Genomic DNA, 53,769 nt, shown 5'->3' with positions numbered 1-53,769 from the left:
GGGGTGGTGCAGTTCAGCACCGAATTCTCGACTGCCTACGACCTGCTCGCGGCCGGCCAGCTGATCACCATCGCGCCCTTGCTCCTGCTCTACCTGTTCTTCCAGCGCTACTTCGTCCACGGCATGGCCGGGGCGGTGAAGTGAGCGTGCCAGCGAAAGGGAACCGAAATGCTGCCCCCGGAAAAGAAGGCCCGCCTCATCCTCAACACCGACGCCAAGAACGAGGCGGACGACCAGTACACCATCGTCCATGCGCTGCTGACCCCGAGCCTCGACCTGCACGGCATCAGCCCGGCGCATTTCGGCTCGCTGAAGTCGACGACCAGCCTCAAGGACAGCCATGACGAGGTGATCAGGCTGCTGCAGCTGATGGACCTGTCCGGCCGGGTCCGGGTCGCCGACGGCGCCGAAGGGGCGCTGCCGGACGAGCGGACGCCGGTGCCCTCGGCCGGCGCCCATCTCATCGTCGAGGAGGCGATGAAGGACGATCCGCGCCCGCTCTACGTCGCCTTCCTCGGGCCGCTCACCGACATGGCCTCGGCGCTGCTCATGGAGCCGCGGCTGAACCAGCGCAACGTCGTCGTGGTCTGGATCGGCGGCGGGCCGTGGCCGACCGGCGGCCGGGAGTACAACCTGTCGAACGACATCGCCGCCGCCAATGTGGTGATGCGCTCGAAGGTCCAGCTGTGGCAGATCCCGATGACCGTCTACCGCATGATGGCGGTCGGTTATGCCGAGCTGTACGAGCGGGTCTACGACAAGGGACCGATCGGCAAGTACCTGGTCGACCAGTTGGTGGAGTGGAACCGCAAAGTTCATCCCGGCCCGATCGAGCACCGCTCGCTCGGCGACACGCCCGCCCTGTCGGTGATCCTCAACCCCAATGGGGGGATCTCGGAATGGGTGCCGGCGCCTGAGTTCAGCCCGCAGATGCACTACATCCACAGCGGCGCGCACCGGCCGATCAAGCTGTACCACTCGATCGACACGCGCTGGATCCTCGAGGATTTCTTCGCCAAGCTCGCTCGGTTCAATCGCGGCGAGCAGGAGTTCGCCAGCTTCGGGTAAGGGAGGCGGGCCAGCCTCGCCGTCTACCAGGCTTCCTGGCCGACGGGCAGGCCGAAATCGACCGGATCGGGCCGGTTCCCGTCGGTGATGCCGGCCAGGAGGGTGTCGAGGTCGGCGCTGGTGACGCCGTCGTCCAGGATCGGCTCGATGATGATACGGCCGCTCTCCAGCCGGACATCCACGGGCTGGTCGATCGAGAGCCGTGCGCCCTTCATGATCGCGGCAGGGATGCGCACGGCGGCGCTGTTGCCCCACTTCTTGATGCTCATCCGCATTGCAGCCTCCTTGGCGCCGGAATACGCAACGGCATTGATGTTTGTACGCGACAATCCAGCTTGTCGGGCATCGAGACCACACGCTACAAGTCGGCACTCAGGGAGCACCGCCTCCCCACCGCACCGGAGGCCAGTCGGCCGGTTCGGCACCGTCCGAACCGTCGCGCTGCCCCTCCCATCCGAGACTTCGTGATGAGTGACGACACCGATCACGGCATCCGCTTCGGGCGGATTGCCGCCATGCTGCCGGTCCGAGACATGGACCGGGCGCAAGCCTTCTACACGACGGTGATGGGCTTCCGGAAAACCTTCCAGAACGGCGATCCGGTCGGCTTCATGATCCTGCAGCGGGACGCCGCGGAACTGCATCTGACGCTGCAGCCGGCCCACAGGGCGGCTCCGTTCAACGTGGCGCATCTGATGGTCGAGAACGTCGATGCCCTGCATCGGATCTGCCGGGATCACGGCCTCCGCATCATCAAGGGCCTGCGCGACCAGGACTACGGCCTGCGCGCCTTCGTCTTCGAGGATCCGGACGGCAACCGCATCGACGTCGGCCAGCCGATCTGACCGGACCTGTTGTCGCGGCCCGACGCGCACAGTCTCCGGCCCCTTGTTGCCGCGCGGCGCCTGCGCTTGAGTGGATGCGTCGCGGAGAATCGGGGGCCGGCATGGCTGGGACCGCAGCGGAGATGGCAGCCCCGGCCGGGCCGCCGGGCCTGGGGCAGATCTTCCTGGCCTTCGCCAAGATCGGGCTGACCAGCTTCGGCGGCGGGCTCAGCGGCTGGATGCTGCGGGAGTTCGTGCAGAACCGGCGCTGGGTGTCCGAGGCCGACTTCCTCAACGGCCTCGCCCTGGCGCAGGCTTTCCCCGGGGTCAACGTCGTCAACCTGTCGCTGTGGATCGGCTTCCGGCTGCGCGGCGGGCCGGGGGCGCTGGCCGGGGTGCTGGGCATGATCGTGCCGGCGATGCTGGTCGCCATCGCCGCCGCCGCGGCCTTCGCCGAGGTCGCGCAGTACCCGTCCGTCCATCTGGCCCTGGCCGGAGCGGCGGCCGCCGCGGTCGGGCTGTCGCTGCAGATGGGCGTCCGGGCCGCGCGCCGGGCCGCCCGCTCCGCCGTGCCGGTCGCGGTCATCGTCGCCACCTTCCTGGCGATCGGCGTGCTGCGCCTGCCGCTGCTGCCGGTGATGGCGGTGCTGGCGCCGCTCAGCATCGCCTATGCCGCCTGGCGGCCGCGGAGGGGCTGATGGACAATGTCCTGGTGCGGCTGCTGATCGTCTTCGTGCCGCTGTCCTTCCTCAGCGTCGGCGGCGGCCAGAGCATCGTCGGCGACATCCACCGCCAGTCGGTCGGCGTCTATGGCTGGATGACCGACGCCCGCTTCCTCGACCTGTTCGGCCTGTCGCGCATGACCCCGGGGCCGGGATCGCTGCTGGTCACGCTGGTCGGCTGGCAGGCCGCCGGCTGGGCCGGGGCGCTGGTGGCGACGGCCGCGATCTTCGTCCCGTCCTCGCTGCTGGTCTACGGCCTGGCCCGGCTGTGGGCGCGGTATCGCGGCGCGCCGTGGCAGCGCGCGGTCGAGACCGGGCTGGCGCCGGTCGCCGCCGGCATGGTGCTGGCCGCCTCCTTCACCCTGCTGCAGGCGGCGGAGGGCGGGGTGCTGGCCTGGGCCATGGCCGCGATCTCCTGCCTCGCCCTGCTGTTCACGCGGGTCAGCCCGTTCCTGCTGCTCGGCGCCGGGGCCGCGCTGTTTCTGCTGGTGCAGCCCTGAACATCCGGGGCATGACGGCAGCGCGGTGGTCAAACACGGCGTCTTGCGCTAAAAGCCGCACCGGACCCGGGCGCCGAGGGCTGCGCCGCGGGCGCTTTTTGTTGGAAGAACCGCCTTGCGTACCGAAACCCGCGGCATGGGCCTGGCGCTGATCGCGATGATCGCCGTCGTGGTCGCCTCGAACTATCTGGTCCAGTTCCCGATCAACGACTGGCTGACCTGGGGTGCCTTCACCTATCCGGTCACCTTCCTGGTCACCGACCTGACCAACCGCTTCTTCGGTCCGCGCCGCGCCCGCCAGGTCGCCTATGCCGGCTTCGCGCTCGCCGTCCTGCTGTCGCTGTGGCTGGCCGACTGGCGCATCGCCGTGGCCTCCGGCACCGCCTTCCTGGTCGGCCAGCTGCTCGACATCCACATCTTCGACCGGCTGCGCCGTGCCGCCTGGTGGCGCGCGCCCTTCATCGGCTCGGCCGTCGGCTCGGTAGTCGACACCGCGATCTTCTTCACCATCGCCTTCGCCGGCACCGGCCTGCCGATCCTGACCCTGATGGCCGGCGACCTGTCGGTGAAGCTGGCCTGCGCCCTCTTGTTCCTCGCCCCGTTCCGGGCGCTGATGAACCTGTTCATGCCGATGCCGGCCTTGCAGAACGGCTGACCCTGCCTTCGCCATGCGTGTCGACGAGTTCGATTTCGACCTGCCGCGGCAGCTGATTGCCGAGCGGCCGGCCGAGCCGCGTGACGCCGCCCGGCTGCTGGAGGTGGCGGCCGACGGCCTCACCGACCGGCGGATCGGCGACCTGCCGGGGCGGCTGCGGGAAGGCGACCTGCTGGTGGTCAACGACACCCGCGTCATCCCCGCCCGGCTGCACGGCAAGCGCGGCCTGGCCGGGATCGAGATCATGCTGCACCAGCCGGCCGAGGCCGGGCGCTGGCGCGCCTTCGCCCGCCCGGCGAAGAAGCTGAAGCCCGGCGACGTGGTCCGCTTCGCCGACGACTTCGCCGCCACCATCGTCGCCAAGGGCGAGGCCGGCGAGGTCGAGGTCGCCTTCGACGATCCTTCCGACCTGGCCGCCCAGCTGCAGCGCCATGGCGAGATCCCGCTGCCGCCCTATATCGACCGGCCGGACGGGCCGGACGAGCGCGACCGCGACGACTACCAGACCGTCTTCGCCCGGCATGACGGCGCCGTCGCCGCGCCCACGGCGGGGCTGCACTTCACCCCGCCGCTGCTCGACGCGCTGGCCGCGCGGGGCATCGAGACGGTGCGCCTGACCCTGCATGTCGGCGCCGGCACCTTCCTGCCGGTGAAGAGCGACACGGTCGAAGGCCATGTCATGCATGCCGAGCGCGGCGTGCTGACCGCCGAGGCGGCCGACCGGATCAATGCCGTGCGCGCCGCCGGCGGCCGCATCGTCTCGGTCGGCACCACCAGCCTGCGCCTCTTGGAGAGCGCGGCGGCCGAGGACGGCACCGTGCGGCCCTTCGACGGTTCGACCGCCATCTTCATCACGCCGGGCTACCGCTTCCGCGCCGTCGACCTGCTGGTGACCAACTTCCACCTGCCGCGGTCGACCCTGTTCATGCTGGTCTGCGCCTTTGCCGGCATGGAGCGGATGAAGCAGGCCTATGCCCATGCCATTTCCGCAGGCTACCGTTTCTACTCCTACGGCGACGCCTGCCTGCTGCACCGTTCGGACACCCATGACTGAGTTCCGCTTCGAGACCCTGGCGCGCGACGGCGCCGCCCGCACCGGCCGCCTGCACACCGCCCATGGCGTGGTCCAGACCCCGACCTTCATGCCGGTCGGCACCGCCGCGACGGTGAAGGCGATGCGGCCGGAGGAGGTGGCGGCCACCGGCGCGCAGATCGTGCTCGGCAACACCTACCACCTGATGCTGCGCCCGGGGGCGGAGCGGGTGGCCCGGCTCGGCGGCCTGCACCGCTTCATGAACTGGCCCGGCCCGATCCTGACCGATTCCGGCGGCTTCCAGGTGATGTCGCTGTCGCAGCTGCGGCGCATGGACAAGGACGGCGTGACCTTCCGCTCGCATCTCGACGGCAGCGAGCACCGTCTGAGCCCGGCGCGGTCGACCGAGATCCAGCACCTGCTGGACGCCACCATCACCATGGCCTTCGACGAGTGCACGCCGTTCCCGGCGGAGCCGGAGGTGGCGGCCAGCTCGATGCGCCTGTCGATGGGCTGGGCCCAGCGCTCGCGCGACGCCTTCGTCGCCCGGCCCGGCTACGGCCAGTTCGGCATCGTCCAGGGCAGCGTGTACCCCGAGCTGCGGCTCGAATCCGCCGCGGCGCTGACCGCGATCGGCTTCGAGGGCTACGCCATCGGCGGCCTGGCGGTGGGCGAGGGGCAGGAGCGGATGTTCGCCGCCCTCGACGTCACCACCCCGGCGCTGCCGGACGACCGGCCGCGCTACCTGATGGGGGTGGGCAAGCCCTCCGACCTGGTCGGCTCGGTGCGGCGCGGCGTCGACATGTTCGACTGCGTGCTGCCGACCCGCTCGGGCCGCACCGGCCAGGCCTTCACCCGCCGCGGCACGGTCAACCTGCGCAACGCCCGGCACCAGGACGACGAACGGCCGCTGGATGAATCCTGCCGCTGCCCCGCTTGCCGCCAGTACAGCCGCGCCTATCTGCACCATCTGGTGCGCAGCGAGGAGGTGCTGGGGCTGATGCTGCTGACCCACCACAACCTGACCTATTATCAGGACCTGATGGCCGGGCTGCGCGGCGCCATCGCCGCCGGCACGCTCGACGCCTTCGCCGCCGCCTTCGAGGCGGAGCAGGCGCTGGGCGACATTCCGGCCCTCTGAGGAGACGACATGGCCCGCAAGGCGAAGACCGGCACGGAAGCGCTCACCCAGCTCGGCCAGGCCACCGCGCTGCCGCCGTCGCCCGAGGCGGCGGTGCTGGAGACGGTGCCGAATCCGCGGCCGAAGCAGCTGTATCTGGTGCGCTTCACCGCGCCGGAATTCACCTCGCTGTGCCCGATCACCGGCCAGCCCGACTTCGCGCATCTGGTGATCGACTACGCCCCGGCGGCGAAGATCGTCGAGAGCAAGTCGCTGAAGCTGTTCCTCGGCTCGTTCCGCAACCACGGCGCCTTCCACGAGGACTGCACCGTCTATGTGGCCGAGCGGCTGATCAAGGCGATGAAGCCGCGCTGGCTGCGCATCGGCGGCTACTGGTATCCGCGCGGCGGCATCCCGATCGACGTGTTCTACCAGAGCGGGCCGGCGCCCGACGGGCTGTGGCTGCCCGAACAGGGCGTGCCGCCCTATCGCGGACGGGGATGAGCGGCGCGGCCGACATAAAGGACCGTATCCGGGCCGAGGCCTTCGCCCTCGGCTTCGACAGCGCCGGCTTCGCCGCCGCCGCGCCCGACCCCAGGCTGCGTGAGCGGCTGGAGCTGTTCCTCGATGAGGGCCAGCACGGCGACATGGGCTGGCTGGAGGCGAATGCCGACCGGCGCGCCGACCCGCAGACGCTGTGGCCCGACGCCCTGACCGTGCTGTCGCTCGGCCTCAACTACGGCCCGGCCGAGGACCCGCTGCCGCTGCTGCGGGAGCGGGAGCGGGGGGTGATCTCGGTCTATGCCCAGGGCCGCGACTATCACGACGTGGTCAAGAAGAAGCTGAAGGCGCTGGGCGGCTGGATCCACCGCAGCTTCAAGACCGAGCTGAAGGTCTTCGTCGACACCGCGCCGGTGATGGAGAAGCCGCTGGCGATGCGGGCCGGCATCGGCTGGCAGGGCAAGCACACCAACCTGGTGTCGCGCGACTGGGGCTCCTGGTTGTTCCTGGGCGAGATCTACCTGGCGATCGAGCTGCCGCCGGACGTGTCGGAGCCCGACCGCTGCGGCTCCTGCCATGCCTGCCTCGACATCTGCCCGACCGCGGCCTTCCCGGCGCCCTACCGGCTCGATGCAAGGCGCTGCATCTCCTACCTGACGATCGAGCACAAGGGCCCGATCCCGCGCGAGCTGCGGCCGCTGCTGGGCAACCGCATCTATGGCTGCGACGACTGCCTGGCGGTGTGCCCCTGGAACAAGTTCGCCGCCGCCGGGCGCGAAGCGGCGCTGGCGCCGCGGCCCGATCTGAACGGCCCGGCGCTGGTGTCGCTGCTCGGCTTCGACGATGCCGGCTTCCGCGCCGCCTTCTCCGGCTCGCCGATCAAGCGCATCGGCCGCGACCGCTTCCTGCGCAACGTGCTGGTCGCCCTCGGCAACAGCGGCGACCCGGCGCTGGTCTCGGCGGTCGAGCCGCTGCTGGACGACGCCTCGCCCCTGGTGCGCGGCGCCGCCGTCTGGGCCCTCGGCCGACTGCTCGGCGCCGACGGGCTGCAGCGGTTGGCGGCGGGACGGGCCGACGATCCGGAGGCGGAAGTCCGCGAGGAATGGCAGGCCGGGCTGCAGGCCGCGTGACACGGAGTGGACCAATCTAGGCCGGGCCTCTCTCGAAAACCATCGCGACAGGCGTCACCTTTTTTGCGACAGTTGATTGATGATCATGCAGAGCGGCAGGGCCTGGAAGTTCGCCGAGATCCTGGCGAAGGCGACCGACGTCTTCGGCTCTCAGGAGGTCGCCGAGAGGTGGCTCGAGACGCCGGCGATCGGCTTCGATCAGCGCCGCCCGATCGATCTCCTGTCGACACCGGCCGGTGTCGAACTGGTCGAGGACCACTTGGTCCGTCTCGACTATGGCGTCTACATGTGACGCTGCTTTCTGCCGACATTGGACGCCGGCGATCTCGTCGCGTGGTGCCAGGGTGCCGAGGCGCGGCGCCCCGGCCTGATACCGGTGACGCATAGCTCGCCCGCGGTATTTGGCAAAAGCTGGCGTAGCACGGCGGAAGCGCGGTAGAAGGCGCGTTTTCCTGTTACGCTTGAGTCCATGACCCCCTCCGCCCGCATCCAGGCCACGATCGACATTCTCGAACGCCTCGGCATCGAGAACCGCCCCGCCGACGCCCTGGTCTCGGCCTATTTCCGCACCCGCCGCTTCATCGGCTCTAAGGACCGCAGCGAGGTCGCCGCCCGGGTCTACGCCGTGCTGCGCCATCACGCCCGGCTGGGCTGGTGGCTGGCCAAGGTCGAGGCCGAGGACACGCCGCGCAACCGGGTGATCGCCGAGCTCACCCTGGCCGAGGGCATCGCGGTCAAGGATATGGGCCGGCTGTTCTCCGGCGAGACCTACGCGCCGATCCCGCTGGACGGGCCGGAGGACAAGCTGGTCAAGGCCACCGCGGGCCAGCCGCTCGACCATCCCGACATGCCGAAGCCGGTGCGCAGCGAGATCCCGGACTGGGCCTCGCCCTCGCTGGAGGCCATGTTCGGCGACCGCTTCGAGGTCGAGGTCAACGCGCTGCTCGACCAGGCACCGCTCGACCTGCGGGTGAATGAGCTGCGCGGCACCCGCGACGAGGTGCTGCAGACGCTCATCGCCGGCAAGCTCGACGTGGTGGCGACGCCGCTGTCGCCGCTCGGCCTCCGGGTCAAGGGCCGGCCGCAGCTCGGCCGCCACCCCGCCTTCCAGTCCGGCCTGATCGAGGTGCAGGACGAGGGTTCGCAGCTGATCGCGCTGCTGGTCGACGCCCGGCCGGGCCAGCAGGTGGTCGATTTCTGCTCCGGCGCCGGCGGCAAGGCGCTGGCCCTGGCGGCGCGGATGAAGGGCAAGGGCCGGGTGGTGGCCTGCGACGTGTCCAAGGGCCGGCTCGACCGCGGCAAGGAGCGGCTGCGCCGCGCCGGCATCGACAATGTCGAGCCGCGCCTCTTGGAGAACGAGCGCGACCGCTGGGTGAAGAAGCAGCGCGGCAAGTTCGACCGCGTGCTGGTCGATGCGCCCTGCACCGGCACCGGCGCCTGGCGCCGCAACCCGGATGCGCGCTGGCGGCCGATGGATCTGGAGCGGCTGCTGGGCGTCCAGCGCGAGATCCTGGACAGCGCCGCCCGCCTGGCCAAGCCGGATGGCGGCCGGGTGATCTACGCCACCTGCTCGCTGCTGCGCGAGGAGAACGAGGCGCAGGTCGAGGGCTTCCTGGCCGCCCATCCCGACTACCGGCTGCTGCCGGTCGAGACGGTGTGGGACGAGACGGTGGGCACCGGCCCGGCCCCGACCACCGGCATGCTGCGCCTGTCGCCCGCCGCCAACGGCACCGACGGCTTCTTCCTCGCGGTGCTGGAGCGCGGGCCGAAGGCCGAGACGGCCGATGCCGGCGAGCCCGCCGATGCCGATGAGGCGGCCACGGGCGAGGAAGGCTGACATGATCCGCCGTGCGATCCTGGCCGATGCGCCGGCGATCGCGCGGATCCATGTCCAGTCCTGGCAGGAGACCTATCGCGGCCTGGTGCCGGACGAGTATCTCGACCGCATGACCGTGATCCAGCGCGAGCGTGGCCATGAACGCTCTCTGGCCCATGAGGACGGCACCGCCACCTTCCTGGCGCTGGAACCGACCCCGAGCGGCGGGGCGGTGCCGGTCGGCTTCGCCCTGTGCGGCCGGGCCCGCGGCGCGCCTGGCTGGAACTGGGGCGAGATCTACGCCCTCTACCTGCTCGACCGGGCGAAGGGCAGGGGCCACGGAAGGGCGCTGATGGCCGCGTCCTCCGGCTGGTTCGCCGAGCGCGGCATGACGCCCTTCATGCTCTGGGCCCTGACCGCGAATTTCCGTGCCACCGGATTCTACCGCCATCTCGGCGGCGAGGCCTATGCCGACCGGCTGGAGCGCTTCGGCGGCGCCGTGCTGGCGGAAAGCGCCTTCCGCTTCGACCGGCCCATTCCTCCGGCCGCATGACCGGCCTGGCGCTCTACCTCCTCGCCGCCAGCGCGGCCGCCTTTGCGTTGTTCGCCTGGGACAAATGGTGCGCCGTCGGCGGCCGGCGGCGGATCCCGGAGCGCACGCTGCTGGCCCTGGCCGCGATCGGCGGCACGCCCGGCGCCATCGCCGGGCAGCGGCTGCTGCGCCACAAGACGCGGAAGGAGCCGTTCCGCACCCGGCTGCTGCTGATCGCCGGGGCGCAGCTGGTGCTGATCGCTGTCCTCGTCGCGCTGGCCTAGCCTTCGCCCCGCGCATGGACGTTGCGCGCCGGGCGCGGGCCCTGTCGCTTGTCCTGCGGGCGGGGGGAGGGTAAAGCTCCGTCCCACCGCCCGACCCCGGAGTTGCCATGACCGCCCCGACCGCTACGCCGTCGCCGGACCGCATCCTCATTCTCGATTTCGGCAGCCAGGTCACCCAGCTGATCGCACGTCGGGTCCGGGAATCCGGCGTCTATTGCGAGATCTGGCCGTTCAACCATGCCGGGGCGGACCGGATCAGCGCCTTCGCCCCGCGCGGCATCATACTGTCGGGCGGCCCGGCCTCGGTCACCGAGGAGGCTTCGCCCCGCTCGCCGCAGCTGGTGTTCGAGCTCGGCGTGCCGGTGCTCGGCATCTGCTACGGCCAGCAGACCATGTGCGAGCAGCTGGGCGGCGCGGTGGAGGCGGGGCACCATCGCGAATTCGGCCGCGCCTGGCTGGACATCCGGGAGAACTGCGCCTTGTTCGACGGCGCCTGGGGCTTGGGCCAGCGCGAGCAGGTGTGGATGAGCCATGGCGACCGCGTCACCCGGCTGCCGGACGGGTTCCGCATCGTCGCCACCAGCGAGAACGCGCCCTATGCCGTCATCGCCGACGACCACCGCCGCTTCTATGGCGTGCAGTTCCATCCGGAGGTGGTGCACACCCCGCATGGCACTGCGCTGCTGCGCAACTTCACCCACCATGTCTGCGGCTGCGCCGGCAGCTGGACCATGGCCGCCTTCCGCGACGCGGAGATCGAGAAGATCCGCGCCCAGGTCGGCACCGGCAAGGTCATTTGCGGCCTGTCCGGCGGCGTCGACAGCGCCGTGGCGGCGGTGCTGATCCATGAGGCGATCGGCGACCAGCTGACCTGCATCTTCGTCGACACCGGGCTGATGCGGTCGGGCGAGGCGGAGCAGGTGGTGTCGCTGTTCCGCGGCCACTACAACATCCCGCTGGTCCATGTCGACGCGTCGGACCTGTTCCTCGGCCGGCTCGAGGGCGTCACCGATCCGGAGCAGAAGCGCAAGATCATCGGCGCCGCCTTCGTCGAGGTGTTCGACGCCGAGGCGGAGAAGATCGAAGGCGCCCGCTTCCTGGCCCAGGGCACGCTGTACCCCGACGTGATCGAGAGCGTGTCCTTCACCGGCGGCCCGTCGGTGACGATCAAGAGCCACCACAATGTCGGCGGCCTGCCGGAACGGATGAAGCTGGCCCTGGTCGAGCCGCTGCGCGAGCTGTTCAAGGACGAGGTGCGGGCGCTGGGCCGCGAGCTCGGCCTGCCCGACACGTTCGTCGGCCGCCATCCCTTCCCGGGCCCGGGGCTGGGCATCCGCATCCCCGGCGCGGTCAGCCGCGACATGCTGGAGATCCTGCGCAAGGCCGACGTGATCTATCTCGAGGAGATCCGCCGCGCCGGCCTCTACGACGCGATCTGGCAGGCCTTCGCCGTGCTGCTGCCGGTGCGTACGGTCGGCGTGATGGGCGACGGCCGCACCTACGACTATGTCTGCGCGCTCCGCGCCGTGACCTCGACCGACGGCATGACCGCCGACTATTACCCCTTCGACCACGAGTTCCTGGGCCGGGTCTCGACCCGCATCGTCAACGAGGTCCGCGGCATCAACCGCGTCGTCTACGACATCACCTCGAAGCCGCCCGGGACGATCGAGTGGGAGTGAGGGGGGAGTACTGTCGGATACCCTCGGGATGCCCTCTGCCACGCTGGTGTCGCGCACTTTCGGCACGCCTCGTCAAACAACGCACTACATCGAGAGCGGGCCCGCCGACGGGCCGTTGATGATCTTCCTCCACGGCTGGCCGAGCATCAGTTTGATGTGGCGCGCCCAGATGGACGCGTTCGCCGCCGACGGTTGGCACTGTGTCGCTCCCGATCTGCGTGGCTTCGGCCGCTCTTCCGCGCCGGCAGCCAACGACGCCTACACCATCGAGGACGTCGTAGCCGACATGGCGGAGCTTCATGACCACCTTGGCGGCGAGCCTGCGATCTGGGTCGGGCACGACTGGGGCGTTGTTGTGGCCGCCCAGCTGGTCGCGCATGAGCCCAAGCGCAGCCGTGGTGTCGTGCTGACCTCGTTGGCATATCAACCCGCCGGGCACGCCCTGCGCACAATCGTCCCGCTGGTCGACCGAACGATTTATCCCGCCAACCAGTATCCGGATGGTCAATGGGACTATTACCGCTACTACACGAAGCACTTCGAGGCTGCAGTCGCCGACCTGGATGCTGACGTGGCAGCATCGCTGGCGTCGATCTTTCAACCCGGCGGTCCCGCCGGCGTCGGCAAGGTTTCGCCGAATGCGGAGGTCACGCGCAAGGGAGGGCGCTTCGGCGCGGCGCACCGGGCCCCGCCGACCAAACCTGATCCGGCTCTCTGGCCGCCGGCGGACTTCGACGTGCTGGTGCAGGGGTTCAAGGCTCACGGTTTCCGTCCGTCCTGTGCCTGGTACATGAACGACGACGCCAACATCGCCTACGCGCGCGAAGCGCCCGATGGCGGCCGCCTTTCCCAGCCGGTGCTGTTCGTCAACGGTGACTATGATCAGATCTGCACCATCACCGGAAACCGCCAAGGCGACCCGATGCGCGCGGCCTGCGCAGACCTTACCGTGACGAGCATGCCCTCCGGACACTGGCTGCCGCTGGAACGCAAGGCAGAACTCACTCAGGCCATCCGCACCTGGATCAAGTCCAGAAGTCTTTGATGACAGCAGTGGGAAAATGACATCCAGCGCGGAGTGGCTCTCCTGAGCTGGTTCAGTTCTCATCTAACCCGGTAGCGCAGCTTGATGGGCCGGATGCAGCTCCGTATATTCGGGTAGAAGCCAGCCGCCGCCCCTGTCTTCCGACGAAAATCTGGAGACCAAGTCCGGGATGCGGAGCAGTGCGGCCAAGGCCGTTACGGAAAGAAGGATTTTTATCCCAAACCTCGTCTTGGGCATTCCCAGGCGCAGGAGCGATGGGTTTACGGTCTGGATTTCGTTGACGAAGGGCCGCAGCGTTTTGTCGTAGAGCGCAAAGGCTCGCGCGAGATCTCCCGTATTGCGATTGATCTCACCCGCCAAGACGTAAGCTCCGACCAGACTGCCGGATACGCCCATGCCGCTGAATGGGGATGCACAATGCGCGGCATCGCCGACGAGAACCACGCGACCCTTGTACCAGGTGTCCGTGCGGACCTGCACCACTTCCTGAGAGTAGAAATCGGGCGTCGTCATCATGCCCCGGATGAATCGATCGGTCTGCCAGCCGGCGTCCCGGAACCGCTCTATCCAGAATTGCTTTTGCTGATCCAATGGCGCCCTGTGAATGGCCGATGCTTCTTCGGAGCTGTCCCTGAGCACGAAGTAGACTTGCGTTTCCGTCGGATTATGGCTCCGTCGCATGATCATCCGACCGCCAGGAGCGAGGTACGTATTGCGGATGTTGCCGTCGTCGGCCGGTGTGCGCGGGATGAACCAATAGGCCATGTGGATGCCCATTCGCAGGTAAGGGTCGGCTGCATCCGGCGGCAGGATACCCTTGCGAATGCGCGATCCCTGACCATCGGCCCCGACCAGCAGATCGAAGGTTTCAGAGGTGCCGTCGGAGATGTGAGCCAGAACCTTCTCGTCGTCCTGCTCGAACCGCTCAACGGTCTTGCCGAAGACGTATTCCACGTCGTCCTTGGTCGCGTCATGGAGAATGCGCACGACATCGCCGCGCATGATCTCATATTCGGATGTGAGGGATTGCGCTCCGCGACCGGATCGGTTGGCCATCATCGTCGCCTTGATGCGGCCTCGGGAGTCGACGAACGAGACGCCAGCCTCATCGACAAGGTTGTCCCGGATGGCGCCGATGAGCCCCATGCGCTTGGCCGCCTCGATGCCTTGCCCGCGCAGGTCTACCTGCGCACCTGTGGCCCTGAGAGCCGGGAACCGCTCGGCTACGACGACTTGATGGCCGCTTCGGGTGAGCCAATAGGCCAAGGCCGGACCCGCGATCCCACCACCGCAGACAAGAACCTTGAGGGAGCGATTTTCAGGTCCAATCGCCATGTGCACGACTCGAATCTATCAGTGATAGGCTATTGTTTACAAGCTTCCCTATCACCGATAGATTGTCAAGATGACCAAGCTGAATCGTGAAACCGTCATTGCCGAAGCGCTCGATCTGCTCGATGAGGTTGGCCTCGAGGGCATCAGCACGAGACAACTCGCTAAGCGGCTCGGCGTCGAGCAACCATCGCTGTACTGGCATTTTCGCAAGAAGGAGGAACTGCTCGCCGCCATGGCCGAGACTGCGATGGTGCCCCACGCGACCGCTCCGCTTCCAACGCCATCCGACGACTGGCGTCTCTGGTTTCTCGACAACACGCGCAGTTTCCGGCGAACGCTGCTGAGACGGCGCGACGGCGCAAAGCTCCACGCGGGCAGCCGCCCCGGCGCCGCGGACATCGATCGGATCGCGCACAAGATGGCCTTCCTGGTCGCGTCCGGTTTGCCCGAGCGAGACGCTCAGATGGCGATGCTCGCGTCCAGCCACTTCACCGTCGGAAGCGTGCTCGAGGAACAGGCCGAAGCCAGTCTCGGCGCAACTGCGGATGATTTGATCGGGGTCCCGCAGATAGATCACGAAGCCGCTTTCGAAGAAGGGCTGAAGCTGATCCTTGATGGCCTCGCCGCACGAGCGGGGCGCCGATCAACGCCTTCAAATATTCGGTCGCGCGCTGCTCGAAGGCGTTAGCGCGCGCGACCAGTTCTCGGCGTCGATCACACGGTCGTAGATCGATTATTGCTCCTTCTTGAACAAATCCTGGAAGATCAGCTGGCCCCAAATGCGGTCGCGTGCGTGCACCAGCGCGCCGCCCTCGTTGAGCTTTCCCAGCTTGACGGGTGCGAAGCCGAGGTGTTTGGCCAAGGCCGCCACGGGAGCGATCGCGTCCTCGTCATCGCTCGACAGAAAGACGACCCGGTGGCCGCCCTCGACGATCGGATCGGCAGCCAGGGTGGCCGCAACCAGGTGATTGAACCCTTTGACGAGCTTGGCGCCGGTGAACGCCTTCGCGACGAAGGCGGAGGACGGGAGGCCGTCCAGCTCTTCAGGGGGAACTCCAAACGTGTTCGTGGCGTCGATGACCGTCTTGCCTTCCCAGCTCGGCAAGGCCTTCGCAACCTCGCGGTGCTCCCAGAACGGGACCGCCAAGATGATTGTGTTGGCCTCGACTGCATCCCGCAGCGACCTGGCGACGACCGTGGGTCCGATTGCCCGAGCCTGCGGCGCCAACGCCTCGGGCGGACGGCGGCTCGCGACGGTCACGTCGATGTTCTTGCGGGCGAAGGCGTGGGCGAGGGCCTGGCCTATCTTGCCGAATCCTACAATCGCATAGCTCATAACGCTTCTCCGATCCGTATTGATTCCCCGGCCTTCAACGGCGCTGGGTTGTCCGCTTCGCTGCATGGTGATCTTCGCGCAGGCGTCCCGCCGTGAACGACTTCCGCGCGGCCGAGCCGACCGTTCAGCGCGGAAGTCGTTCCACCATTCCGGCGATCCGGCGCGAATTCAGATCGCCGAGAAGCCGCCGTCGACATTCAACTCCATCCCATTCACGAAGCTCGAATCGTCTGAAGCAAGAAACAGCGCGACCGCCGCAATTTCCTCAGGACGACCCATCTTTCCCCGCGGGATCAGGGATTCGAACATCTGCTTCGCCTCCTCGGTGAGAACCTGGTCCTGCATCGGTGTGGCGATCGGCCCCGGGTGCAGCACGTTCACCCGGATATTCCTGCCCTTCAGCTCGTTGAGCCACCCGCGTGCGAATGCGTGCAGCGTCGCCTTGCTCGCCGCATACACGCTGTAGCCAGGAAAGCCTTTGATCGAAGCAACTGACCCGGTCATGAAGATCGATCCGCCATCGTTGAACAGCGGCAACGCCTTCTGAACCGTAAACAGCGTGCCGCGCGCATTCAGGTTGAAGGTCGCATCGTAGTGCTGCTCGGTGATCTCGCCCAGTGGGACGCCTTCGCCCGTGCCGGCGCTCGCGTACAGGACGTCGATCCTGCCCTTTTCCCGCTTGACCGTGTCGAACAGGCGGTCGAGGTCGTCGAGATTGGCCGCGTCGCCGCGCACGCCGGTCACGTTCCGGCCGATCAGCCTGACGGCCTCGTCCAGCGCCTCCTGCCTCCGGCCCGTGATGAAGACATAGGCGCCTTCTTCAACGAACCGCCTGGCGCTCGCCAGCGCCATGCCGCTCGATCCACCCGTGATGACGGCAACCTTACCCTCAAGCTTTCCCATGACTTCCTTCAACTCCGTCTTTGGCCGATCGGGGAGGTCCCCGAGACCCTCGAAATGGGTCTTTCGGCGTCAGGCGTTGAGTGCGGAAGCGCGCACATCGGTGGTGCGAAATCGATCCGGCTGGATGGCTGACGCCGGCCGCGACGATCGGTGTCCGCCGATCGGAAATTGGGCCACGCTGTTCGGCATGGGCTATGATGACCGCCCGTACTGGTGTTCGATGTGTTCGCTGCGGGGCTTTTGGAAGCCGCACCGCGCGGCGCGGGAATGCACCATGATCGACTGGGATGACGTTCGCCACTTTCTCGCCGTCGCGCGTGGAGGCTCGGTGCGGGCTGCCGCCGGGCGCCTCGGGGTGAATCACTCGACCGTGCTGCGGCGTATTGCTCAGCTCGAGGAACGCCTGGGCGCGCAGATGTTCGAGAAGCTGCCTTCGGGCTACCGCCTGACGGCTGCGGGCGAGGAGGTTCTCGAGCTCGCGAACCAGATGGAAGCGTCGTCGCACCAGCTGGAGACGCGCGTCTTCGGGCGCGACCAGAGCGTGCGCGGGCTTCTGCGGGTGACTCTGGCGCCGCCTCTTGCGACACATCTGCTCATGCCGGACTTCGCCGATTTCGCGCGTCTGCATCCGGACATCGAGATGGAAATCCTGTCGTCCGGCGAGCTGGCAAATCTGACCAACCGAGAGGCCGACGTGGCGATCCGCGTCGTCTACGACCGCAAAACCCTGCCGCTCAATCTTCACGGCCTGAAGGGACCGGAGCTGTTCGGCGGCGTCTACATGTCCCGCGATCGACTGGCCGCGTGGCGTGCGGATGCGCCTGATCCCATCCGGTGGATCGTCATAAGCATTCACGGCATCCCGGACTGGGCCCGCGAGGGTGAGGTTCGCACCACGGGGGTTCCGTTCAGGACCACGGACGGCGAGGCGCAGATCGTTGCAGTGCGGCAAGGGCTCGGGATCACGACACTGCCGTGCTTCGTCGGAGATGCCGACCCCCTATTGGTGAGGGTGCCGGGCACCGATCTGCACATGTACGGAACGCTCTGGCTTCTCACGCAGGGGGAGACACGCAAGACGAAGCGCGTGCAGCTCTTCACGGAGTTCGTATCCCGCAGGCTCGCCGCATACGCGCCGCTTCTCGCGGGGCTGTCCTTATCGCGCGACTGACGCGCGGCAGGTCGCCGGCGACGCTTGCCGTAATCCAGTCGGAAGCCGAGCTGCGATCGCTCCAAGCGACATCACGGTCGATCCCGCGCGCTGCTGACGGCAGTCTTCGGCTATGCCGGCGGTGCGGCGTCGCCAGTGGATTGGGGAAAAGTGGACCGATCGATATTGATAGTCGCTGAAAGCGGAGATTTTCTGGAACGATCAAATTCCTCTTTGAATTCAAAAGCCATCCGCATTTGACGGTTCGGACAAGCAGATCACGAGGCGTTGGCGGCTTCCTGAAACCTCGCCCGGGCCATGAGCATCTCGCCTTGATGGATCTTCGCCCAATCGAACAGGATCGTGATGGGGCCGAGCAGGCTGCGACCGAGGTCGGTCAACTCGTAATCGACCCGCGGCGGGATCACCGGATAGACCGTCCGGGTCACGAGGCCGTCCTGTTCCAGCGCCTTCAACGTGAGCGTGAGCATGCGCTGCGAGATGCCGCCGATCCGGCGCTGGATGGCATTGTACCGCATGGGGCCGGCCGACAGCGCGCCCACCACCATCACCGTCCATTTGTCACCCACACGGGCCAGGATGTCGGCGACCGCCCGACAGTCGGACAATGTGGGTTCATCCTCGCCGACAACCGTGTTCGTCATGCCCAGAAACGTGCCTTCTTGTCCGCCGATGGTCGCGGTGCAATGTAGCGTAACGAACAAAATGTATCCACCCTGCGAGGCATCATGACATTGGCCATCGATCTCTATACCGAGATCACCTGTCCCTGGTGCATCATCGGAATGCACCGGCTCGACAAGGTGCTGGCGGAGCGCTTCCCTGCACTGGCTGTCGATATTCGGCACCATCCGGTCATGCTGATGCCCGATTGCCCGCCCGAGGGGCTGAGGATCGCGGACCTGTTGAGATCACGCTACGGCGTTGCCGATCCCACACAGGTGTGGGAGCGTCCTCATTCGGAGGCGCGTGCCTCGGGTCTCGACCTCGACCTGCGACGTCAGCCTTTCGCCTATCCGACCCTCGGCGCACACACCTTGATCCGGTTGGCAGCCCCGCGCGGGACGCAGCATGCGCTCGCGGTGGCGATCACCTCCGCCTATTTTCAGGATGGCCGGAACATCGCCGATCCCGATGGTCTTGCCGATATTGCCTCGAAGCATGGCTTCGAGCGCAAGGAGGCACATCGGCTTGCGCTGGACTCCTCCGAACACGCTCGAACGTTTGAAGAGACAGCGGCCTCTGCGGCACGCGGCGTGAAATCGGTGCCTCGTTTCGTTTTCGGCGAGCGCCTGATCCTCAACGGCTGCCGCAGTGAGGACGAGATCGCCGAATCCATTCGGCAGGCTGCATCCTCCGGCAAGGACCGCCACGATGCAGCATGAGCGCGATTTGCAGGACGCCAATGTCGTGTTCTTCGGGGGCACGGCCGGGATCGGCCAAGCCGCCGCGGTCGAGATCGCCCGCCGGCATGCAAACATACGTGTCGTCGGGCGTGATCCCGCCGCGGGCGCTGCGACGGTGTCCGCCCTCAAACAGGCCGGCGCGGCGTCCGCTGTGTTTGCCCGCGGTGACCTCTCGACCGTCGCAGGGGTGAAGGAAGCAGCGGATGCGGTGCTGGCATGGAAGCCGACGCTGCATGGTGTCGTTCATAGTGCGATGTCAGCGCAACGCGGCAAGCACATCACTGCCGACGGCCTCGAATTTGCCTTCGCCCTGCAGTATCTCGCGCGGGCCATGCTCAACCGGTTGCTGGTCGATGCGCTCTCGGCATCCGGTGATGGACGGATCATCCACATCTCGGGCGCGGTCGGCGAAAGGCAGGTGCCTGACCTCGGCGACCTGCAGTACGAACGCACCAGATGGACCTTCTTCAAGTCGGCGCTCGGCAGCCATGCCCTGAGCTTCCTGCATATACAGGAAGCATCGCGTCGCTGGTCGGACCGTCCGGTCACGCTGACGGCAGCATGCGTCGGACCGACGAAGACCAAGGTCATGCTGGATCCCAGGATGCCGCCGATCATGCGGCTGCTCGGCATGATCGGCACAAGACCCGAGGTCTCGGCGCGCAATGCCGTCACCGCGCTGGTGAAAGCCTCTGCTGCAGATGCCAACGGCGCGATCCTGCGCAAACCGAAGTCGTGGACGCCGGAGCCGCTCGCCTTCGATGCGGGCAAGGCAACGAAGCTATGGGACATCACCAGCGTGCTCACGGCCCAGCATGGCGTGACGCTATAGGAGTGCGTCACCTGGGCGAGGGCCAATCCGGGAGCAAGGTGATGCCGAATTTCGGCGCAGCCTGGCGGAGACGCTCGATCTCCTCGGGCGTCGGCGGTCCAACGGCTTCGCCCGGCTGAACCTCGTGACCGGCTTCCTCGAGGAACCGGTCGAACAGGGCGGGGGTCCCGATCAGGATGTATCGGCCGGGATTGCCGCTCAGGTTCACCAGCTGGTGCGGAACGCCGCGCGGCAGGAACACGGACTCGCCTGTCGTCAGGCGTCGAGGCCGGCCGTCGATCACCGCGGTCAGCTCGCCTTCGATGACATAGACCGTCTCGTCGTCCCGGGCGTGGACATGGATCGGCGTCCTCGTGTGTCCGTCGCTCCTGTTCTCGAACAGGCAGAACTGCCCCGCGGTCTGGTCTCCGGACAGCAGGCGTTTCATGACGATGCCTGCGAGAACGAACTCCTTGCCGTCGACATCGCTCATCGTCGTTTCCTTTCCACGGATCGCGCGGGTGAAGGGCGGCGGGATCTCCGTTCGGCGGGTTCGGGATTCCCAAAGACGACAGGCGCCGTGATGTGGAAGTTCCCGGATCCGGTGTCCCGAGGCCTGCCGGGCGGATCGTGCCCGGGAACCCGGGGCGCTGCGAAGCGGTTGGATTCGCGACCGGACAGGAGGCGTCGCCATGAGCCGTCCTCGCTACGCCATCGTCGAGGCCCCCTCGGTGCTGGGGCTGTTCCCGAAAGGGGTCGAGCGGCTGCCCGAAGCCCTGCTCGGGGCGGGGCTCGCGGACCGGCTGGACGCACGGCGGGCCGGCCGGGTCGAGCCGCCGCCTTACGACCCGCTGCGCGATCCCGAAACGCTGCTGCTCAACCCCTCCGGCATCGCCGCCTATTCGGCCGCGCTCGCCGACGCCGTCGGCCTCGTCCTCGGGGCCGGCGAGGTGCCGGTGGTGCTGGGCGGCGACTGCTCGATCCTGCTCGGCTGCCTGCTGCCGCTGCGCCGCCGCGGGCGCTTCGGCTGCTGTTCCTTGACGGCCACGCCGATTTCTACCAGCCGGAGGCCGAGCCCAACGGCGAGGCGGCGTCGATGGACCTGGCGCTCGCCACCGGCCGCGGCCCCGCCGTGGTCACCGATCCCGAGGGGCTGCGGCCGCTGGTCCGCGACGAGGACGTGGTGGCGTTCGGGATCCGCGATGCCGAGGACGCCGCACGGGTCGGCAGCCAGAGGATCGAGGACAGCGGCATCGAGCTGCTCGACCTCGCCGCGGTCCGGCAGGCCGGCTTCGGGGCCGCGCTGGAGCGCGCGCTGGACTGGCTGACCCGGCCTGAGCTGCTCGGCTTCTGGGTCCATCTCGACGCCGACGTGCTCGACGACGCGGTGATGCCGGCGGTCGACTACCGCATGCCGGACGGGCTGTCCTTCGAGGAGCTGACAGCGGTGCTCGACGCCGCGGCGGCGAGCGGTCGGATGGCCGGCATCGACATCACCATCTTCAACCCGGCGCTGGATCCCGGCGGCATCATCGCGGCCGGCTTCGCCGGCGCCGTCGCCCGGGGGCTGCGCTCCTAGAGACCGTTTGGAAATGCGCTGGTGTGAGTCGGCTGGCGGTAGTTTCGAGAACCGGCGCGCAGCGGACGTTTGGGTCCGTGAGCACCGGAAGCGGAGAAACTGCCGTCAGACGGCCACGCCAGTAGCATTTCCAGACGGTCTCTTAGGCCCGGCCGGGATATGCTCTGCAGATGCCGCTCCGCCTGCCGCCGCTCGCCGCCCTCCGCTTCTTCGAGGCGGCGGGACGCCATCTCAGCTTCAAGCTCGCCGCCGCCGAGCTGAACGTGACGCCGAGCGCGGTCAGCCACGGCATCGTCGGGCTGGAGCGGGCGCTGGGGGTCGAGCTGTTCGTGCGCGAGCCGCGCAGGCTGTCCCTGACGCCCGAGGGGGCGGACTACCTGCCCTATGTCTCGGAGGCGCTGTCGCTGATCGCCATCGGCACCCAGCGCCTGCCGCACCACCGCGGGCGCCGGACCATCACCGTCAGCTGCGCCCCGACCTTCGCCGCTCGCTGGCTGCTGCCGCGGCTGCACCGCTTCGGCGAGCGCTGGCCGACCATCGGCGTCACCGTCGACACCTCGCGCCGGCAGGTCGGCTTCCCGGTCGACGGCTTCGACTTCGCCATCCGCATGAGCCGGACGACCGCCGCCGGCGCCGGCTGGACCCGGCTGTTCGGCGAGCGGCTGGTGCCGGTGTGCAGCCCCGCATATCGCGACCGCCTGGCCGGCGGCGGCGGGGCGGTCGATCTGCGCCGGGCCGCGCTGATCCACGTCACCCCGGCCAGCGAGGACTGGCAGGCCTGGGCGGAACGGACGGGCGCCGAAGGCGTCGACCTCGCCGCCGGCCTGCGTGTCGACACCATCCAGATGGCGTTCGAGGCCGCGGCCATGGGGCTCGGCGTCGCCCTGGGCCGTCGGCCTCTGGTCGACCGGGACCTCGCCTCCGGCGCCGTGGTCGAGGCGGGCCTGCCCGAGATCGAGGCCGAGACCGCCTATTGGCTGGTCGGCTCCGAGGGCGCGGAGCGCCGCCCGGACCTGCTGGGCTTCCAGCGCTGGCTGCTGCGCGAGGTCGAGGCGGCCGGGCCGGGCGCGGCCGGAACCGGGCGCCGGATCGCCTGAGGCGCGCCGTGAACGGGTGAGGATCCTTCACCCATCCGCGAAACCTTCTCTTTTGCCGCGCCCTCCGCCGGTCGCCATTGTGGAGCCGGGCGAGGAGGGCCCGGACGATGGCGGTGACGGACAGCAGGCAGCTCGCATCCCCCGGGCTTCAGGCCGGGCTGGTGATCCTGGCCGGGGCGCTGGTCATGAGCGCCGCCATGGGCTCGCGGCAGACCTTCGGCCTGTTCATCGGACCGTTCTCCTTCGATCGCGGCGTGCCGGTGACGCTGACCGCCTTCGCCATCGCCCTGCACAACCTGGTCTGGGGCCTCGCCCAGCCCTTCGCCGGCGCCGCCGCCGATCGTTGGGGCTCGGCGCCGGTGGTCGCCTTCGGGGCGGTCGCCTTCGCCGCCGGCCTGGTCCTCACCGCCCTGGCTTCGTCGGGCGCGATGCTGGTGCTCGGCCTCGGCCTCCTGGTCGGCATCGGCATCAGCTGCACCACCTTCGGCGTGGTGCTGACCGCGCTCGGCCGGGCGGCGCCGCCGGAGAAGCGCAGCATGGCGATGGGCCTGGCCAGCGCCGGCGGGTCGCTCGGCCAGGTGCTGCTGGTGCCGCTGGCACAATGGGTCACCGATCTCTCCGGTACCGCGGCGTCGCTGCTGGTGCTTGCCGCCTGCCTGCTGGCGGTGGCGCCGCTCGGGCTGGTCCTGGACCGGCAGGGCCGGGGCGGCGGGCCGGCGCAGGACGGGCCGGCGATGCCGCTGCGGGCGGCGGTGGCGCAGGCGCTCGGCCATCGTGGCTATCGCCTGCTGACCCTCGGTTTCTTCACCTGCGGCTTCCAGCTCGCCTTCATCGGCACGCATCTGCCGAACTACCTGCTGCTGTGCCACATGCCGGCAGGGCTCGGCGCCACGGCGCTGGCGCTGGTCGGGCTGTTCAACATGATCGGCAGCTGGGGCTGCGGCTGGCTCGGCGGGCGGTTCCGCCAGCAGCACGTGCTCGCCTGGCTGTACCTGATCCGCGGCGCCGCCATCGCCTGCTTCTTCCTGGCGCCGAAGAGCGAGGCGTCGGTCGTGCTCTTCGCCGCGGTGATGGGCCTGACCTGGCTGGGCACCGTGCCGCTGACCAGCGGCCTGGTGGCCAAGGTGTTCGGCACGCGCCATCTCGGCACGCTGTTCGGCGTCTGCTTCCTCAGCCACCAGATCGGCTCGTTCCTGGGCGCCTGGGCCGGCGGCTTCGTCTTCGACGTCACCGGTTCCTACTCTCTGGTCTGGATCGCCACCGCGGTCGCCGGGCTGGTGGCGGCGCTGCTGCATGTCCCGATCGACGACAGGCCGGCCGTCGTCGCGGTGCCGGCGCGCTCGGCTGCCTAGAACTCCTCGTCCATCAGCGGCCGCTTCTTCCGCTTCGGCCCGGTCCAGACCACGCCGGGAAAGCCCTTCAGCGGGCGCAGCTTCTCGCCGCGATACGCCCATTCCGGCGCCTGCTCGATGGCGATGTGGTACAGCGGCTCGCGGCCGGTGCGGGTCTCGAACAGCGCGCGCGGGATGTTCACCATCTGCGGCGCGTGCGGCCGCTCGTACAGCACCGGCGTGCCGCAATGGCGGCAGAAGCTGCGCAATCGTCCGGTCTCCTCCTCGACGAAGCGGGCGAGGGCGGCCTCGCCTTTGACGATGCGCACCCGGCTGCGCCAGCACCCGACATAGGTGGCGTAGGCGGCGCCATGGGCCAGCCGGCTGTCCCGGGAATGGTCGTGCCAGGCCCAGCGCGCCGGCACGCCGATCTCGATCCGCACCCGGCCGCACAGGCACCGGCCCTCCGCCACCCCCGCCGGCGCCTTCGGGACCTTCCCCATTGCCGTCCTGCTCATCCTCGGCCTCGTCTGCTGTGCCCACAGAGAATACAGGACGGCACCTGCCAGGGAGTGTCAGCTATTCCGGCCCGGGAAGCGGATGAAACCGGGCCGGGTCCCCGGCGTGCCCGGCAAGGTGTAGGCTCGATGCACGTGTCGCGGAGCGGACCATCCCGAGTGGCATCGAAAGGCAGTTCCAAGGCGTCGCGCCGCGATCCAAGGCAGCTCTCGCTGGATTTGGGGTTGCCGCAGACGCCCTCGATATCGCCGGACCGGATCTTCTTCGCGATCCTCCCGTCGCCGGCCGATGCCGCCATGATCCGGGCGCGTGCGGAGGCCCTGCGGCTCGGCCTCGGCCTGCGGGGGCGGCCGCGGCCGCCGGAGATCCTGCACATCTCGCTGCAGCTCGTGGGCCGGTACCAGTCTCTGCCCTTCGCGCTGGTCGACCGGGCGATGCGCGCCGCCTGGACGATCGAGCTGCCGCGGTTCGAGGTGACCTTCGACCGGGTGACGAGCTTCGGGGCGGGCAGCGGCACCCGTCCCGTCGTGCTCCGTTGCGCCGAGGGCAACGCGGCGCTTGTCGATCTGCACGAGGCCTTCGATCCGGTGATGGAGGTGGTCGGCCTGCCCGGATCCCGCCCGCCTCTCAGGCCGCACATGACGATCCTGTACGACCGGAAGGTCGTTCCCGAGGCGGTCCTCGACGCGTCGATCACCATCCCGGTGCGCGACTTCGCGCTCGTCCACAGCCTCTATGGCGAGAGCCGCTACCTGATCCTCGGCCGCTGGCCGCTGCGCGGGTGACGGCCGTGTCCGCAGCCCCTATGGTCGGCTCGGTCCGGCAGACTCAGCGCGAGAGCGGAAGCATGGCGAAGGCGGTCACGATCCACGGCATCAAGAACTGCGACACGATGAAGAAGGCGCGGGCCTGGCTCGACCAGCGCGGCGTCGCCTATGCCTTCCACGACTACAAGGCGGCGGGGGTCGACCGCGCCACGCTCGAGGGATGGGCGCGCAAGGTCGGCTGGGAGGTGCTGCTGAACCGCGCCGGCACCACCTTCCGCAAGCTGCCGGACGCCGCCCGCGAGGATCTGACCGAGGCGAAGGCGATCGGGCTGATGCTCGACCAGCCCTCGATGATCAAGCGGCCGGTGCTCGACATCGGCGGCACGCTGCTGGTCGGCTTCAAGCCGGAGCAGTACGAGGCCGCGTTCCCGGGGCGCTGATCTTCGCCGCGGCTCAGGCGGCCTTCCACTTGATCGAGCAGCCCATCGACGGCACCTGGTCGGCGGGCGCCTGGCCGGTCTCGGCGATCCGCAGCATCGCCTCGACCAGCTCGCGCCGCGCATGCGGCGGGGGCGGGCCGGTGCGGCCTTCGTCCAGCCGGCCGCGATATTTCAGCCGGCGGTGCGCATCGTAGCCGAAGAAGTCCGGGGTGCAGACGGCGCCATAGGCCCGCGCCACCGACTGGTCCTCGTCGTGCAGATAGGGGAAGGGCAGGTCGTGCGCCTCGTCGAACGCCTTCATCTTCTCGAAGCCGTCCTCCGGATAGGCGGCGGCGTCGTTCGAGCAGATCGCGGCGAAGCCGATGCCCTCGGACAGCAGCGTCATGGCGTCGTCCACCAGCCGGTCGATCACCGCCTTCACATAGGGGCAGTGGTTGCAGATGAAGACGATCACCGTGCCGCGCGGCCCGGCGATGTCGTCCAGCGAATAGGTCCGGCCATCGGTGGCGGGCAGGCGGAAATCGGGGGCCGGCAGGTCAAGTTCGAGGGGCGGGGGCGTGGCGGCCATGGCGCGCATCCTTCGCTGCGGGATCCGATCTCCCAGTCTACCCGCAAGCAGGCACTCAGTTCCAAGCGCAGATGCCCAGCGTTGCGCCCTTGGCCAGCAGCGCCTGGGCGTCCGCCTCCGGCACCGCCTGCGATTTTCCGTCGGCGCACAGCATGGTCAGTTCGGCATGGCCGGCAACGTCCAGCAGCAGCTGGTCCCAGTGCCGGTACTGCACGTCATGACCTTCGGCCTCGTAGATCCGGGCCTTGCGCACATTCGGAAACCGCGACTGCCAGTATTGCGCCTGGTCGAGCGGGACCGATGCGTCGGCGGTGCCGTGATAGACATAGGCCGGCACCTGGACCTTCGAGACGTCGGCCTTCGGCCCGGTGCAGTAGCGGCGGTATTCGGCGACCTGGCCGCGCAGGTCGCCCATCTGGCCGCGGATGAAATAGGTGCGCGCGCCCTCCTCGAAGGCGCGGTCGGCGAAGCCGGGAATCCTGCGGGTCGGGCTGGTCTCCGGATAGGCCCACCAGGCTTCCGGGTTCTGCGCCACCTTCATCATCTCGGTCAGCTCGGCGTCGGACATCTTGCAGGGCTTGCGCTCCGGCCCGAAGCCGGAGGTCGCGGCCAGGAAGTGCAGCGAGATCAGCCGGTCCGGCATCTCCGCCGCGATCTCGGCGAGGTAGGGCCCGCCGCCGGAGATCGCCAGGGCGGCGGCCTGCCGGATGCCGAGATGGTCCAGCACCGCGCGGACCTCGGCGGCATAGTCCTTGTACGTCCAGCCCGGGCGGAACTCGGTGTCGCCGAAGCCGTTGCGCTCGACGCTGATGAAGCGGAGCTGCAGCCTGGTGCGCAGGCTGCGCAGGTACTCGGTCATGCCGAAGGCCCGGGCGCTGGTGCCGGTGCCGCTGACATACAGCACCGGCCGCCAGCCGGGCTCGCCCTCGTCGATGTAATGCACCGCCCGGCCGTCGGGCAGCGTCAAGGCCCGCACCGCCGGTCCCATCGGATCGAAGGCGGTCTGGAGATCGGCGAGGTCCGAAGCCGGCACCGTCGGCGCCGGGTCGGCGGCGAAGACGGGAGGGCCGGAGAGCGCCAGGACGGCAGTGGCGGCCAGCATCGTCGATCGCATCGCGCTCCCCCTGTGGTTTGTCCCACTCTAGGATCGGAGAGCCCGCGGATTTGATCGCATCCGCCATCGGCCTGACGGAAGCCGGCCGGTCACATGTGCCAGCCGTGCTTCGGATCGGCCGTCGCCGGGTCGTAGTGCTGGTCGACCAGGTCGATCAGCGAGCGGACGGTGAACACCGAGGCCAGGTCGTCGCGCGGGATCTCCGCGCCCAGCCCCCGCTCGATGTCCCAGGCCAGCCGCGTGACGTCCGCGGGGCCGAGCCCGAGATCCTCCAGCAGCCGGTCGTCCGGGGTGACGGCGCGGCCCGCCGCCATGCCCAGCACCCGCAGCACCTCGGCCTCGGCCCGGTCGCGCCCGCTCACGACGCCGGCTCCAGCGACCCCAGCAGGGTCGGCAGCAGCTCGGACACCGTCGGGTGGATCGGCATCGACCGCTGCAGCACGTCGTACGGCGCCTTGGCGGTCATCAGGTCCAGCAGCCCGTGCACCACCTCGTCGCCGCCGGTGCCGAGGATGGCGGCGCCCAGGATCTGCCGCGTGCCGGCGTCGACCACCACCTTCATGAAGCCCTCGGTCTCGCCCTTCTCGACGGCGCGGCCGACCCGGGTCATCGGCCGCTTGGCGACCAGGATGCGACGGCCGGAGCGGCGCGCCTCCGCCTCGGTCATGCCGGCGCGGCCCAGCGGCGGGTCGGTGTAGAGGGCATAGGCCGGGATCCGGTCGCTGACGCGACGGTTGTCGCCGTCCAGCAGGTTGGCGGCGACGATCTCGAAGTCGTTGTAGGCGGTGTGGGTGAAGGCGCCGCGGCCGTTGCAGTCGCCCAGCGCCCAGATGCCGGGGACGCTGGTCTGCAGCGTGTCGTCGACGGTGATGTAGCCCTTCCCATCCATAGCCACGCCCGCGGCCTCCAGCCCCAGGTCTTGGGTGTTCGGCCGGCGCCCGACCGCCAGCAGCAGGTGGGATCCCGTCACGACCGGCGCGCCGGCGGTGCAGTCGACCGTCACGGCCACGCCGTCGCCCTGCCGCGCCACGCTCATGCATGTGGCGTTGGTTCGGATCGTGATGCCTTCCTTCTCCAGGAAGCCGGCGATGGTGGCGGAGACGTCCTCGTCCTCGCGGCCGATCAGCCGCGGCCCCTGTTCGATGATCGTCACGTCGGACCCGAAGCGGCGGAACATCTGGCCGAACTCCAGCCCGATATAGGACCCGCCGACGATCACCAGATGCTCCGGCAGCGTGTCCAGGTCCATCATCGTGCTGTTGGTCAGGAACGGCACGTCCCCGATCCCCGGCATCGGCGGCACCGCGGCCCGGCCGCCGACATTCAGGAAGATCCGTTCGGCGGTCAGGGTCTCGTCGCCGACCTGCACGGTACGAGGCCCGGTCAGCCGGGCGTGGCCCTGGATCACGGTGCTGTTCTCCAGCCCGCGCACCCAGCTCTCGACTCCGACGCGGGACTTGCCGGAGACGGCGTCCTTGCGCGCCTTGACCTGCTTCATGTCGACCCGCGGCGGGCCGGGCAGGATTACCCCGTAATCGGCAGCGCGCCGCGCCATCCGGGCGGCATAGGCGCTGGCGACCATGGTCTTGGTCGGGATGCAGCCGGTGTTGACGCAGGTGCCGCCGAAGCGCGCGCGCTCGATCACCGCGACGCGCTGCCCGGCCCGGCTCAGCCGGTCCGCCAGCGCCGGTCCGGCCTGGCCCGTGCCGATGATGATGGCGTCATGGCTGGTCATCGCCGCCTCCCTGTTGCCGCGGGAAGGATAGCGCATCCGGCCGCCGGGGACGGGATCTCTCGCTCCGCCGGCCCGGATTGAATTTTTATGACGTTCCGCGGCGTTTCGCTATGATGTGCGAGTCCACAAACGAAGGAGGCATTGCCATGGCCAAGGGTCAAGTGCGCAAGCCCAAGGAAGCCAAGAAGCCGAAGAAGGACGCCGCGCTGAAAAAGGGCGCTGCGACCGCGCCTTCGGTGCTGAAGAAGGCTTGATACCCGATGCCGGCCGGGTCGCCTTCGGGGGACCCGGCCGGCACGGGGCTTCGCTCATCCTCCCAGGAACCTCTCCAGCAGCCGCCGTGCCGCCGCCGTCGGCAGCAGGCGGCCGGCGGCGACCTCGGCCTCCAGCCTCGGCAGGGCCTTGGCCACCGCAGGATGGCCGCGCAGCGCGTCCAGCAGGCCGTCGCCCAGCTCGCGCCACAGCCAGGACCGGGCCTGCTCGGCGCGTCGCCCGGCCAGGGCCTCGCCCATCTGCGTGCGGAATTTCCCAATGGTCTCCCACACCGCATCGATGCCGCGGTTCTCCAGCGCCGAGCATTGCAGCACCGGCGGGGTCCAGCCGCTGCTGCCGCGCAGCAGCGCCAGGGCGTGGCGGTATTCGGCGGCGGCGTGGTTGGCGGCGCCCTTCTGGTCGCCATCGGCCTTGTTCACCACCAGGATGTCGGCGACCTCGACGATGCCGCGCTTGATGCCCTGCAGCTCGTCGCCGGCACCGGGCAGCAGCAGCAGCACGAAGACATCGACCATCTGCGCCACCGCGGTCTCGGACTGGCCGACGCCGACGGTCTCGACGATCGCCACGTCGTAGCCCGCGGCCTCGCACAGCAGCAGGGTCTCGCGCGTCCGCCGCGCCACCCCGCCCAGCGTGGCGCCGGCCGGGGAGGGGCGGATGAAGGCGGCGGGGTCGCGGGTTAAGAGTTCCATCCGCGTCTTGTCGCCCAGGATCGAGCCGCCGGAGCGCTGCGAGGACGGGTCGACCGCCAGCACCGCGACGCGATGGCCCTGGCCGGTCAGGTGCAGGCCGAAGGCCTCGATGAAGGTCGACTTGCCGACGCCGGGCGGGCCGGAGATGCCGATCCGCACCGCGCCGCCGGCGGCGGGCGCCAGCGTCTCCAGCAGCGCCTCGGCCCGCTCGCGGTGGTCGGCGCGGCGGGACTCGACCAGGGTGATGGCGCGGGCCAGGGCCCGGCGATCGCCGCCCCGGATCTGCGCCGCCATGCCCTCGATCGTCTCCGCCGTCACCACCCGAATCCCTGCAGTGTCCCATCGGCAGGCTAGGCGATTTGGTTCATTCCGGAAACCTGCGGCCAACCTCGTATTGATCGCCGTCGGCAACGCCGGCAGGATCGCGCAGCCAGAGCGAGAGGGGCCGATGCTGCAGGGCTGTCTGAACGGAAGCCGCACCAAGTCGTTTCATCCGGCGACGCCGTGCACGCCGGAGGAGCTGGCGCGCGACGCCGAGGCCTCGGTGCGGGCCGGGGCGGAGGAGCTGCACATCCATCCGCGCGGCGCCGACGGGGCGGAGAGCCTGACGCCGGACGATATCGGCCGGGCGCTGCTGGCCGTGCGCGGCCGGGTGCCCGGCATCCCGATCGGCGTCTCGACCCGATGGCCGATCCGCCCGGGCGGCAGGGCTCGGCAGGCGGACATCCGCGGCTGGGAGATCCTGCCCGACTACGTCTCCGTCAACCTGGTCGAGGAGGACGCATCCGAGGTGATCGGCCTCGCCCTGTCCAAGGGCGTCGGCATCGAGGCCGGGGTCTGGTCGGTCGCCGATGCCGACCGCCTCGTCCGCCTGCCGGAGGCGGAGCGCTGCCTGCGGGTGCTGATCGAGATCAACGAGCAGGACGAGGCCGAGGCAAGGGCCGTCGCCGAAGGCATCCTGGCGGTCCTGGACCGGGCCGGCATCGCGCTGCCGCGCCTGCTGCACGGCTACGAGGCCACCAAATGGCCGATCTGCCGCATGGCCCTGGCCCGCGGCCTCGACAGCCGCATCGGGCTGGAGGACGGCGCCCATCTGCCGTCCGGCGAGCGGGCGGCGGACAATGCCGGCCTGCTGCGGGCCGCGCGGCAGCTGGCCTCCGCGGCCGGATAGGGCTCAGCCGGCCAGGCCGCCGATCTGCTCCGTGATCCGGGCGGCGGCGTCCCGGAGCGCGGCCAGCGCCGCCTCGGGCGAGATCGTGTTCCCGCGCTGCGGCAGGAAGGGCAGGGTCAGCGCGGCGACCGCCAGCCCCGAAGGGTCGAGGACCGGTGCGCTCATGTCGGTCAGGCCGGGCGCCGTCTCGCTCGGCGCCAGGTCGTGCCCCGCCGCGGCGATGCCCTCCAGCCGCGCCAGGATGTCATCGGCCGGCAGCTCGTCGCGTTGCGCCATGATCCGCACCATCTCGCCGCGCCGCGGCTCGCGCTGGAAGGCGGCCAGGATGCGGGCGGAGACGAGGTGCATCGACAGCGGGAAGACGGCGCCGAGCTTCACCGTCCAGCCCATCGGCCGGTCCGGCTCGGCCTGAGCCAGGATCAGGAAATGCTCGCCGCTGGCCATGCTGAGATGGCAGGCCAGCCCGACCTGGGCGGCCAGGCCCTCCATGACCGGCAGCGCCGCCTGCTGCAGGCGCCGGGTCGGCGGATGCTGGGTGCCGAGCTGGAACAGCCGCAGCGTCAGCCGGTACTCGCCGGTCTTCGGGTCGCGGGCGACATAGCCGCGCCGCTCCAGCACGCCGAGCATGCGGAAGATCTCGCCGACCGACCGGCCGACCCGCGCCGCCAGCGACTTCTGGTTGATGCCGTCCGGCTGGGCTGCCAGCGCCTCCAGCAGGTCCAGCCCCTTCTCCAGCGCCGGGGCGCCGGGCTTGGCCGCGTCCCTGTCATCGGCGTTGACATCCTGGTTCATATGGTCTTCCATATTTGAAATCATAAAGACACCAATGAAATTAGTGCATCGCAAAGATGCCCGACATCGGAGGAGCCGCCATGAAGATGCTGTCCCCGGCCGCGGTGGAGCACTACCGGACTCACGGCTATCACGCCCCGATCCGGGTGCTCTCGACCGACGAGGCGGCGCAGGTCCGCCGCCATCTCGAAGCGCATGAGAGCGCGCACGGGACGCTGAAGGGGCCGATGCGCCACAAGAGCCATCTCCTGTTCACCTGGCTGGACGGGCTGATCCGCCATCCCGCCATCCTCGACGCGGTCGAGGATATCATCGGCCCGAACATCCTGGTCTGGGGTTCCAGCTTCTTCATCAAGGAGCCGCACGACCCGGGTTTCGTCTCCTGGCACCAGGATTCGACCTATTGGGGCCTCGACCCCGCCGATATCGTCACCGCCTGGGTGGCGCTGTCCGAGAGCACGGCCGAGAACGGCGCGATGCGGGTGATCCCGGACAGCCATATGATGGACCAGGTGCCGCATCGCGACACCTTCGCCGCCAACAACCTGCTGTCGCGCGGTCAGGAGATCGCGGTCGAGGTCGACGAGGCGAAGGCCCGGATGCTCGAGCTGCAGCCCGGCGAGATGTCGCTGCACCATGTCCGGCTGATCCACGGCTCCGATCCCAACCCGTCCGACCGGCGCCGCATCGGCTTCGCGATCCGCTATCTGCCCACCTATGTCCGCCAGGTCGTCGGCACCCATGACGCCGCGACCCTGGTCCGCGGCGTCGACGAATTCCGCAACTTCGAGCCGGAGCAGCGGCCGGATTCCGACCTGTCCGAGGCCGCGCTGGCCTTCCACGCCCAGGTCACCGGTGACCATCAGCAGATCCTGATGCGCGGCACCGGCCGCCCGCCCGCCGCCTAGCGGCACGGGCAAGCCGCCGGCCGGCGCGGCCGGACATATGAAAAGGGGAGGGACGCCATGGGAGCGCGGCTGCGCTGGTTCATCGTCTTCCTGCTGTTCCTGGGCGGCGGCATCAGCTACCTCGACCGGGCGGCGCTGTCGATCGCGGCGCCGCTGATCGCCGACGACCTCGATCTCGATCCCGCCCGGCTCGGCATCGTCTTCAGCAGCTTCTTCTTCGGCTATGCCCTGTTCTGCTTCGTCGGCGGCTGGGCCTCCGACAAGATCGGGCCGAAGAACGTCTTCACCCTGGCGATGACGGTCTGGTCGGTGTTCTGCGGCCTGACCGCCGCCGCCACCAGCCTCGCCTTCCTGCTGGTGGTGCGGGTGGTCTTCGGCATGGGCGAGGGGCCGTTCAGCGCCACCGCCAACAAGGTGGTCAGCAACTGGTTCCCACGGCGCGAGCAGGCGACCGCCGTCGGCATCGCCAATGCCGGCCAGCCGATCGGCGCCGCCTTGGCCGGGCCAGTGGTCGGGTCGATCGCCGTGCTGGCGGGCTGGCGCATCTCCTTCATCGTCATCGCCGTTGTCGGCTTGGCATGGGTCGTGGCCTGGATGCTGCTCGCCACCGATCGGCCGGAGCAGCACCGCTGGCTCGGTTCGGTCGAGCGCGACGAGATGGAGCAGGAGCGGGCCCAGCCCCCGGCCGTGGCTGGCGGCCTGCCGCTGTCCGCCTATCTGCGCCGCCCGGCGATTCTGGCCACCGCCTTCGCCTTCTTCGGCTACGCCTATATCCTCTACTTCTTCCTCTCCTGGTTCCCGACCTATCTGGTCAAGGCGCAGGGCCTCAGCATCGGCACGATGGGCGTGGTCAACGCCATCCCCTGGCTGGTCGGCTGCATCGGCATGGTGCTGGGCGGCTTCGTCTGCGACCATATCTACCGGCGCACCGGCAACGCCGTGTTCGCGCGCAAGCTGATCCTGGTCGGCAGCCTGGCCATCGCCGCAATCTGCGTGGCACTGGCCGGCATCGTCACCGGGGTCGCCGGCGTGGTGGCGCTGATGGCGGTCTCGGTCTTCTTCATGTACCTGACCGCCAACACCTATTGGGCGATCATCCTCGACACGGTGGAGGAGGGGCGGGTCGGCAGCGTCGGCGGCTTCGTCCACCTGATCGCCAACCTCGCCGGTATTGTGGCGCCCTCCGTCACCGGCTTCATGGTCGAATGGTCGGGCAGCTTCGCCGGCGCCTTCGTGCTGACCGGCGCCATCGCGATCCTCGGCGCGCTGGCGGTCGCGGTGTTCGTGCGCAATCCAGGCCGGGCGTCCGATACGCCGGTGCTGCCTCGCGATGCGATGGCGGGCGCGGCCTGGCCGCGCCGCTGACGGTCACGACGCCTGGACCATCTCCGGGTCGCGGTTCGGCCGTTCCGGCGCCACCAGCTCGCCGCGCTCCGCCGCCTCCTGCTGCCGGCGCCACATCTCGGCGTAGCGGCCGTCCTCGGCCAGCAGCTGGGCGTGGCTGCCGCGCTCGGCGATGCGGCCGTCGGCCAGCACGATGATCTCGTCGGCGTCGATCACGGTCGACAGGCGATGCGCGATCACCAGCGTGGTCTTGCCGCGGCTGACCTCGCGCAGATTGGCCTGGATCTCGCGCTCGGTGTTGGTGTCGAGCGCCGAGGTCGCCTCGTCGAACAGCAGGATCGCCGGGTCCTTCAGGATGGTGCGGGCGATCGCCACGCGCTGCTTCTCGCCGCCCGACAGCTTCAGCCCGCGCTCGCCGACCTTGGTGTCGTAGCCGTCGGGCAGGCGCAGCACGAAATCGTGGATCCGCGCCATCTGCGCCGCGGCCACCACCTCCTCGTCGCTCGCGCCCGGCCGGCCATAGGCGATGTTGTAGCGGATGGTGTCGTTGAACAGCACCGTGTCCTGCGGGACGATGCCGATGGCGGCGCGCAGGCTGGCCTGGGTGACGTCGCGGATGTCCTGCCCGTCGATCCGCACCGACCCGGCGGTGACGTCGTAGAAGCGGAACAGCAGGCGGCTGACGGTCGATTTGCCGGCCCCGGTCGGCCCGACGATGGCGACGGTGTGCCCGGCCGGCACGGCGAAGGTCACGCCCTTCAGGATCGCGCGGCGCGGGTCGTAGCCGAACTCGACATCGGTGAAGCCGACCGTGCCGCCCTGCACCATCAGCGGCTGCGCTCCCGGCGCGTCCGTCACCTCGGGCGGCACGCCGAGCAGCGAGAACATCTTCTCGATGTCGACCAGCGCCTGCTTCACCTCGCGGTAGACGAAGCCGAAGAAGTTCAGCGGCAGGTACAGCTGGATCAGATAGGTGTTGGCCAGCACGAAGTCGCCGACCGTCAGGCGGCCGTCGACGATCCCCTGGGCCGCCATCCACATCACCGCGGTCAGCCCGGCGGCGATGATCGCGGCCTGGCCGATGTTCAGCAGCGACAGCGACACCCGGTTCTGCACCGCCGCCGCCTCGAAGCGGATCAGCGAGGATTCGTAGCGCCGCGACTCATGCGCCTCGTTGCCGAAATACTTGACCGTCTCGAAGTTCAGCAGGCTGTCGATCGCCTTGGTGTTGGCCTCCTGGTCGGTCTCGTTCATCTGGCGGCGGAACTTGATCCGCCATTCCGTCACCCACAGGGTGAAGGCGATGTAGAGGACGACCGTGACCAGCGTCACCAGCGCGAACCACAGGTCGAGCACCCACCACAGCACCGCGACCACGAACAGGATCTCGACCAGGGTCGGCAGGATGTTGAACAGCATGAAGCTGAGCAGCGTCTCGATCGCCGCGTTGCCGCGCTCGATCACCCGCGACAGGCCGCCGGTCTGCCGGTCGAGATGGAAGCGCAGCGACAGGCCGTGCAGGTGCTGGAACACGGCGAGCCCGACCCGGCGGATGGCGCGCTGCGCCACCTTGGCGAAGATGGCGTCGCGCAGCTCGCCGAAGGCCAGGCTCAGGACCCGGGCGGCGCCATAGGCCAGGATCGCGCCGACCGGCAGCAGCAGCGGCAGCGCGCCCTTCACGGAAAGCGCGTCGATCGCGTCCTTGTAGAAGATCGGGGTGTAGACGCTGGCGATCTTGGCCGCGACCAGCAGCAGCACCGCCAGCACCACCCGGGCCCGCATCTCCAGCTGGCCGGCCGGCCAGAGATAGGGGGCGAGCGAGTGCAGCGGATGACGGCCCTTGGCGGCGTCGATGACGGAAGGGGGCGTGTCGGCGTTCATGGTGCGTACCCTAGGCGGGCGCCTCGCGGGCTGGAAGGGGCAAAGCCGCGTCGCCTGTCACGAAGCGATATTGATAAAATTGCATGCTTATGTTGCGATGAGGCAACGCTGTGTGACTTTCACGCTCTGATCACGGCAAAAGGACTCCTCTGGCCCCGGCGCCGCGCTACGTATCTGAAGATTGCTGGAGATCACCCGATGCGACGCCTCGTTGTCCCGCTTCTGTCCCTGCTGCTCGGCGCGGCCGTCCTGCCGGCCGTGGCCCGGGCCGGACTGACGCCGGTGGCCGCGTCGCTGGAGACGAGCTCCCTGTCCGACCCGCGCGCCGCGATCGAGGCGGCGATCGGCGATGCGGACACGGTCACCGTCGGCGGCGTGGTGCTGAAGGCGCGGGAGGTGCGCGATCTCTATGCCGGTCGCGGCTGGTTCCCGCTGTGGATCGACATGGGCGGGCGGCTCGATCCGCGCGTCGAGCCGATCGTGGCACGCCTGGCCGAGGCGCGCGAAGAGGGGCTGGTCCCGTCCGACTACTATGTCGAGGCGCTGAAGGAGCTGATCCGCTCCCCCGACACCGATGACGTCGTCGCCGCCGAGATCCTGCTCAGCGCCGCGGTGATGCGCTACGGCGTCGACGTGCATGCCGGAAGGCTGGTGCCGCGTGAGATCGACGAGACCTTCGACATCACCCCGAAGCCGGTCGACCGGGCGGCGCTGGCCACCGCGGTGTCGATGCTGCCCGATCCGGACAGGTTCCTGGCCGACCTGGCGCCGAAGCATGCGCTGTACCAGCAGCTGAAGGGCGCGCTCGGCGGCTACGAGACGCTGGCCGAGGCCGGCTGGCCGACCATCCCGCCGGGCGAGAGCCTGCGGCCGGGGCAGGAGAGCGACCGCGTGCCGGTGCTGCGCGCCCGCCTGGCCGCGACCGGCGAGCTCGTCGGCGACCCGGCCGACCCGAGCCGGCTCTACGACCCGCAGCTGGTGACGGCGGTCGAGCAGTTCCAGGCCAAGCACGGGCTGAAGCCGGACGGCATCCTGGGCCGCGGCACCCTGGCCATGCTGAACCGGCAGGGGCCGGAACGGATGAACCAGATCGTCGCCAGCATGGAGCGGCTGCGCTGGCTGCCGGACGATCTCGGCCCCGACTACCTGATGGTCAACATTGCCGCCTTCACCATGGACGTCGTCGCCGACGGCCAGCTGGTGCGCACCATGGACGTCGTGGTCGGCCAGTCCAAGAACCAGACGCCGCTGTTCAACAGCGCCCTGACCTATCTCGAGTTCAACCCGACCTGGACGATACCGCCTTCGATCGCCGCCAAGGAGTACCTGCCGAGGCTGCGCAACAATCCGGGCTATCTCGCCAGCCGCAACTACCGGCTGTTCTCCGGCTGGGGCAGCGGCTCGCGCGAGATGAGCGCCGACTACGTCGACTGGTACGGCATCGGTGCCGGCACCATGCGGTCGCTGCGCATCCGGCAGGAGCCGGGGCCGGGCAACGCCCTCGGCAAGGTCAAGTTCATGATGGCGAACAACTGGAGCGTCTATCTCCACGACACGCCGTCGAAGAACTACTTCCAGCGCACCAACCGAGCCCTGTCGCATGGCTGCGTGCGGCTGCAGGATCCGATCTGGCTGGCGGATTATCTGCTCGAGGGATCGCCCGACTGGTCGCCGGCCCGGCGGGAACGGGTGATGGGCAGCTGGACCCCGACGACTCGAATCAATCTGCCGACTCCGATGCCGCTCTACATCGTCTACCAGACCGCGTGGATCGATCGGACCGGCGAGGTGGCGTTCCGCAACGATATCTACGGCATCGACGCCAAGGTCATCGCAGCGCTCCAGGCCCGTGAAACCCGGCGCGAACAACTCGCATCTTCCCGCTGAAATCCTCCTACGATTCCGACGTTGCTCCAAAGGGCGTCCGAATTTCGGTCGCCCTTTTTTACTTTGCCTTGATGATTTCGATCAGTCGTAAAGTCTATATTATGATTTTTGGCATTTTTACTTTTCACTTCACTAAAACTGCGACAGATCTACCACAATGTTGCCATTATGTCACAGAGTTTCTTTGTAAAGCTGAGAAGAAACTGTTGATTCCCGCTTCGCCCTGCTTCACAAAGGACGCCATCGAACGCCCGGCGCCGAGTATAGGCGTGTAAAGCGTCAGAAATGCCGGATGCGCGGTTAGTGAAGGTTAGGAGCAGCGGGAACGATGCAGAGACGGCAATTCCTGAGGATGTCGGCCGGGGCTGTTGCAGCCGCCGCCGTCGCGCCCATCGCACCACTCTCAGCCCTTGCCGCCACCAATCGAAGAACGCTCCATCTCTACGACGCCCACAATCTGGTCGAAATCAAGGAAGAGTACTGGGCCGACGGCTGGTACAACCCGGACGTTCTGGCCAAGTTCAATTACTTCCTGCGCGACTGGCGGTCGGACGAGGTCCGGGTCATGGATCCGAAGCTGCTCGACATCCTGTATACGCTGCAGCGCAAGGGCGGATCGGACGAGCCGATCCATGTCGTCTGCGGCTATCGCTCCCGCGCCACCAACGCCATGCTGGCCCGCCGCAGCCGCGGCGTTGCCCGCAACTCCCTGCATATCCAGGGCCAGGCGGCGGACATCTTCATGCCGAATATGAGCCTGGCCAGCCTGCGCCGCAACGCGGTCGGGCTCGAGGCCGGCGGCGTCGGCTACTATCCGCGGTCGAACTTCGTCCACGTCGACACCGGCGACATCCGCACCTGGTGACGCGACCGCATCGACGGGCAGGGGCCGCCGCAGGGCGGCCCTTTCCGTTCGGGCGCACTCACAATTCGATCAGCGCATAGGGCCGGCCGCTCGGCTTCTCGATCGCCCAGGCGACGTTGTAGACCGGTGCCCCGGCGGGGGTGTGGCCCTGATACACGCCGCGATGGGCGTGGCCGTGCACCACCGCGCTGACGGTGAAGCGGTCGATCGTCTCCGCCAGGCGCGAGGAGCCGAGGAAGGGGTAGATCTCCAGCGGCTCCCCTTCGATCGTCTCGGAGATCGGGGCGTAGTGCAGCACCACCATCGCGCGCTGCGTCTTCACCGTCCGCATCGCGTTCTCCAGCCGCATCGCTTCGGACACGGCCACCGAGACGAACTCCTTGGTCTCAGGCTCGCCGAAGGAGCCCAGCATCCGCCGGCCGAATCCGCCGGCGAACCCCTTGACCCCGACGAAGCCGACGCCGTCGATCTCGACCGCGCTGCCGTCGAGCAGCCGCAGCCCGGCCTGGGTCAGGATCGACCGCACGGTCTCGACCTCGCCGCATTCATAGTCGTGGTTGCCCAGCACGCCGACCACCGGGATCGGGCAGGCGTGCAGGTCCTCCGCCAGCCGCTCCGCCTGCCGGACCGTGCCGGTGTCGGTCAGGTCGCCGCACAGCACCAGGGAGTCGGCGGCCCGGGCGATCTCGCCGAACATCTCGCGCAGCGGGTCGGACTGGTCCTTGACATGGATGTCGCCGATCGCGGCGACGGTGAATTTCCCGTTCTCCGCCATGGGTCGGTCCCGTTCTCCTGTCTCGTCTCACGCGTCGCGCCAGTCGCCCTCGCCGCCGACATCGGCGAAGCCCCATTCTTCGACGGCGGCGGCGTAGTCGGCCCGCGACAGCATGCGGCCGCGGCAGACCTTCATCTGCGGCGGCGGCAGGTCGAGCTGGTGGCGCAGCCGGTCCATCAGCTCGTCCATCAGCCAGCGCGGCACCCGGTCGCGCTCGGTCGGGTAGGCCCAGCGGAAGTTCAGCAGATGGACCAGCAGCATCTCCCAATGCAGCTCCATGTAGCCGAGCAGCCGCTGCCAATCGATCTGGTCGTGCTGCTTCAGGATGACATGGACCACATCGGCGCCGTCGTAGCGGTGGCGCATCTGGATGAAGGCCTTGGACCAGATCAGCTCGGTCGGGGCGACGATCCGGACGGTGGTGCCGTAGACCTCGATCTCGCGGGCGTGCTCGAACCACTGGTCGTTCACCGGCATGGTGCCGTTCGCCGAGGCGTGGATCACGTCGAAGAAGTGCCGGCCCTTGTGCACCTTGCCGAGCCAGCGCTCGTCCTCGATCTCGATGGCATGGCCGATATCGCGGAAATGACCGAGGACTCGCGCGCTGTCGCCGGCCTTGCAGAAGATGTCCAGGTCCTTGGTCGGCCGCGAGATCCCGGTATAGGCGCTGACGGCATAGGTCCCGGCCAGCAGGAAGGGCAGGCCGGTCGTGGCCAGCTCGCGCAGCGCTTCGGCATAGAACGCCTCGGCCTGCGGGTCGTGCAGCGTCGGCGCGGCGGCGGCGATGATCGACGGAATCGGCCGGTCCTCCCGGTTGCGACAGCGGGCGTTGCAACAACCGGTCATCGAAGCGGTCAGTTCCGTCGCCGGCCGTCAGCCCCGGCTTCCGTGCCGGGCGCAGAATTCCTCGGCGTCGAGCGTCCGGAAGTCCTGCAGCGCCGCGCGCAGCCGCTCATGCGGCCAGTCCCACCAGGCCAGTGCCATGAGGCGCGTCTCCACCGCCTCGGTCACCCGGCGGCGGATCGGCCGCGCCGGGCTGCCGGCGACGATGGTGTAGGGGGCCACGTCGCGGGTGACGACGGCGCCGGCGCCGATCGCCGCCCCGGTGCCGACGGTAACCCCGGGCAGCACGATGGCGCCATGGCCGATCCAGACGTCATGGCCGATCGTCACCCGGTTATTCCGGCGCCAGGCGAAGAAGTCGTCGTCGTCGATGTCCGCCAGGCCATAGGCGGCGGACCGGTAGGTGAAATGATGCTGCGTCGCCCGCCAGGTCGGGTGGTTCGGGGCGTTCAGCCGGGTGTAGGCGGCGATCGAGCAGAACCTGCCGATCTCGACGCACCAGGCCATCGACCCGTCCATCAGATAGCTGTAGTCGCCGAGCGTCACCTCGTTCAGCACGGCGTTGGCGCCGATCTCGGTGTAGAGGCCGAGGCGGCAGGACGAGACTTGGGCAGTCGGGGCGATCAGGGGCTCGGGCCCCAGGGTCTTGGCGCTCATCGGACTCTCTCCGGACGGGTTCGTATAGAGGTCTAGACAAGTTCGATGACGATTCTGCTGTCGCCCCGGATGATGATCCTCGGTGCCCACGGCTTGTGCCGCGCCGCGGAATCGCTAGGCTGCGCCTCGTCCGGCGATGCGCCGGACGGTTTTCCCCGGCTGTGTGAATGCCCGCTTCCTCCCATCTCGGTTTGCCGCCGCTCAACGCCCTGGTCGTATTCGAGGCGGCGGCGCGGCTGGCCAATTTCTCCCGCGCCGGGGCCGAGCTCGGCCTGACCCAGAGCGCGGTCAGCCGCCAGATCCTGAAGCTGGAGGCCTCCATCGGCGGCAAGCTGTTCCAGCGCGCCCCGTCCGGCGTCAGCCTGACCCCGCTGGGCGAGAGCTATGTCGCCGAGGTCCGCCGCATCCTCGGCGACCTGGTGGCGGTGACGCATGGCGTCCGCGGCTCGGCCGGGCCGCGGCAGGTGACGCTGGCCTGCTCGCACGGCATCGCCGATCTCTGGCTGATGCCGCGGCTGCAGGCGCTGGACGCCGCCCTGCCGGGGATCGAGCTGCGCCTCAGGGTCACCGACGACGTCCAGCATCTGCGATTGGACGAATTCGACCTCGCCATCTTCTACCGGCGCGAGCGGCCGGCCGGCGTGGCGCTGCATGTACTGGGCACCGAGGACGTCGTGCCGGTCGCGGCGCCGGGGCGGCCGGGGCTGCAGGACGACCCGGCGCCGACGCTGCTGGCGATCGAGGATTCGCTGCGGGAGTGGACGGACTGGCCGCATTGGTTCGGCGCGGCAGCCATGACGATACCCGCAAAGGCGAGGTTCTGGCGGCTCGGCTCCTACGCCCTGGCGGTGCAGGCGGCCTCCCAGGGGCTGGGCACGGCGCTGGGCTGGACCTGGCTGCTGCGCGACCAGCTGGCCTCGGGCGCGCTGGTGCCGGCGCATGGCTTCCACCTGCGCTCGGAAGGGTCGTTCTACCTGATGCGGCCCTTGGACCGGCATGTCCGCCGGGTGGTGCGCCAGGCCATGGACTGGCTGGTCGCCAGCAACGCCGGCTAACCCGCCGGTCGCGCCCGCATCCGCCGGGCCTTCACCAGGCCGATCACGGTGAACAGCATCCAGAAGACCTGGGCCACGAAGGAGGCCAGGTTGAAGCTCCACAGCAGCGAATACATCACCAGCACGCCGCCGACGATGTTCAGCAGGGCATAGCGCCCATCCGTGATCGCGAGGACCTGCAACTGCGCCAGGGCATAGGCGTGCAGATAGGCCAGGACACCGACCAGGCCGACCACATCCGGCAGACTCACGATTCGACCTCGGGGCAACGAAGGCGCCCTGCATAGGGGGCGGCTTCGGGAAGCGGCATCGAATCTTGCTCATGAGGTCATGCCCAAAAATCATGTCCGACTTATTGCCGTCATCCACTAGGGTCCGGCCGCTCAAGGCAGCGCGACGCAACGGCTGCCGCACCGGGGCGCCACAGAGCGCCCGCCCACCCGACAACAGGGATCGGTCATGACACGCAGGGACTTGCCCTCTCTCGAAACCACGCGCCGCGGCCTGCTGCTGGGTGCCGCCGGCCTCGGCCTCGCCGCCGGTCTGGGTGGCCGCGCCTTCGCCCAGGATACGCCGCGCAAGGGCGGCGTGCTGAAGCTGGGCATGGGCGGCGGCAGCACCACCGACACGCTCGACCCGCGGGTGATGACCGACTGGGTGCCGCTGAACCAGGCCTTCATGCTGATGAACGGGCTGGTCGAGATCGACCGGAACAACCAGGCGGTGCCGGAGCTGCTGGAGAGCTGGGAGGCCAAGCCCGGCGCGGCCGAATGGGTGTTCACCCTGCGCCAGGGCGTGACCTTCCACAACGGCAAGGCGCTGACGGTCGAGGACGTGATCTACTCGATCAACCTGCATCGCGGCGAGACCTCCTCCGCCGCCCGCGCCATCGCCGAGCAGATCAAGGAAGTCCGCAAGCTCTCCGACAGCCAGATCGCGATCGATCTCGCCGGCGGCAACGCCGACCTGCCGTACCTGCTGTCGGACTACCACTTCCTGGTGGTGGCGACCCGAGAGACCGAAAGGTCGAACCCCGGGGGCACCCCCCCCCTCGGGATGGGGAGCTAAGAGCCCCGCCGGCGCGCGCGCCTCACCCCCCACCCCCGCGGCAAGTAGACGGGCTGCGCCAATGTCGATGCGGTCGAGGTGATCGTCATCAACGACGTCGCCGCCCGCACCAACGCGCTGATGTCGGGCCAGGTCCACGCCATCAACCGGCTGGACTTCAAGACGGTCGACCTGTTGAAGCGCAACCCGAAGCTGCAGATCGTGCAGTCGGCCGGCGGCCAGCACTTCACCTTCCTGATGGACTGCACCAAGGCGCCGTTCTCCGACGTCAATGTCCGCCTCGCGATCAAGCACGCGATCGACCGCGAGCAGCTGCTGAAGGTGGCGCTGCGCGGCTATGGCCAGCTCGGCAACGACCATCCGATCCCGCGCACCGACCGCTTCTTCAACAGCGAGCTGCCGCAGCGGGCCTACGACCCCGACAAGGCGAAGCACTACCTGCAGCAGGCCGGGATGAGCGACCTGAAGGTCGAGCTGTCGTCCTCCGACGCCGCCTTCGGGGGCGCGGTCGACGCCGCCGCCATCTTCCGCACCGCAGCGGCCAAGGCCGGGATCGACGTCTCGATCAAGCGCGAATCCCCCGACGGCTACTGGGACAAGGTATGGATGCAGGCGCCGTTCAGCATGGGATACTGGGGCGGCCGCCCGACCGCCGACCAGATGCTGTCCATCGCCTATGCCTCGGACGCCAAGTGGAACGACACCCATTGGAAGAACCAGCAGTTCGACAAGCTGCTGCTGGAGGCGCGTGGGCTGCTGGATGACGCCAAGCGCAAGGAGATCTACTGGACGCTGCAGGAGATGATCTCGAACGACGGCGGCGCCATGATCCCGATGTTCGGCGACTATCTCGACGGCGTGTCGACCCAGCTGCAGGGCGTCACCCCGCATCCGATGTTCAACTTCATGGGCGGGCGGCTGGCGGAGCGCGTCTGGCTGGCGGCTTGATGACGGCCCTGATTCTGAAGCGGATCGGGCTCGGGCTCTTCACCCTGTGGCTGGTGTCGGTGCTGGTCTTCGCCGGCACCCAGCTGCTGCCCGGCGACGTCGCCTCGGCCATCCTCGGCCAGTCGGCGACGCCGGAGGCGCTGGCCGCGCTGCGCCACAGCCTGGGGCTGGAGCAGCCGGCGCTGCTCCGCTACGGCCAGTGGCTGTGGGGCTTCGTCCGGGGCGATCTCGGCCGGTCGCTGGCCAACCAGCAGCCGGTGGCGGAGCTGCTGTGGCCGCGCTTCTGGAACACCATGTTCCTGGCCGCCTATGCCGCGGTGATTGGCGTGCCCCTGGCGGTGACCTTAGGCATCCTCACCGCGGTCCGTCGCGGCGGCGTGTTCGACCGGCTGGTGAACATCGTGGCGCTCGGCACCGTGTCCCTGCCGGAATACTTCCTCGGCCTGGTGCTGATCCTGGTCCTGGCGGTGCAGAACCCGGTCTTCCCCAGCCTGGCCGATGTCTATCCCGGCATGGGCTTGGCCGAACGGCTGGACGCGACCACGCTGCCGATGCTGACCCTGCTGCTGGTCACCGTCGCCCAGATCATGCGCATGACCCGGACGGCGGTGCTGGCGGTGATGGATTCCGCCTATGTCGAGACCGCCTACCTCAAGGGCCTGATGACCGGCCGGGTGGTGCTGCGCCACGCCCTGCCGAACGCCGCCGCGCCGGTCGTCAACGTCGTCGCCTTCAACATCGCCTATCTGATCACCGGCGTGGTGCTGGTCGAGGCGGTGTTCAACTACAACGGCCTCGGCCGCTTCATGGTCGACGCGGTGGCCAAGCGCGACCTGCCGATGGTGCAGGCCTGCGCCATGGTGTTCGGCGCGGCGTATGTGCTGCTGAACATGACGGCCGACATCGCCGCCATCGCGCTCAACCCGCGCCTGCGGCACCCCCGGTAGACGGCCATGAGACGCATTCCCCTGACGGCCTGGATCGGCCTGGCGATCATCGCCCTCAACCTCGCCGCGCTGCTGTTCGGCCCGCTCTTGGCCCCCTATGGCGAGGAGGACATCCTCGGCGGTCCCTTCGATCCCGCCGGCGCGCTGAACTGGTTCGGCCTGGACCAGAACGGCCGCGACATGCTCTCGCGCCTGCTGTACGGCGCGCAGATGTCGATCGGCGTGTCGCTGGCCGCCTCGCTGCTGTCCTTCACGGTCGGCCTGCCGCTCGGCTTCCTCGCCGCCCTGCGCGGCGGCTGGGTCGACACCGTGCTGTCGCGGCTGGTCGACACCATCATGTGCGTGCCGGTGCTGATCTCCGCCCTGGTGGTGCTGCAGGCGCTCGGCTCCTCCTTGCCGGTGCTGATCGTCACCATCGCACTCCTGGACTCGACCCGCGTCTTCCGCCTGGCCCGGATCCTGGGGCAGGGGATCAATGTGATGGAATATGCCGAGGCGGCGCGGCTGCGCGGCGAGGGCAGCTGGTGGCTGATCCGCAAGGAGATCCTGCCGAACGCGGCGGCGCCGCTGATCGCCGAATTCGGCATGCGCTTCTGCTTCACCTTCCTGTTCGTCGCCGGCCTGTCCTTCCTCGGCCTCGGCATCCAGCCGCCCTATGCCGATTGGGGCGGGATGGTGAAGGACAACCAGCAGGGCATCCTCTACGGGCTCTACGCGCCTCTGTACCCGGCGGCGGCGATCGCGCTCCTGACCATCGGCGTCAACCTGGTCGTCGACTGGCTCCTCGCCGGCCGCAGCCGGCCGCAGGGAGAGGGACGATGAGCGACATCCTCACCATCCGCGGCCTCAGGGTCGAGGCGCCGGACGGCACCGTCCTGGTCCACGGCATCGATCTCGACCTGAGGAAGGGCGAGGTGCTGGGCCTGATCGGCGAATCCGGCGCCGGCAAGTCGACCATCGGCCTGGCCGCCATGGGCTGGGGCCGCGGCGGCTGCCGCATCGCCGGCGGCACGGTGTCGATCGGCGGACAGAATCTGACGTCGGAGGGTCCGTCCGGAAAGGCCAAGGTCCGTGGCGCCCGCATCGCCTATGTGGCGCAGAGCGCGGCCGCCGCCTTCAACCCGGCACTGACCATCGGCCGCCAGGTGCTGGAGGGACCGCGGCACCACCGGGCGATGGGCAAGGCCGAGGCGCGCGCCTGGATGCTCGAGCTGTTCCGGGCGCTCGACCTGCCGGACCCCGAGCGCTTCGGCGACCGCTACCCGCACCAGGTCTCGGGCGGGCAGCTGCAGCGCGCCATGGTCGCGATGGCGATGTCCTGCCGGCCCGACATCCTGGTGCTGGACGAGCCGACCACGGCGCTTGACGTCACCACCCAGATCGAGGTGCTGGCCCTGCTGCGCCGGCTGATCCAGCGCTATGGCACGGCGGCGCTGTACATCACCCACGACCTCGCCGTGGTGGCGCAGATCGCCGACCGGATCCAGGTGCTGCGCCACGGCAAGCCGGTCGAGCTCGGCGCGACCGGACAGGTGCTGGAGGCGCCGCGCGAGGACTACACGCGCCGCCTGGTCGGCGAGCGCCAGGCCAGCCTGGCCGGCGAGCCGCGCCGGCACGAGGGCGGCGAAGTGCTGCTGACCGTCGACGGCATCTCCGCCGCCTATCACAAGGCGCCGGTGCTGGCGGATGTCTCGCTGTCGCTGCGCCGGGGCGAGACCCTGGCGGTGGTCGGCGAATCCGGCTCCGGCAAGTCGACCCTGGCGCGGGTGATCACCGGCCTGCTGCCGCCGACCGCCGGTTCGGTGCGGCTGGACGGGCAGGCGCTGCCATCCTCCTACACCGCCCGCAAGCGCGACCTGCTGCGCCGCATCCAGCTGGTCTACCAGCTGCCGGACGTGGCGCTGAACCCGCGCCAGACGGTGGGCGAGGCGATCGGCCGGCCGCTCGGCTTCTATTTCGGCCTCAAGGGCCGCGAGCAGAAGCAGGAGGTCGGGCGGCTGCTCGGCCTGATCGGCCTCGACGCGGATTTCGCCGACCGGCTGCCCGGTGCGCTGTCGGGCGGGCAGAAGCAGCGCGTCTGCATCGCCCGGGCCCTGGCGGCCAAGCCGGACCTGATGATCTGCGACGAGGTGACCTCGGCGCTCGACCCGCTGGTGGCGGAGGAGATCCTGCGCCTGCTGCGCCGGCTGCAGGACGAGCTGGGCGTCGCCTATCTGTTCATCACGCATGACCTCGGCGTGGTCCGCCGCCTGGCCGACCGCACCGCGGTGATGCAGCGCGGCCGGGTGGTGGAGCAGGGGCCGACGGCCGAGATCTTCACGCCGCCCTTCCACGACTATACCGGCCGCTTGCTGGCCTCCGTCCCCGAGCTGCGCCGCGACTGGCTGGACCAGGTCCTCGCCGCGCGCGCCACCGCCTGACCCGCTGCCCCTGGAGACCCCGACATGCCGATCCGCGTCGAGGAGAACATCTGGATCCCGCTGTCCGACGGCACCCGCCTGGCCGCCCGGCTGTGGCTGCCGGAGGGGGCGGAGGCGGCGCCCGCGCCCGCCGTGCTGGAATACATCCCCTACCGCAAGCGCGACGGCACCCGCGGCCGGGACGAGCCGATGCATGGCTGGTTCGCCGGCCAGGGCTACGCCGCCATCCGCGTCGACATGCGCGGCACCGGCGAGTCCGACGGCCATATGGCGGACGAATACCTGAAGCAGGAGCAGGACGACGCGCTGGAGGTGATCGCCTGGATCGCGGCGCAGCCCTGGTGCACCGGCGCCGTCGGCATGATGGGCAAGTCCTGGGGCGGCTTCAATTCGCTGCAGGTGGCGGCGCGCCGGCCGCCGGCGCTGAAGGCGATCATCACCGTCTATTCGACCGATCATCGCTATGCCGACGACATCCACTACCAGGGCGGCTGCCTGCTGACCGACAACCTGTGGTGGGGCGCCATCATGCTGGCCTATCAGGCGCGGCCGGCCGACCCGGCGATCGTCGGCGAGGGCTGGCGCCGGCAATGGCTGGAGCGGCTGGAGCGGATGCCCTTCTTCCCGGCCCTGTGGCTGCGCCACCAGCGCTATGACGAATACTGGAAGCACGGCTCGGTCTGCGAGGATTGGTCGGCGATCCAGTGCCCGGTCCTGGCCGTGGGCGGCTGGGCCGACAGCTACACCAACGCGGTGCCGCGCCTGCTGGCCGGGCTGCAGGTGCCGCGCCGCGGCATCATCGGCCCCTGGGGCCATGTCTATCCGCAGGACGGCGCGCCGGGCCCGGCGATCGGCTTCCTGCAGGAGGCGCTGCGCTGGTGGGACCAGTGGCTGAAGGGCCACGACACCGGGGTGATGGAGGAGCCGATGCTGCGCGCCTTCGTCGAGGACTGGAACCCGCCGGCCGGCACGAGGGCCGAGACCGAGGGAAGCTGGGTCGGCGAGGCGGAATGGCCCAGCCCCGCCATCCAGCCGCGGCGCTGGGCCCTGAACGCGCCGGGCGTGCTGGGAGACACCGCAGGCGCGGAGGCCGAGATCCTGGTCCGCTCGCCGCTCAGCCACGGCAAGGCGGCCGGCGAATGGATGGCCACCGGCTGCCCCGGCGAGCTGCCGGTCGACCAGCGCCTGGACGACGGCGCCGCCCAGCTCTTCGACAGCACTCCGCTCGACGCTCCCATCGAGATCCTGGGGGCACCGGAGCTGTTGCTGGACCTTGCCTCGGACGCGCCGGTCGCGCAGCTGGCAGTGCGGCTGTGCGACGTGGCGCCGGACGGCCGCTCGGCCCGGGTCAGCTACGGCGTGCTGAACCTGACCCATCGCGACGGGCACGAGGCGCCGGCGCCGCTGGAGCCCGGCAAGCGCTATCAGGTGCGGGTGAGGCTGAACGATTGCGGCCACCGCTTCCCGGCCGGGCACCGCATCCGCATCGCCGTCGCCACCGGCTATTGGCCGACCGTCTGGCCGGCGCCATATCCCGCCACCCTGACGCTGCGAACCGGCGCCAGCCACCTCGACCTGCCGGTGCGGCAAGGCGGGGCAGGGGATGCGATGGCGTTCGAGCCGCCGGTCCGCGGCTTGGCCGCGCCCACGACGCAGGTCTCGCCCGGCAGCATCCGGCGCTATTCGAAGCAGGACCATGTCAGCGGCGAGACCACTTACGTCACCGAGGGCATCGGCGGCGTGTTCGGCGAGGGCGTCCTGCGCTTCGACGAGATCGACACCACGATGGCCCACAGCCTGAAGCGCGAGCTCACGATCCGCGACAACGACCCGCTGTCGGCCCGCTATGTCCTGACCCAGTCCTACGAGATGGGCCGCGAGGGCTGGCGCATCGTGATCGAGAGCCGGTCGGTGCTGACCGCCGACCTCGACCGCTGGCACCTGACCACCGAGCTGACGGCGAAGGAGAACGGCCAGGTCGTGACCGAACGCTCCTGGTCCGAGGACATCCCGCGCGATCTGGTGTGAGGCCGTAGCCGCGTTGAGCCCATTGTTTCCCTGTCATTGCCGGGCTTGACCCGGCAATGACAGGGGCCACCCAGAGCGGCTTCGACATCTCTGGATGCCCGGGTCAAGCCCGGGCATGACAATAAATATCGGACGGTGCAACCTCCATTTAGCCGAGGTTGCACCTCCCGCCCCTCCGGTGCTACTACTCCCGCACAACAAACCCGCGGGGCAGGGCCATGGGCAGCACGACGTTCGGCGTGAAGATCGATGACGAGCTGCGGGCGCGGCTGAAGGCGGCGGCGGAGAAGCAAGGCCGCACCCCGCATTGGCTGGTCAAGCAGGCGATGCTGGCGATGCTCGACCGGGTCGAGCGCGGCGAGAGCTTCGGCGGCGTCGACGAGGGCGACGGCGTCGACCCGGCCGACGGCCCGACGGAGGAGTCCGGACCGCAGCCCTTCCTGGACTTCGCCCAGTCGGTGCAGCCGCAGACGGTGCTGCGCGCCAAGATCACCGCCGCCTATCGCCGGCCGGAGGAGGAGTGCCTGCCCTTCATCCTGGCCGGCGCCGCCCTGCCGAAGCCGGTGACCGACGGCGCCCGCGGTATCGCGCGCGGCCTGGTCGAGGCGCTGCGCGCCAAGGGCGTCGGCGGCGGGGTCGAGGGACTGATCCAGGAATTCTCGCTGTCGAGCCATGAGGGCGTGGCCCTGATGTGCCTGGCCGAGGCGCTGCTGCGCATCCCCGACCGCGCCACCCGCGACGCGCTGATCCGCGACAAGATCTCCTCCGGCGACTGGCAGTCCCATGTCGGCCAGAGCCCGTCGATGTTCGTCAACGCCGCCGCCTGGGGCCTGGTGGTGACCGGCAAGCTGGTGACCACCAGCAGCGAGGCCGGCCTGTCCGCCGCCCTGACCCGGCTGATCGGCCGCGGCGGCGAGCCGCTGATCCGCAAGGGCGTCGACATCGCCATGCGGATGATGGGCGAGCAGTTCGTCTCCGGCCAGACCATCTCCGAGGCGCTGGCCAACGGCCGCAAGCTGGAGGCGCGCGGCTTCCGTTACTCCTACGACATGCTCGGCGAGGCGGCCACGACCGGGGCCGACGCCGACCGCTACTACCGCGACTACGAGCAGGCGATCCACGCCATCGGCAAGGCGGGGGAGCGGCGCGGCATCTATGAGGGGCCGGGCATCTCGATCAAGCTGTCGGCCCTGCATCCGCGCTATTCCCGGGCCCAGGCCGACCGGGTGAAGGGCGAGCTGCTGCCGCGGCTGACCGCGCTGGCGGTGCTGGCCCGCAGCTACGACATCGGCCTCAACATCGACGCCGAGGAGGCCGACCGGCTGGAGCTGTCGCTCGACCTCCTGGAGGCGCTGTGCTTCGACCCGGCGCTGTCCGGCTGGAACGGCATCGGCTTCGTCGTCCAGGCCTATCAGAAGCGCTGCCCCTTCGTGATCGACTGGATCGTCGACCTGGCCCGGCGCAGCGGCCACCGGCTGATGGTGCGCCTCGTCAAGGGCGCCTATTGGGACAGCGAGATCAAGCGCGCCCAGGTCGACGGCCTCGAAGGCTTCCCGGTCTACACCCGCAAGATCTATACCGACGTCTCCTACCTGGCCTGCGCCCGCAAGCTGCTGGCCGCGCCGGACGCCGTGTTCCCGCAATTCGCCACCCACAACGCCCAGACCCTGGCGACCATCTACAAGATGGCCGGCGAGAACTACTATCGCGGCCAGTACGAGTTCCAGTGCCTGCACGGCATGGGCGAAGGGCTGTACGAGGAGGTGGTCGGCCGCGACAAGCTGGACCGGCCGTGCCGGATCTACGCACCCGTCGGCACCCATGAGACGCTGCTGGCCTATCTGGTCCGCCGCCTGCTGGAGAACGGCGCCAACACCTCCTTCGTCAACCGCATCGGCGACCCGGACGTCTCGATCGACGAGCTGATCGCCGACCCGGTCGAGGCGGCGCGCAAGGTCCAGCCGCTCGGCGCGCCCCACGCCAAGATCGCCCAGCCGCGCGGCCTGTTCGGCGGCAGCCGCGACAACTCATCCGGCATCGACCTGTCGAACGAGCAGCGCCTGGCCTCGCTTTCCGCCGCGCTCCTGTCCGGGGTCGATGCGGTGGTCCGCGCCGTGCCGATGCTGGGCGACGGCGACCGCGACGGGCCCGCGCGGGACGTGCGTAACCCGGCCGACCGCCGCGACGTGGTCGGCAGCGTCGTCGAGGCCTCGGCCGAACAGGTCGACGAGTCGATGGCCCAGGCCGCCGCGGCGGCGCCGATCTGGCAGGCCACGCCGCCGGCCGACCGCGCCGCCTGCCTGCTGCGCGCCGCCGACCTGATGGAGGCGCGGATGCCGGCGCTGCTCGGCACCATCATCCGCGAGGCCGGCAAGACCCTGCCGAACGCGATCGGCGAGGTGCGCGAGGCGGTCGACTTCCTGCGCTACTACGCGGCCCAGGTGCGCGACGGCTTCTCCAACGACACCCACCGGCCGCTCGGCCCCGTGGTCTGCATCAGCCCGTGGAACTTCCCGCTGGCGATCTTCACCGGCCAGGTGGCGGCGGCGCTGGCCGCCGGCAACGCCGTGCTGGCCAAGCCGGCCGAGGAGACGCCGCTGATCGCCGCCGCCGCCGTGCGCCTGCTGCGCGAGGCCGGGGTGCCGGCCGGGGCGGTGCAGCTGGTGCCGGGCGCGGGCGAGGTCGGGGCGCGGCTCGTCGCCGATCCCCGCACCCGCGGCGTGATGTTCACCGGCTCGACCGAGGTCGCCAAGATCATCCAGAAGGTGCTGGCTGACCGCCTCGATCCGGAGGGCCGGCCGATCCCGCTGATCGCCGAGACCGGCGGCCAGAATGCGCTGATCGTCGACTCGTCGGCGCTGCCGGAGCAGGTGGTGGGCGACGTGCTGACCTCGGCCTTCGACAGCGCCGGCCAGCGCTGCTCGGCGCTGCGCGTCCTGTGCATCCAGGAGGATGTGGCCGACCGCGTCCTGACCATGCTGAAGGGCGCGATGGCGGAGCTGGCGATCGGCAACCCCGACCGCCTCGCCGTCGATGTCGGCCCGGTGATCACCGACGAGGCGCGGGCGACCATCGCCAAGCACATCGAGGCGATGCAGGCCAAGGGCCGCAAGACCCAGGCCCTGCCGCTGCCGGAGGCGGCGAAGCACGGCACCTTCGTGCCGCCGACGCTGATCGAGATCGACGACATCGCCGAGCTGAAGCGCGAGGTGTTCGGGCCGGTGCTGCATGTGCTGCGCTGGCGCCGCAGCCAGCTCGACCGGCTGCTGGAGGCGATCAACGCCACCGGCTACGGACTGACCTTCGGCGTCCACACCCGGATCGACGAGACCATCGCCCGGGTCTCGCACCGCGCCGCCGCCGGCAACGTCTACGTCAACCGCAACCTGATCGGCGCGGTGGTCGGGGTGCAGCCCTTCGGCGGCCACGGCCTGTCCGGCACCGGGCCGAAGGCGGGCGGTCCGCTGTACCTGTACCGGCTGCTCTCGGTCCGGCCCGAAGCCGGGCCGGTGCCGGCCGATGGCGCCGCGGGCGACAAACGCTTCCAGCCGCTGCGCGACTGGACGGCGGCCCTGCGCAAGGCCGGGCGGACGGCGGAGGCCGACCGTGTCGCCGGCTATGAGGCGCGCAGCCCGCTCGGCGTCACGCTCGAGCTGCCCGGCCCGGTCGGCGAGAAGAACAGCTACAGCCTGGAGCCGCGTGGGGCGGTGCTGTGCCTCGCCCAGACCGCGACGGGCGCGGCGCTGCAGATCGGCGCGGCGCTGGCCACCGGCAACAAGGCCGTGCTGTCGGCCCCGGCAGAGGTCGCCGACGCCCTGCTCGGCGCCGTGCCGGCGTCGCTGAAGCCGCTCCTGTCCCGCGCCGACGACTGGGCCTCGGCGCCGGCCGATGCGGTGCTGTTCGAGGGCGACGGCGACGCCCTGCACGCGGTGAACCAGGCGGTCGCCGCCCGGCCGGGCCCGCTGGTGCCGGTCCAGGGCGCGACCCGCGACGACCTTGCTGGGGGCCGTGCCTTCTACGCCCTGGAATGGCTGCTGCTGGAGCGGTCGGTCAGCAACAACACCGCCGCGGCCGGCGGCAATGCCAGCCTGATGACAATCGGGTGATCCGGGCGTGGGGGGGGGGCGGGGGGGGGGGCGGGGGCGGGGCGGGGGCGGGGCGGGTGGGGGGGGGGGGGGTCGGCGGGTGGGG

The 53,769-nt window shown here is 69.4% G+C and carries 54 protein-coding genes and 1 pseudogene (1 of these 55 only partly in view); 37 read left to right on the top strand and 18 right to left on the bottom strand.

Going from position 1 to position 53,769, the window contains the following annotated elements; genetic code table 11:
- Positions 1–144, top strand: the final stretch of a protein-coding gene (locus ACFW16_RS20650; protein WP_380308439.1) for a carbohydrate ABC transporter permease. 720 nt of this gene lie to the left of the window's left edge; only the last 144 of its 864 coding nucleotides appear in the window; its start codon lies beyond the left edge, outside the window; its stop codon occupies positions 142–144.
- A gap of 24 nt (positions 145–168) precedes the next feature.
- Positions 169–1,068: a nucleoside hydrolase gene (locus ACFW16_RS20645; protein ID WP_380308438.1), complete on the top strand. Its 900-nt coding sequence runs from the start codon at positions 169–171 to the stop codon at positions 1,066–1,068.
- Between the two features lie 23 nt (positions 1,069–1,091).
- On the opposite strand, the gene ACFW16_RS20640 is transcribed toward ACFW16_RS20645, so the two are convergent.
- Positions 1,092–1,343: an AbrB/MazE/SpoVT family DNA-binding domain-containing protein gene (locus ACFW16_RS20640; protein WP_380308436.1), complete on the bottom strand. Its 252-nt coding sequence runs from the start codon at positions 1,341–1,343 to the stop codon at positions 1,092–1,094.
- A gap of 192 nt (positions 1,344–1,535) precedes the next feature.
- Here ACFW16_RS20640 and ACFW16_RS20635 point away from each other — a divergent pair, with 192 nt between their 5' ends.
- The 14 genes from ACFW16_RS20635 to ACFW16_RS20570 all read left to right on the top strand — a co-directional run bounded on the left by ACFW16_RS20635 (position 1,536) and on the right by ACFW16_RS20570 (position 12,912).
- On the top strand, positions 1,536–1,913 hold the full coding sequence (locus ACFW16_RS20635) for a glyoxalase superfamily protein (protein ID WP_380308434.1): 378 nt from the start codon (positions 1,536–1,538) through the stop codon (positions 1,911–1,913).
- A gap of 101 nt (positions 1,914–2,014) precedes the next feature.
- The gene (locus tag ACFW16_RS20630; protein ID WP_380308433.1) at positions 2,015–2,590 is read left to right on the top strand and encodes a chromate transporter; all 576 of its coding nucleotides are present in this window, start codon (positions 2,015–2,017) and stop codon (positions 2,588–2,590) included.
- On the top strand, positions 2,590–3,114 hold the full coding sequence (locus tag ACFW16_RS20625; RefSeq protein ID WP_380308431.1) for a chromate transporter: 525 nt from the start codon (positions 2,590–2,592) through the stop codon (positions 3,112–3,114). Before ACFW16_RS20630 ends, ACFW16_RS20625 begins: the two co-directional genes overlap by 1 nt.
- Before the next feature lie 115 nt (positions 3,115–3,229).
- Positions 3,230–3,769 carry a queuosine precursor transporter gene (locus ACFW16_RS20620; RefSeq protein ID WP_380308429.1) on the top strand — a complete coding sequence of 180 codons (540 nt, stop codon included), beginning with the start codon at positions 3,230–3,232 and terminating at the stop codon, positions 3,767–3,769.
- A gap of 13 nt (positions 3,770–3,782) precedes the next feature.
- Complete coding sequence (gene queA, locus ACFW16_RS20615) at positions 3,783–4,823, top strand: tRNA preQ1(34) S-adenosylmethionine ribosyltransferase-isomerase QueA (protein ID WP_380308427.1); 1,041 nt, start codon at positions 3,783–3,785, stop codon at positions 4,821–4,823.
- Complete coding sequence (gene tgt / locus ACFW16_RS20610; RefSeq protein WP_380308425.1) at positions 4,816–5,943, top strand: tRNA guanosine(34) transglycosylase Tgt; 1,128 nt, start codon at positions 4,816–4,818, stop codon at positions 5,941–5,943. The genes queA and tgt overlap by 8 nt, the downstream gene beginning before the upstream one ends.
- A 9-nt stretch (positions 5,944–5,952) precedes the next feature.
- The gene (gene queF, locus ACFW16_RS20605; protein ID WP_380308423.1) at positions 5,953–6,426 is read left to right on the top strand and encodes a preQ(1) synthase; all 474 of its coding nucleotides are present in this window, start codon (positions 5,953–5,955) and stop codon (positions 6,424–6,426) included.
- Positions 6,423–7,553: a tRNA epoxyqueuosine(34) reductase QueG gene (queG, locus tag ACFW16_RS20600; RefSeq protein WP_380308421.1), complete on the top strand. Its 1,131-nt coding sequence runs from the start codon at positions 6,423–6,425 to the stop codon at positions 7,551–7,553. The genes queF and queG overlap by 4 nt, the downstream gene beginning before the upstream one ends.
- A gap of 79 nt (positions 7,554–7,632) precedes the next feature.
- A complete protein-coding gene (locus ACFW16_RS20595; protein ID WP_380308419.1) occupies positions 7,633–7,845 on the top strand; it encodes an antitoxin Xre/MbcA/ParS toxin-binding domain-containing protein in 213 nt (70 codons plus the stop codon).
- A 177-nt stretch (positions 7,846–8,022) separates the two neighbouring features.
- The gene (locus ACFW16_RS20590; protein WP_380308417.1) at positions 8,023–9,390 is read left to right on the top strand and encodes an RsmB/NOP family class I SAM-dependent RNA methyltransferase; all 1,368 of its coding nucleotides are present in this window, start codon (positions 8,023–8,025) and stop codon (positions 9,388–9,390) included.
- Between the two features lies 1 nt (position 9,391).
- Positions 9,392–9,922, top strand: a complete 531-nt coding sequence (locus tag ACFW16_RS20585; RefSeq protein WP_380308415.1) for a GNAT family N-acetyltransferase — start codon at positions 9,392–9,394, stop codon at positions 9,920–9,922.
- The gene (locus ACFW16_RS20580) at positions 9,919–10,185 is read left to right on the top strand and encodes a DUF1294 domain-containing protein (protein ID WP_380308414.1); all 267 of its coding nucleotides are present in this window, start codon (positions 9,919–9,921) and stop codon (positions 10,183–10,185) included. The genes ACFW16_RS20585 and ACFW16_RS20580 overlap by 4 nt, the downstream gene beginning before the upstream one ends.
- A 107-nt stretch (positions 10,186–10,292) precedes the next feature.
- Positions 10,293–11,867 carry a glutamine-hydrolyzing GMP synthase gene (guaA, locus tag ACFW16_RS20575; RefSeq protein WP_380308412.1) on the top strand — a complete coding sequence of 525 codons (1,575 nt, stop codon included), beginning with the start codon at positions 10,293–10,295 and terminating at the stop codon, positions 11,865–11,867.
- Positions 11,868–11,895: 28 nt separating this feature from the next.
- Entirely contained in the window at positions 11,896–12,912 is a 1,017-nt protein-coding gene (locus tag ACFW16_RS20570) for an alpha/beta fold hydrolase (protein WP_380308410.1), read from the top strand.
- 63 nt (positions 12,913–12,975) lie between these two features.
- On the opposite strand, the gene ACFW16_RS20565 is transcribed toward ACFW16_RS20570, so the two are convergent.
- Positions 12,976–14,247: an FAD-dependent monooxygenase gene (locus ACFW16_RS20565; protein WP_380308408.1), complete on the bottom strand. Its 1,272-nt coding sequence runs from the start codon at positions 14,245–14,247 to the stop codon at positions 12,976–12,978.
- Between the two features lie 70 nt (positions 14,248–14,317).
- Between ACFW16_RS20565 and ACFW16_RS20560 the strand changes: the two genes are divergently transcribed.
- Positions 14,318–14,935: a TetR/AcrR family transcriptional regulator C-terminal domain-containing protein gene (locus tag ACFW16_RS20560; RefSeq protein ID WP_380308406.1), complete on the top strand. Its 618-nt coding sequence runs from the start codon at positions 14,318–14,320 to the stop codon at positions 14,933–14,935.
- Positions 14,936–14,980: 45 nt separating this feature from the next.
- Here the strand turns inward: ACFW16_RS20560 and ACFW16_RS20555 are convergent, their stop codons facing one another.
- Both ACFW16_RS20555 and ACFW16_RS20550 read right to left on the bottom strand, forming a co-directional pair.
- Positions 14,981–15,583, bottom strand: coding sequence for an NADPH-dependent F420 reductase (locus ACFW16_RS20555; RefSeq protein ID WP_380308404.1), 603 nt, complete (start codon positions 15,581–15,583; stop codon positions 14,981–14,983).
- 168 nt (positions 15,584–15,751) lie between these two features.
- Positions 15,752–16,486, bottom strand: a complete 735-nt coding sequence (locus ACFW16_RS20550) for an SDR family NAD(P)-dependent oxidoreductase (RefSeq protein ID WP_380308402.1) — start codon at positions 16,484–16,486, stop codon at positions 15,752–15,754.
- 124 nt (positions 16,487–16,610) lie between these two features.
- Between ACFW16_RS20550 and ACFW16_RS20545 the strand changes: the two genes are divergently transcribed.
- The gene (locus ACFW16_RS20545; protein ID WP_380308401.1) at positions 16,611–17,657 is read left to right on the top strand and encodes a LysR family transcriptional regulator; all 1,047 of its coding nucleotides are present in this window, start codon (positions 16,611–16,613) and stop codon (positions 17,655–17,657) included.
- 257 nt (positions 17,658–17,914) lie between these two features.
- Here the strand turns inward: ACFW16_RS20545 and ACFW16_RS20540 are convergent, their stop codons facing one another.
- Positions 17,915–18,301, bottom strand: coding sequence for a winged helix-turn-helix transcriptional regulator (locus ACFW16_RS20540; RefSeq protein WP_380308399.1), 387 nt, complete (start codon positions 18,299–18,301; stop codon positions 17,915–17,917).
- Between the two features lie 84 nt (positions 18,302–18,385).
- Between ACFW16_RS20540 and ACFW16_RS20535 the strand changes: the two genes are divergently transcribed.
- Together ACFW16_RS20535 and ACFW16_RS20530 are read left to right on the top strand one after the other, a co-directional pair.
- Entirely contained in the window at positions 18,386–19,042 is a 657-nt protein-coding gene (locus tag ACFW16_RS20535) for a DsbA family oxidoreductase (protein ID WP_380308397.1), read from the top strand.
- Positions 19,032–19,895 (top strand): SDR family NAD(P)-dependent oxidoreductase, encoded by an 864-nt coding sequence (locus tag ACFW16_RS20530; RefSeq protein ID WP_380308395.1) that lies wholly within the window; start codon positions 19,032–19,034, stop codon positions 19,893–19,895. Before ACFW16_RS20535 ends, ACFW16_RS20530 begins: the two co-directional genes overlap by 11 nt.
- A gap of 7 nt (positions 19,896–19,902) precedes the next feature.
- On the opposite strand, the gene ACFW16_RS20525 is transcribed toward ACFW16_RS20530, so the two are convergent.
- Entirely contained in the window at positions 19,903–20,367 is a 465-nt protein-coding gene (locus tag ACFW16_RS20525; RefSeq protein WP_380308393.1) for a cupin domain-containing protein, read from the bottom strand.
- Positions 20,368–20,457: 90 nt separating this feature from the next.
- Here ACFW16_RS20525 and ACFW16_RS20520 point away from each other — a divergent pair, with 90 nt between their 5' ends.
- The 3 genes from ACFW16_RS20520 to ACFW16_RS20510 all read left to right on the top strand — a co-directional run bounded on the left by ACFW16_RS20520 (position 20,458) and on the right by ACFW16_RS20510 (position 23,902).
- Complete coding sequence (locus ACFW16_RS20520; RefSeq protein WP_380308391.1) at positions 20,458–21,453, top strand: arginase family protein; 996 nt, start codon at positions 20,458–20,460, stop codon at positions 21,451–21,453.
- Between the two features lie 170 nt (positions 21,454–21,623).
- The gene (locus ACFW16_RS20515; RefSeq protein ID WP_380308389.1) at positions 21,624–22,550 is read left to right on the top strand and encodes a LysR substrate-binding domain-containing protein; all 927 of its coding nucleotides are present in this window, start codon (positions 21,624–21,626) and stop codon (positions 22,548–22,550) included.
- Between the two features lie 107 nt (positions 22,551–22,657).
- Positions 22,658–23,902, top strand: a complete 1,245-nt coding sequence (locus ACFW16_RS20510) for an MFS transporter (RefSeq protein ID WP_380308387.1) — start codon at positions 22,658–22,660, stop codon at positions 23,900–23,902.
- Here ACFW16_RS20510 and ACFW16_RS20505 read toward each other — a convergent pair.
- On the bottom strand, positions 23,899–24,399 hold the full coding sequence (locus tag ACFW16_RS20505; protein WP_380308385.1) for a GFA family protein: 501 nt from the start codon (positions 24,397–24,399) through the stop codon (positions 23,899–23,901). The genes ACFW16_RS20510 and ACFW16_RS20505 overlap by 4 nt on opposite strands.
- Before the next feature lie 225 nt (positions 24,400–24,624).
- Between ACFW16_RS20505 and ACFW16_RS20500 the strand changes: the two genes are divergently transcribed.
- A complete protein-coding gene (locus tag ACFW16_RS20500; protein WP_380308383.1) occupies positions 24,625–25,185 on the top strand; it encodes a 2'-5' RNA ligase family protein in 561 nt (186 codons plus the stop codon).
- Between the two features lie 62 nt (positions 25,186–25,247).
- On the top strand, positions 25,248–25,607 hold the full coding sequence (locus tag ACFW16_RS20495; protein ID WP_380308381.1) for an ArsC family reductase: 360 nt from the start codon (positions 25,248–25,250) through the stop codon (positions 25,605–25,607).
- 13 nt (positions 25,608–25,620) lie between these two features.
- Here ACFW16_RS20495 and ACFW16_RS20490 read toward each other — a convergent pair whose 3' ends face one another.
- From ACFW16_RS20490 to meaB, 5 genes are all read right to left on the bottom strand, one after another.
- On the bottom strand, positions 25,621–26,175 hold the full coding sequence (locus ACFW16_RS20490; RefSeq protein WP_380308379.1) for a thioredoxin family protein: 555 nt from the start codon (positions 26,173–26,175) through the stop codon (positions 25,621–25,623).
- A 55-nt stretch (positions 26,176–26,230) separates the two neighbouring features.
- Positions 26,231–27,289: an alpha/beta fold hydrolase gene (locus ACFW16_RS20485; RefSeq protein WP_380308377.1), complete on the bottom strand. Its 1,059-nt coding sequence runs from the start codon at positions 27,287–27,289 to the stop codon at positions 26,231–26,233.
- 89 nt (positions 27,290–27,378) lie between these two features.
- Positions 27,379–27,651 carry an acyl carrier protein gene (locus ACFW16_RS20480; protein WP_380308375.1) on the bottom strand — a complete coding sequence of 91 codons (273 nt, stop codon included), beginning with the start codon at positions 27,649–27,651 and terminating at the stop codon, positions 27,379–27,381.
- Positions 27,648–29,024 carry an FAD-containing oxidoreductase gene (locus ACFW16_RS20475; protein WP_380308373.1) on the bottom strand — a complete coding sequence of 459 codons (1,377 nt, stop codon included), beginning with the start codon at positions 29,022–29,024 and terminating at the stop codon, positions 27,648–27,650. Before ACFW16_RS20475 ends, ACFW16_RS20480 begins: the two co-directional genes overlap by 4 nt.
- Positions 29,025–29,332: 308 nt before the next feature.
- Complete coding sequence (meaB, locus tag ACFW16_RS20470) at positions 29,333–30,307, bottom strand: methylmalonyl Co-A mutase-associated GTPase MeaB (protein ID WP_380308371.1); 975 nt, start codon at positions 30,305–30,307, stop codon at positions 29,333–29,335.
- A gap of 130 nt (positions 30,308–30,437) precedes the next feature.
- On the opposite strand from meaB, the gene ACFW16_RS20465 reads away from it, so the two are divergent.
- Positions 30,438–31,160: a 3-keto-5-aminohexanoate cleavage protein gene (locus ACFW16_RS20465; protein WP_380308369.1), complete on the top strand. Its 723-nt coding sequence runs from the start codon at positions 30,438–30,440 to the stop codon at positions 31,158–31,160.
- Positions 31,161–31,163: 3 nt separating this feature from the next.
- Here the strand turns inward: ACFW16_RS20465 and ACFW16_RS20460 are convergent, their stop codons facing one another.
- On the bottom strand, positions 31,164–31,952 hold the full coding sequence (locus tag ACFW16_RS20460) for an IclR family transcriptional regulator (protein ID WP_380308367.1): 789 nt from the start codon (positions 31,950–31,952) through the stop codon (positions 31,164–31,166).
- A gap of 80 nt (positions 31,953–32,032) precedes the next feature.
- Between ACFW16_RS20460 and ACFW16_RS20455 the strand changes: the two genes are divergently transcribed.
- Complete coding sequence (locus ACFW16_RS20455; protein WP_380308365.1) at positions 32,033–32,860, top strand: phytanoyl-CoA dioxygenase family protein; 828 nt, start codon at positions 32,033–32,035, stop codon at positions 32,858–32,860.
- A gap of 57 nt (positions 32,861–32,917) precedes the next feature.
- Complete coding sequence (locus tag ACFW16_RS20450) at positions 32,918–34,225, top strand: MFS transporter (RefSeq protein ID WP_380308363.1); 1,308 nt, start codon at positions 32,918–32,920, stop codon at positions 34,223–34,225.
- A 3-nt stretch (positions 34,226–34,228) separates the two neighbouring features.
- Here ACFW16_RS20450 and ACFW16_RS20445 read toward each other — a convergent pair whose 3' ends face one another.
- A complete protein-coding gene (locus tag ACFW16_RS20445) occupies positions 34,229–36,085 on the bottom strand; it encodes an ABCB family ABC transporter ATP-binding protein/permease (protein ID WP_380308362.1) in 1,857 nt (618 codons plus the stop codon).
- A 198-nt stretch (positions 36,086–36,283) separates the two neighbouring features.
- Between ACFW16_RS20445 and ACFW16_RS20440 the strand changes: the two genes are divergently transcribed.
- Entirely contained in the window at positions 36,284–37,972 is a 1,689-nt protein-coding gene (locus ACFW16_RS20440; RefSeq protein WP_380308360.1) for a murein L,D-transpeptidase, read from the top strand.
- A gap of 328 nt (positions 37,973–38,300) precedes the next feature.
- On the top strand, positions 38,301–38,837 hold the full coding sequence (locus ACFW16_RS20435; protein WP_380308358.1) for a DUF882 domain-containing protein: 537 nt from the start codon (positions 38,301–38,303) through the stop codon (positions 38,835–38,837).
- 58 nt (positions 38,838–38,895) lie between these two features.
- On the opposite strand, the gene ACFW16_RS20430 is transcribed toward ACFW16_RS20435, so the two are convergent.
- Genes ACFW16_RS20430 through ACFW16_RS20420 form a run of 3 tightly spaced genes read right to left on the bottom strand, consistent with a single transcriptional unit; the run spans position 38,896 to position 41,112 of the window.
- Positions 38,896–39,612: a metallophosphoesterase gene (locus ACFW16_RS20430; RefSeq protein WP_380308356.1), complete on the bottom strand. Its 717-nt coding sequence runs from the start codon at positions 39,610–39,612 to the stop codon at positions 38,896–38,898.
- Positions 39,613–39,639: 27 nt separating this feature from the next.
- Positions 39,640–40,458, bottom strand: a complete 819-nt coding sequence (locus tag ACFW16_RS20425; RefSeq protein ID WP_380308354.1) for a nucleotidyltransferase — start codon at positions 40,456–40,458, stop codon at positions 39,640–39,642.
- 27 nt (positions 40,459–40,485) lie between these two features.
- A complete protein-coding gene (locus tag ACFW16_RS20420) occupies positions 40,486–41,112 on the bottom strand; it encodes a DapH/DapD/GlmU-related protein (protein ID WP_380308352.1) in 627 nt (208 codons plus the stop codon).
- Positions 41,113–41,279: 167 nt separating this feature from the next.
- On the opposite strand from ACFW16_RS20420, the gene ACFW16_RS20415 reads away from it, so the two are divergent.
- Positions 41,280–42,167, top strand: coding sequence for a LysR substrate-binding domain-containing protein (locus ACFW16_RS20415; RefSeq protein ID WP_380308350.1), 888 nt, complete (start codon positions 41,280–41,282; stop codon positions 42,165–42,167).
- Here ACFW16_RS20415 and ACFW16_RS20410 read toward each other — a convergent pair.
- On the bottom strand, positions 42,164–42,418 hold the full coding sequence (locus ACFW16_RS20410; protein WP_380308349.1) for a hypothetical protein: 255 nt from the start codon (positions 42,416–42,418) through the stop codon (positions 42,164–42,166). The genes ACFW16_RS20415 and ACFW16_RS20410 overlap by 4 nt on opposite strands.
- A gap of 208 nt (positions 42,419–42,626) precedes the next feature.
- On the opposite strand from ACFW16_RS20410, the pseudogene ACFW16_RS20405 reads away from it, so the two are divergent.
- The 6 genes and pseudogenes from ACFW16_RS20405 to putA all read left to right on the top strand — a co-directional run bounded on the left by ACFW16_RS20405 (position 42,627) and on the right by putA (position 53,684).
- Positions 42,627–44,183, top strand: a pseudogene (locus tag ACFW16_RS20405) (ABC transporter substrate-binding protein).
- Complete coding sequence (locus ACFW16_RS20400; protein ID WP_380308347.1) at positions 44,183–45,130, top strand: ABC transporter permease; 948 nt, start codon at positions 44,183–44,185, stop codon at positions 45,128–45,130. The pseudogene ACFW16_RS20405 and the gene ACFW16_RS20400 overlap by 1 nt, the downstream one beginning before the upstream one ends.
- Positions 45,131–45,136: 6 nt before the next feature.
- The gene (locus ACFW16_RS20395; RefSeq protein WP_380308345.1) at positions 45,137–45,952 is read left to right on the top strand and encodes an ABC transporter permease; all 816 of its coding nucleotides are present in this window, start codon (positions 45,137–45,139) and stop codon (positions 45,950–45,952) included.
- The gene (locus ACFW16_RS20390; protein WP_380308343.1) at positions 45,949–47,550 is read left to right on the top strand and encodes an ABC transporter ATP-binding protein; all 1,602 of its coding nucleotides are present in this window, start codon (positions 45,949–45,951) and stop codon (positions 47,548–47,550) included. Before ACFW16_RS20395 ends, ACFW16_RS20390 begins: the two co-directional genes overlap by 4 nt.
- A gap of 24 nt (positions 47,551–47,574) precedes the next feature.
- Positions 47,575–49,578 carry a CocE/NonD family hydrolase gene (locus ACFW16_RS20385; protein ID WP_380308341.1) on the top strand — a complete coding sequence of 668 codons (2,004 nt, stop codon included), beginning with the start codon at positions 47,575–47,577 and terminating at the stop codon, positions 49,576–49,578.
- A gap of 218 nt (positions 49,579–49,796) precedes the next feature.
- Entirely contained in the window at positions 49,797–53,684 is a 3,888-nt protein-coding gene (gene putA, locus ACFW16_RS20380) for a trifunctional transcriptional regulator/proline dehydrogenase/L-glutamate gamma-semialdehyde dehydrogenase (protein WP_380308339.1), read from the top strand.
- Positions 53,685–53,769: the final 85 nt, after the last annotated feature.

The sequence above is a fragment of the Inquilinus sp. NPDC058860 genome, assembly GCF_042743185.1.
Lineage (GTDB): Bacteria > Pseudomonadota > Alphaproteobacteria > DSM-16000 > Inquilinaceae > Inquilinus.
The sequence above is the reverse complement of the archived record's forward strand: the minus strand, read 5'-3'. Positions and strand labels throughout refer to the sequence as shown.

What these genes read in the sequence shown, in the direction of transcription:
- ACFW16_RS20645 (WP_380308438.1), top strand. Translation starts at nt 169, where the DNA reads ATGCTGCCCCCGGAAAAGAAGGCCCGCCTCATCCTCAACACCGACGCC.
- ACFW16_RS20640 (WP_380308436.1), bottom strand. Translation starts at nt 1,343, where the DNA reads ATGCGGATGAGCATCAAGAAGTGGGGCAACAGCGCCGCCGTGCGCATC.
- ACFW16_RS20635 (WP_380308434.1), top strand. Translation starts at nt 1,536, where the DNA reads ATGAGTGACGACACCGATCACGGCATCCGCTTCGGGCGGATTGCCGCC.
- ACFW16_RS20630 (WP_380308433.1), top strand. Translation starts at nt 2,015, where the DNA reads ATGGCTGGGACCGCAGCGGAGATGGCAGCCCCGGCCGGGCCGCCGGGC.
- ACFW16_RS20625 (WP_380308431.1), top strand. Translation starts at nt 2,590, where the DNA reads ATGGACAATGTCCTGGTGCGGCTGCTGATCGTCTTCGTGCCGCTGTCC.
- queA (WP_380308427.1), top strand. Translation starts at nt 3,783, where the DNA reads ATGCGTGTCGACGAGTTCGATTTCGACCTGCCGCGGCAGCTGATTGCC.
- tgt (WP_380308425.1), top strand. Translation starts at nt 4,816, where the DNA reads ATGACTGAGTTCCGCTTCGAGACCCTGGCGCGCGACGGCGCCGCCCGC.
- queF (WP_380308423.1), top strand. Translation starts at nt 5,953, where the DNA reads ATGGCCCGCAAGGCGAAGACCGGCACGGAAGCGCTCACCCAGCTCGGC.
- queG (WP_380308421.1), top strand. Translation starts at nt 6,423, where the DNA reads ATGAGCGGCGCGGCCGACATAAAGGACCGTATCCGGGCCGAGGCCTTC.
- ACFW16_RS20595 (WP_380308419.1), top strand. Translation starts at nt 7,633, where the DNA reads ATGATCATGCAGAGCGGCAGGGCCTGGAAGTTCGCCGAGATCCTGGCG.
- ACFW16_RS20590 (WP_380308417.1), top strand. Translation starts at nt 8,023, where the DNA reads ATGACCCCCTCCGCCCGCATCCAGGCCACGATCGACATTCTCGAACGC.
- ACFW16_RS20585 (WP_380308415.1), top strand. Translation starts at nt 9,392, where the DNA reads ATGATCCGCCGTGCGATCCTGGCCGATGCGCCGGCGATCGCGCGGATC.
- ACFW16_RS20580 (WP_380308414.1), top strand. Translation starts at nt 9,919, where the DNA reads ATGACCGGCCTGGCGCTCTACCTCCTCGCCGCCAGCGCGGCCGCCTTT.
- guaA (WP_380308412.1), top strand. Translation starts at nt 10,293, where the DNA reads ATGACCGCCCCGACCGCTACGCCGTCGCCGGACCGCATCCTCATTCTC.
- ACFW16_RS20570 (WP_380308410.1), top strand. Translation starts at nt 11,896, where the DNA reads ATGCCCTCTGCCACGCTGGTGTCGCGCACTTTCGGCACGCCTCGTCAA.
- ACFW16_RS20565 (WP_380308408.1), bottom strand. Translation starts at nt 14,247, where the DNA reads ATGGCGATTGGACCTGAAAATCGCTCCCTCAAGGTTCTTGTCTGCGGT.
- ACFW16_RS20560 (WP_380308406.1), top strand. Translation starts at nt 14,318, where the DNA reads ATGACCAAGCTGAATCGTGAAACCGTCATTGCCGAAGCGCTCGATCTG.
- ACFW16_RS20555 (WP_380308404.1), bottom strand. Translation starts at nt 15,583, where the DNA reads ATGAGCTATGCGATTGTAGGATTCGGCAAGATAGGCCAGGCCCTCGCC.
- ACFW16_RS20550 (WP_380308402.1), bottom strand. Translation starts at nt 16,486, where the DNA reads ATGGGAAAGCTTGAGGGTAAGGTTGCCGTCATCACGGGTGGATCGAGC.
- ACFW16_RS20545 (WP_380308401.1), top strand. Translation starts at nt 16,611, where the DNA reads ATGGCTGACGCCGGCCGCGACGATCGGTGTCCGCCGATCGGAAATTGG.
- ACFW16_RS20540 (WP_380308399.1), bottom strand. Translation starts at nt 18,301, where the DNA reads ATGACGAACACGGTTGTCGGCGAGGATGAACCCACATTGTCCGACTGT.
- ACFW16_RS20535 (WP_380308397.1), top strand. Translation starts at nt 18,386, where the DNA reads ATGACATTGGCCATCGATCTCTATACCGAGATCACCTGTCCCTGGTGC.
- ACFW16_RS20530 (WP_380308395.1), top strand. Translation starts at nt 19,032, where the DNA reads ATGCAGCATGAGCGCGATTTGCAGGACGCCAATGTCGTGTTCTTCGGG.
- ACFW16_RS20525 (WP_380308393.1), bottom strand. Translation starts at nt 20,367, where the DNA reads ATGAGCGATGTCGACGGCAAGGAGTTCGTTCTCGCAGGCATCGTCATG.
- ACFW16_RS20520 (WP_380308391.1), top strand. Translation starts at nt 20,458, where the DNA reads ATGTGGAAGTTCCCGGATCCGGTGTCCCGAGGCCTGCCGGGCGGATCG.
- ACFW16_RS20515 (WP_380308389.1), top strand. Translation starts at nt 21,624, where the DNA reads ATGCCGCTCCGCCTGCCGCCGCTCGCCGCCCTCCGCTTCTTCGAGGCG.
- ACFW16_RS20510 (WP_380308387.1), top strand. Translation starts at nt 22,658, where the DNA reads ATGGCGGTGACGGACAGCAGGCAGCTCGCATCCCCCGGGCTTCAGGCC.
- ACFW16_RS20505 (WP_380308385.1), bottom strand. Translation starts at nt 24,399, where the DNA reads ATGAGCAGGACGGCAATGGGGAAGGTCCCGAAGGCGCCGGCGGGGGTG.
- ACFW16_RS20495 (WP_380308381.1), top strand. Translation starts at nt 25,248, where the DNA reads ATGGCGAAGGCGGTCACGATCCACGGCATCAAGAACTGCGACACGATG.
- ACFW16_RS20490 (WP_380308379.1), bottom strand. Translation starts at nt 26,175, where the DNA reads ATGGCCGCCACGCCCCCGCCCCTCGAACTTGACCTGCCGGCCCCCGAT.
- ACFW16_RS20485 (WP_380308377.1), bottom strand. Translation starts at nt 27,289, where the DNA reads ATGCGATCGACGATGCTGGCCGCCACTGCCGTCCTGGCGCTCTCCGGC.
- ACFW16_RS20475 (WP_380308373.1), bottom strand. Translation starts at nt 29,024, where the DNA reads ATGACCAGCCATGACGCCATCATCATCGGCACGGGCCAGGCCGGACCG.
- ACFW16_RS20465 (WP_380308369.1), top strand. Translation starts at nt 30,438, where the DNA reads ATGCTGCAGGGCTGTCTGAACGGAAGCCGCACCAAGTCGTTTCATCCG.
- ACFW16_RS20460 (WP_380308367.1), bottom strand. Translation starts at nt 31,952, where the DNA reads ATGAACCAGGATGTCAACGCCGATGACAGGGACGCGGCCAAGCCCGGC.
- ACFW16_RS20455 (WP_380308365.1), top strand. Translation starts at nt 32,033, where the DNA reads ATGAAGATGCTGTCCCCGGCCGCGGTGGAGCACTACCGGACTCACGGC.
- ACFW16_RS20450 (WP_380308363.1), top strand. Translation starts at nt 32,918, where the DNA reads ATGGGAGCGCGGCTGCGCTGGTTCATCGTCTTCCTGCTGTTCCTGGGC.
- ACFW16_RS20445 (WP_380308362.1), bottom strand. Translation starts at nt 36,085, where the DNA reads ATGAACGCCGACACGCCCCCTTCCGTCATCGACGCCGCCAAGGGCCGT.
- ACFW16_RS20440 (WP_380308360.1), top strand. Translation starts at nt 36,284, where the DNA reads ATGCGACGCCTCGTTGTCCCGCTTCTGTCCCTGCTGCTCGGCGCGGCC.
- ACFW16_RS20435 (WP_380308358.1), top strand. Translation starts at nt 38,301, where the DNA reads ATGCAGAGACGGCAATTCCTGAGGATGTCGGCCGGGGCTGTTGCAGCC.
- ACFW16_RS20430 (WP_380308356.1), bottom strand. Translation starts at nt 39,612, where the DNA reads ATGGCGGAGAACGGGAAATTCACCGTCGCCGCGATCGGCGACATCCAT.
- ACFW16_RS20425 (WP_380308354.1), bottom strand. Translation starts at nt 40,458, where the DNA reads ATGACCGGTTGTTGCAACGCCCGCTGTCGCAACCGGGAGGACCGGCCG.
- ACFW16_RS20420 (WP_380308352.1), bottom strand. Translation starts at nt 41,112, where the DNA reads ATGAGCGCCAAGACCCTGGGGCCCGAGCCCCTGATCGCCCCGACTGCC.
- ACFW16_RS20415 (WP_380308350.1), top strand. Translation starts at nt 41,280, where the DNA reads ATGCCCGCTTCCTCCCATCTCGGTTTGCCGCCGCTCAACGCCCTGGTC.
- ACFW16_RS20400 (WP_380308347.1), top strand. Translation starts at nt 44,183, where the DNA reads ATGACGGCCCTGATTCTGAAGCGGATCGGGCTCGGGCTCTTCACCCTG.
- ACFW16_RS20395 (WP_380308345.1), top strand. Translation starts at nt 45,137, where the DNA reads ATGAGACGCATTCCCCTGACGGCCTGGATCGGCCTGGCGATCATCGCC.
- ACFW16_RS20390 (WP_380308343.1), top strand. Translation starts at nt 45,949, where the DNA reads ATGAGCGACATCCTCACCATCCGCGGCCTCAGGGTCGAGGCGCCGGAC.
- ACFW16_RS20385 (WP_380308341.1), top strand. Translation starts at nt 47,575, where the DNA reads ATGCCGATCCGCGTCGAGGAGAACATCTGGATCCCGCTGTCCGACGGC.
- putA (WP_380308339.1), top strand. Translation starts at nt 49,797, where the DNA reads ATGGGCAGCACGACGTTCGGCGTGAAGATCGATGACGAGCTGCGGGCG.